A 52954-nucleotide genomic window follows, 5' to 3' on the forward strand; every position below is an offset into this window, starting at 1 on the left:
GTCCCCGGTGTCCCACCCCCCGCGCCCGTCATCTTCCCCAGCTCCGCCCGCTTCGCGGCCGCCTCTTCCATCAAGGAAGAGGAGGTGATGATACCCACCGCCTCGATTACCGCCCTCCTCTTCCTTGATGGAAGAGGCGCGCCGGACGTCAGTCCGGGGCGGAGCTGGTGAAGATGACGGGCTCGGGTGGTGGGCCACCGGGGACGCGCACCTGCAGCAAAGCTGCAGTGTCCCCGCGGTTTGCCTTGTCCACCCCCCGGCGGCGCGGAGTTACAATGACGGCGATTTAGCTCTTTGACATCGTCGATTGATCTCCAGGAACGCGCCCGCTCCGGACCGGAATGCCGCCGACCGGCCGGCTCCGCCCTGGCGCAAGGCCGGTGCTTTAGTGGCAGACTGACAGAGTTTGCCATCAGCCCTGTCGCGGCGTCCGGGCCTTTGCAGGCAGGGCTTTAGCCCCTTGGTGACAGGTGACAGACTGGCAGAGTGTTTGCCGGATTGTAACCGGCGCCGCCGTTTCGCCACCCGCTTCGGATGGGGCGTGCAAAGTGGCTGCGACGGCGATCAAGCGCCGCGCCGCGGGGCTTGCCACAACTGCACCATTTCCCCCCAAATCCTTGACATTGAGGCCTTGCCACAGGCATGTCGCGGCAACTCCATTCACGCTCATTGCGGACCTTGAAAACCATGCACGCTTATCGCTCCCATACCTGTGGCCAGCTTCGCCCGAGTGAAGTCGGTCAGACGGCCCGGATTTCCGGCTGGATCCATCGCAAGCGCGATCATGGCGGCCTGCTTTTCATTGATCTGCGCGATCATTACGGCATCACCCAGTGTGTGCTGGAGCCGGAGAGCGAGCATTTCGAGCGGCTTGAGCGCCTGCGCGTTGAAAGCGTTGTCACCATTACCGGCGATGTCGTCGCCCGCGATGCCGAGGCGTTGAACGAGAATCTGCCGACCGGCGGGATTGAAGTGCGGGTTCGCGATCTGGCGGTGCAGTCGGAAGCGGAGGAGCTGCCGCTTCCCGTCTTCGGTGAGCCGGACTGGTCGGAAGAGGTTCGCCTCAAGCACCGCTATATCGATCTGCGCCGCGAGAGCCTGCACAAGCGTATCGTGCTGCGCTCCAAGATCATCGACTCGATCCGCCGCCGCATGGTCGATGAGGATTTCGTTGAATACCAGACGCCGATCCTGACGGCGTCCTCGCCGGAAGGCGCGCGCGATTTCCTCGTGCCCTCACGCCTGCATCCGGGCAAATTCTACGCTCTGCCGCAGGCACCGCAGCAATTCAAACAGCTGATCATGGTCTCCGGCTTCGACCGCTATTTCCAGATCGCGCCCTGCTTCCGCGATGAAGACGCCCGCGCCGACCGCGCGCCGGGCGAATTCTACCAGCTCGACATGGAAATGAGCTTCGCGACCCAGGAAGATGTGTTCAATGTGATCGAACCGGTGCTGAAGGGCCTGTTCGACGAATTCGCCGATGGCCGTGTCGTGCCGAATGTCGCCTTCGAGCGCGTCACCTATGCCGACTCGATGGCCTGGTATGGCTCTGACAAGCCGGACCTGCGCAACCCGATCAAGATGAGCGACGTCACCGAGACCTTCCGCGGGTCCGGTTTCAAGGTCTTCGCCGGCATGATCGAGAAGAATCCGAAAGTCGCCGTCTGGGCGATCCCGGCGCCAAGCGGCGGCAGCCGTGCCTTCTGTGACCGGATGAATTCCTGGGCCCAGAAAGACGGTCAGCCCGGCATGGGCTATATCTTCTGGCGCGAAACCGATGGTGTGCTCGAGGCTGCTGGTCCGGTCGCCAAGAATATCGGCGAGGAACGCACCGAAGCCTTGCGCGCCTCGCTCGACCTGAAGGCCGGCGATGCCGTCTTCTTCGCCGCCGGTGAGCCGAAGGCCTTTGCGAGCTTTGCAGGGCGTGCCCGCGATGTCGTGGGCAAGGAACTCGATCTTTGCGAGAAGAATGTCTTCAAATTCTGCTGGATCGTCGATTTCCCGATGTATGAGTGGGATGAAGACAACAAGAAAATCGATTTCTCGCACAACCCGTTCTCGATGCCGCAAATGTCCGCCGAGGACTTCCTGGCGATCGAGGAAGGCGATGATGAAACCCTGCTCGGTCTCAAGGCCTTCCAGTATGACATTGTGTGCAATGGTATCGAGCTCTCCTCCGGCGCGGTGCGTAACCACCGTCCTGATGTGATGCTGAAAGCCTTCGCCCATGCCGGTTATGACGCCGCGACCGTGGAAGAGGAATTCGGCGGCATGCTCAATGCCTTCCGCTATGGCGCCCCGCCACACGCCGGTATTGCACCGGGCGTCGACCGCATCGTGATGATCCTGGCGGGCGTCGATAACTTACGCGAAATCGTGATGTTCCCGAAAGACCAGCAGGCGCGCGATCTGATGATGAACGCCCCGGCGGAAGTCGAGATGAAGCAATTGCGCGAGCTGCATATTCGCAATGTGATCCCGGAAGCCAAGAAGGCCAGCTAGGCCGGCCTGCCGCGACCCAAATGACAAACGGCCGGAGAGCAATCTCCGGCCGTTTTTGTCTCTCCGGTCCCTGGACCTGGGCCTAGTGGTCCGGCTGCGGCGGCGGCGAGGGTGCCGGCGGCGCAGTATTGGGTGCAGGGGTCAGCCAGATCCGGTGTTCGCCATTGCCGTGACGCTCGAATATCAGCCTCTGCTGGCGTTGTGCCTCGTCCACATGCCGCTCGATCTCGGCCCTCTGGGCTTCGACCTGCGCCTCGATGCGAGCGTGAGCCCGGGCTTCGGCGCTCGCTTCGGCTCTGGCCTCGGTTCTGGCACGTTCGCTTTCCGCCCGTGCCGCTTGCTGCTCCAGCTGGGCCCGCCGGATGTCACGGGCGGCGCGCTCTATATCGCGCCGGGTTGCGGCCGCGACATCATGCCGGGCGTCCTCGTTAAAGCCCTCGCCGCGAATATGCGGGATTGCGCCATTGCCGGACAGGAGTTCAACAATGCGCCCGTCATCGGCCTCGAGGCGGATAGTGGTGCCAGTATCGCCGTCGCGGCTGACGCGCCAGCCAAACCGGAAACCGTCACCATTATTTGATCCAGGGCTGGAGCGCTGGCTGCAGACGGGCAATTCGAAACCGCCATCCAGCTGCGTCGCCTCATCGCCGCATGCATCGCGGATGGAGTCTTTCGACAGGCCGGTAACGTCAGTGATGACAGCGGCTGTGAAATTGACGCCGTGCAAGTTTGCACCGGTGAAGTTGACGCCATCGAGCACCGCATTTTCGAAGCTCGATCCGCGCAGGTCGGCATTGTGAAAACTGGTGTCGCTGCCCGTGGTTTCGGTGAAATTGGCGCCGCGCAGCGAGGCGCCGCGGAAATTGGTACCGCTGATGCGCGAGCGGAAGAAATTGGCCTGGCTGAGCACGGCATCGGCAAAGATCGCGTGTTCGAGCGAGCTGCCGATAAAGGTCGCGAATGCCATTTGCGTTTCGGAGAAATTCGCGTCCTCCAGCGAGGCAGAGGAAAAGTTGACGCGTTCGATATGGCTGCCGGTGAAGTCGGCATCGCTCATGTCAGCGCGCAGGAAGGTGACGCCGCTGAGCCGGGAATGGGTCAGGACGGTGTCGCTGAACTCGGTATCGGTAAAGCGGCTCTCGACAATCGTCGTGCCGCCCAGTTCCGAGTCCGCAAAGGTCGAGCCCTGAAAGTTTGCACCGATGAAAATCGCACCGGCGAGATTCTTGTCGGAAAAATCACAGGATTCGCACTCGCCGCCGATGGCGAGTCCGCGCCGTGGATGATCATCACCCAGGCCCCAGACGGGCTGGGTGCCGATCAGAAGGCTCAACAGGGCGAGGGCCGATATGGTGGCGGGTTTCCGCATGGGTTCAGGGATAAAGCACGATCCGGCAGATGACGACTTAAATCACAGTAATCCCACCGCCATCACCGCTCGAGGCCGGATCATCCGCTAGCGGCAGGGCCGCACGTGCAGCCCGGCCGGCAGCAGGGTCGAGGCATCGCCGCAGGCAGCATTGAGCTGGCTCTGGGTCAGGCCGGTTGCCGTGGTCATTTCAGCGCCGGAGATATTGACGCCGCTCAACTGGGCGCCGCTCAGATTGGCGCTCCCGAAATAGGCGCCAACCAGGGTGGCACCGGTGAGATCGGCATTGCGGAAACTGGCACTGGTGAAGCGGGCCCCGAACAGATTGGCGAGGGAAAGATTCGCATTGTCGAAATTGGCACGGTTCATCGTTGACAGGGCCAGATTGGCCTGCCGCAGACGCGATCCGGAAACATCAATGCCGGGTAAATCGCGATAGCCGAGTTCGGCCTGGAAAAGATTGCAACCCGGGCAGGATTGCCCCGCCTGGACGCGGGCAATTTGCGCCGCATCCTGGGCGTAGGCCGTGGCCGATGCCGACAGGACGATCGCAATGGCAGCCAGAATTCGTTTCATAATGAGGCGCTCCGAGCCAGAGACCGGGGCCGATGCAAGTGGCACGCCGGTCAGTCGGAGGTCCAGTTACAGGCATCGCATCGGTGCGAGTTCTCGTTGTGGACCACCGTGAAATGGCCGCAATCCGGGCAGGGGTCACCGGAATACAGACTGACATCGTGACGCTTCGAACCGCGCGATGCCGGTTCGGAGGCCTGGATCTCGATTTCGCCGACATCCGGCCCGCCTGCCTGGCCGCTGGCGACCTTGCGTGCGGCATTGGCGAACATCACGATATTGTCGGGCACCTGGCCGCGGCTGAAACCCCTGGAGATGAAGCGTGCGGCATCGGTCTGCGACAGCTTTTCCTCGGCGACACCCTTGCCGAGCCCGCCCTGGTCGGCATTGTCCGGCGAAAGCTCGGCCAGGTCCTCACGTCCGAGATAGGACACGCCCAACTCGCGAAAGAGATAGTCCAGGATCGAGGTCGCGTGCTGGATTGAATCATTGCCGGTGACATCGCCCGCCGGCTCGAAGCGGGTGAAGACGAAGGCGTCGACGAATTCCTCGAGCGGAACGCCATATTGCAGCCCGATCGAGATTGCGATGGCGAAATTATTCATCAGCGAGCGGAAGGCGGCGCCTTCCTTGTGCATGTCGATGAAGATCTCGCCCAGCTCTCCATCATCGAACTCGCCTGTATGGAGATAGACTTTATGCCCACCCACCGTGGCTTTCTGGATATAACCCTTGCGCCGGTCGGGGAGTTTGCGCCGCGCCGCCGGTTGTTCAACTACGCGCTCGATCGTGCGCTCCACGGTGCGTTCGACAATGCGCTCCCTGGCAGGTTCGGCGGTGTAATCGCCCTTGTCGAAATCGATCGCCGGGAGGAGGTCGAGCAGGCCTGAACGGGTCCGGCGGACGGTCAGTTGTCGCAGTCCCAGACCGGCGGCCTGGTCGATAATGGCGGCGACATCATCGATTGTGCTCTCGCCATCGAGTGCCAGTTGTGTGTCCACACCGCCATTGATCTGGCTTTCCAGCGCGGCACTCATGGCCAGCTGATCCTGCGCAGACGCCGGCGCAAAAGCGGCGCGCCATTCCGGCGGCAGATCGATGGCGTCGTTGAGCGTGCCACTGCCATGGGCATGGCGGTCAGCGGCGGCGATTTCAGATTCGGAAAAGCCCAGCGCCCGGGCCAGCGACCGGCCCTCGGCCGCGACGACATCGCTCGGCAGGCCGAGTTGTTCGCGGCAGGTCCGATCACCCAGGGTCCAGCGATTGAGGGCATGACGCACGGACGCGCCGTCGCCGATTGAGTCTTCAACCCGCTCGATCGCATCGTCCGGCAGGCCGCGTTCCAGCAGGGCTGCAACGGATATGCCCGGTGCGCCGCGCAGCGTGCCGTGGCCGGCCGCATGGTCTTCGGCGATCTCGATCTCGGTCGGGCTGGCGCCGAGCCGCTGCAATCCGGCGCGCAGGCAATCGCGCAAGCGATGGCCGCCGGAAATCCCGCTATCGGCGATGATCGCGGTTTCGACCGGGGCAACGCCCTGGCTGTCCGCGTCAAACAGGCCGGCGATCGCGGCTTCCGGGGCGGCACAGGTCAGGGTCAAACCCGGGCGGGCGAGCGCTGTGCGCGGGAGGAAACGGTTCGAGACCCGCTCCAGCTCGTCGGACAGGCTGGCGAAGCAAGCCGGTAGCGCACCGGCCTCCGGCTCGGGACCGAGCCCAGGCGCCTGGGCCCCAAGCTCGCTGCCGGTCTCACGCAAGCACAGACTTGCCAGGCGGCCGATCGCGGCCGTGATCGCACGGGCCTCGCAACTGCCATAGGCGATGCCACCAGCGCTCAGCAACGCCCCGATTCCGGTCAGATTGAGCGTTCCGGCGCTCTCCGCGGTACGGGCAACGCTCAGGGTCAGGGCCTGCGACCAGAGCCGCATCGCATCGGCCAGAAGGTCAGCACGAAAGCCGGCTTGTGGATCAAGGAAGGCGGGCAGATTGAAGTGCAGGACCGGCCCGCTGGTGGCTGGACAGGCCTGGAAAGCGAGCGACGGCGCGCCGAAGCTCCAGACTGTGCGGGCAAGATTGTCGCGCAATTCGCGGGCGCGGATGCGGCTGCGTCCCGCCTCATCATTGCCGCCGAATTGCCAGTCCTCATCGGCCTCGATCGCCCGGCCAAGGGCGGCGGGGAATTGCAGTATGCTCTCGGGCTGGTCTTCGTTGTGCGGCTGTAGTTGCGTCAGCGCATCTTCCGCGACACCTTGCCGGGCCAGGGCCAGGGCCCGCTCAACAGCTTCTTCCGCCACCCCGTCGCGCAAGGCAGCGCGCATGGCGCGGGCCAGCGCGGCATTGCGGCGCGGGTCGAACCGGTCATCGGTCTCGCCGGAACAGCGATGGCAAGCCTGGGCGATGGTATCAAGACGGTCGCGCGTCACGCGGGCGCCGACATCGAGCACACCGCCGCGCATGGAGGCTTCAGCGACGGCGCGCAATTGCTCCGGCGCTGCGGCGCTGCCGGCGTGGATAGTCGCGGATGGCCGCGCCGGCTTGGCCGTCGGAACTGCCAGCCCATAGGCCCAGTCAATGCCGCCATGCCGACATAGTTCCGCGTCGGGAACGACATAGCGGCCACGCAGGCTGGCGGCGAGCTCGGCATGAAAAACAGGTGCATCGTCTGGCGAGTCCAGGCCGCCATGGCGCGCGACCGACCAGGTCAGCGATCCCGCAATGCGGGCGATGACCGCGTCATAGCCGGTTTCCGTCGCCAGCTCGCTGCCGTCGGCAAGCTGCGGTGAGAGGCCGCCAAAGGCCTGGAGGCCCGGGCGCGGACGGGTCAATGCGGGGCGGGGCTGGTCGAGCAGATTGGCGAGCGCCTCGATGGCGGACGGGCTCCAGTCCTGCGGTACTGTAATCGGGCGGGCGGTGTCGGTGTGACTCTCGCTGTCAGGATCCCCATAGGCACCGGCCGCGCGCGAAAGAAAGGCGTGGCGGTCACCAGCGGCAGCAAGCGCATCGGCAAAGCGATGATTGAGTTTCATATTCCCACCCTCTGGTCCCCGAATCGCCCGGAGTTGGCGTCAGTCTACCCTGCGGGGCTGCGCGTCATAACCCCGCAGTGTTCGAGACTGGACCCGATGGCCATGCGAAGGCATATACGGGGGAATTCCTCGCCGCGACCGACTCGGAGCCGCACACCATGTTGGGTTTTATCTCCAAGATTTTCATCTGGTGGAATGATGCCACGCCGGGCACCTTGCTGACGCTGTCGCGCCGCGGTGCCAAAAAAGTTGGCGAAGACGATTACGGAAATCGCTATTTTGAAGAGAGTGGCGTTACCGGTCCGGACGGCAATAAGCGCCGCTGGGTGATCTATAAGGGTTATGCGGACGCTTCGCGCGTACCGTCCGACTGGCATGGCTGGCTGCACCACACCTTCGATCAGCCGCCGAGCGAAGCACCGCTGCCGCGCCAGGTCTGGGAAAAGGATCACCATCCCAACCTCACCGGTACCGTCTATGCCTATCGGCCGACCGGCAGTCTCGTCACGTCCGCGAAGCGCCAGGCGTCGACCGGCGATTATGAAGCCTGGTCGCCTGATTCAAACTGACGCGTTTACAGCCAGAACAGGAGCCGGTTCGCGGTTCAAAAGCTCAACGATCAGATATCAGTGCCGTTTCGGGTGGAATGTTTGACGAAACGGCTCCAATCGCCTGTCGGGAGAACGGCCTCGACAGCGCCTTAATCCCGGGGCAGTTTCCAGTCATGATGCGTTTTCTCACAGCCCTGACCCTCGCGGCCTGTCTGCCGCTCGGCCTGCAGGCGCAGGACAATGATACGGCCAGTCAACCCGATACCGGTGGCAGCCTGCGCGGCGATGATCCGGATCTGCGGTCGAATCAGGAATTGTCCAGCCGGCCGGGCTCGATCGTGGTTCTGCGCGGTCTCGACAAGGTGACGGCGCGGACACGCGATTTCGAAATCCCGATTGGCGAAAGCGCTGAATTCGGCGCCCTGACGATCACCGCGCAATATTGCCGCAAGCGTCCGCCGGAAGAGACCCCTGAGACCTATGCCTTCCTGCAGGTCATTGACCGGCGCACGGATGGATTCGGCGTCGATATCGCCGGTGAGATGGTCTATTCGGGCTGGATGTTTGCATCACGCCCGGCACAAAACCCGCTTGAACACGCGATCTATGATGTCTGGGTGCTCGACTGCAGGCCTTGAATCGCCTGCAAGGCTTGGGCGCCCCTGATCGGCGCCGGCAGGCCAAAGAAATCAGCTTTTAATTCCAGGGCAGGGGCGAGACGGGCCTTGTAGTCGGCGCGCGGGATCGAACGGGCGCCAAAGGTTTCCAGATGCCCGGTCGTGAACTGGGTGTCCAGCAGGGCGTAGCCACCAGAAATCAACCGGGCGAGCAGATGCACCAGCGCGACCTTGCTGGCATCGCGTTGCAGCGAAAACATGCTTTCACCAAAGAAGGCGCCGCCGAGCGAGACACCATAGAGCCCGCCAACCAGCTCGCCATCGCGGCGGCATTCGACGCTATGAGCATGGCCGTGGCGATGTAGTTCGACATAGAGGCCGAAAATCCCGTCATTGATCCAGGTTTCCTCGCGCCCCGGTGCGGACTGGCAACACCCGTTGAGGACGGCCTGGAAATCGCGATTGATGTCGACCTCGAACCCGTCTTGACGGACCGTGCGCTGCAGCCGGCGCGGTATGTGGAAATCGTCGAGCGGCAGGATGCCGCGCTCATCGGGGTCGAGCAGATAGATGCGCGGATCATCGCGGCCTTCCGCCATCGGGAAAACGCCGCGCGCATAGCATTCGAGAAGTTCTGTAGCCCCGAAGCCGCGCATCATGCCTCCGCCAGATCAGGCTTCCCGGCTGGCCAACCAGTCTTCCAGCCAGCGGATATGGTAATCACCATTCACGAATTCCGGCTCTTCGAGCAAATTCAGGAAGATCGGAATCGAGGTTTCGATACCCCCCACCACCATCTCCTCGAGTGAGCGGCGCAGACGCAGGAGCGCTTCAGCGCGGGTGCGGCCGTGCACGATCAGCTTGCCGATCAGGCTGTCATAATAGGGCGGCACGGAATAGCCGGTATAGAGCGCCGAATCGAGCCGGACACCAAGCCCGCCCGGGGCATGGAAGTCGGTGATCTTGCCCGGCGAGGGCGCGAAGGTGCGGGGGTTTTCCGCATTGATCCGGCATTCGATGGAATGGCCTTCAAACGTGATGTCTTCCTGGCGGATATCGAGATGGGCGCCATCGGCGACGCGGATCTGCTCGCGCACCAGATCAATGCCGGTGATCATTTCGGTCACCGGGTGTTCGACCTGAAGCCGGGTATTCATTTCGATGAAGTAGAATTCGCCGTTCTCGTAGAGAAATTCGATCGTGCCGACACCGCGATAGCCGATCACTTCGATCGCCTTGCGCACGGTCTCACCGATCGTGGCGCGCTCCTCGGCGGTGAGGGCCGGTGAGGGGGCTTCCTCGAGGATTTTCTGGTGGCGGCGCTGCAAGGAGCAATCGCGCTCGCCCAGATGCACGACATTGCCATGCATGTCGGCGAGGATCTGGATTTCGATATGCCGCGGCCGGCCGAGATATTTCTCGAGATAGACCGTGCCATCGCCAAAGGCCGCGGCCGCTTCCGCCGAGGCGGTCTCCATGGCTTCCTGCAGCTTTTCTTCGGTCTCGGCGACCTTCATCCCGCGACCGCCGCCGCCGGACGCCGCTTTTACCAGAACAGGAAAACCGATCCCGCGAGCAATTTCCTTGGCTTCCTTGATATTGGAGACGCCGCCTTCGGAGCCGGGCACAACCGGGATGCCGGCAGCCATCACGGCTTTCTTGGCGGTGATCTTGTCACCCATCATCCGGATATGCGCGGCCGTTGGTCCGATAAAGGTCAGGCCATGGGCCTCGACGATTTCGGCGAAACGGGCATTCTCCGACAGGAAGCCATACCCTGGGTGGATCGCCTGGGCGCCGGTGACTTCGGCGGCCGCGATGATCGAGGGGATGTTGAGATAACTTTTGGCGGCCGAAGCCGGGCCGACACAGACGCTCTCGTCGGCGAGGCGCACATGCATGGCATTGGCGTCGGCTTCCGAATGGATGGCGACGGTGCGGATGCCCATTTCACGGCACGCCCGGTGGATGCGAAGGGCGATTTCGCCGCGATTGGCGATCAGGATTTTGTCGAACATATTTGGCGCTCGCGGCAGGGGTGAGCGTTAGATCAGGATGAAGAGCGGCTCGCCGAATTCGACCGGCTGGCCTTCTTCGACGAGAATTTCCGAAATCTTGCCTGATTTTTCCGCAATGATCGGGTTGAAGGTTTTCATCGCCTCGATCAGCAGGATGGTGTCACCCTTTTTCACCGTTTCGCCGATCTTGACGAAATTCTCTGATTCCGGATTGGGTTTCAGATAGGCGGTGCCGACCATTGGCGAATTCACGACGCCGGGATGGGCGCTGAGATCGCCGGCGCCGCCGACAGGGCCTGGCGTCTCGACGGCATAGCCTGGCGTCGCGGCGGCCGGAGCCGGTGCGGCAACGGCCTGCACCACAGGTGCGGCCTGCAGCTGACGGGCGATGCGCAGGCGAAGATCGCCGCGCTCAACCTCGATTTCCGACAGATCGGTCTCGCGCAGGATATCGGCGAGCTCGCGCACGATTTCAGGGTCGATAGGCGAACGGCTTCGGGTCTCAGAACTCATGATTTGGGCCTTTTGGATCCGTCAGTGATGCAGGCAATGCAAGGCTGCGTCTATTCCCAGCAGATAACTTGCCAGACCAAGTCCGGTAATACTGCCCCTGGCAGCAGAGGCGACGAAGGAATGGTGCCGGAATGTCTCCCGGGCGGCGGTCTGGCTCAAGTGAACCTCAATAACCGGGGGTTCTATCGCGCGAACCGCGTCATGCAAAGCCACAGATGTATGTGTATAGGCACCCGGGTTGAAGATCACTGCGCTGGCTTCGAGATTGGCCTCATGCAGCCAGTCGATCAGGACGCCCTCATGATTGGATTGGCGGAACTCGACGGTCTGGCCCAGCTTGCCGGCATGCGCGGCGCAGGCTGCGGCGATATCGTCGAGCGTCATTGCGCCATAGATTTCCGGTTCCCGCGTGCCGAGGCGATTCAGGTTCGGTCCGTTGAGGATGTAGATCGGTTTCGTCATGGCCTTGCCTTACCGCCCGCATAAGTTCTACGACGTCAGCCAGCCTGGACACAAGCGGAGTGAGCGGAAGCCGTGTTGCAACTGACAGTCAATGGTGAAGCGCGAAACATGCCGGCGGGAAGCCGAATCACCGATCTCGTGCATGAACTCGGCCTGGACGGACGCAAGATCGCCGTCGAACGCAATCTCGAAATCGTGCCGCGCTCGCGCTATAGCCTCGACAGGCTGGCGCAGGACGATCGCATTGAAATTGTAGCCTTTGTTGGCGGTGGATAGATGGAAGACGGATCACACATGATGCAGCCAATGACCGACAATCCGCTCGTTGTTGCGGGCCGTACGCTGGGCTCGCGCCTGATCATCGGTACCGGCAAATATGCCAGCTATGAGCAAAATGCCCGCGCGCTGGAAGCCTCCGGTGCCGAGATGATCACCGTCGCCCTGCGGCGGGTGAATCTGTCGGATCCGTCCGAGCCGCGCCTGGTCGATTTCATCGATCCGGAACAGTATATTTTCCTGCCCAACACGGCGGGCTGTTTCACCGGCGAGGACGCGGTGCGCACGCTGCGGCTGGCCCGCGAGGCCGGCGGCTGGTCGCTGGTGAAGCTGGAAGTCCTGTCGGATCCCAAACATCTCTATCCCGACATGGCCGAAACCCTGCGTTCGGCGGAAATGCTGATCAAGGAGGGTTTTGATGTGATGGTCTACTGCTCCGACGATCCGGTCTATGCCAGACGCCTGGAAGAGGTTGGCTGCTGCGCCATCATGCCCCTGGGCGCCCCGATCGGCTCGGGGCTGGGCATACAAAACCCGGTCAATATCCGCCTGATCATCGAGCAATCATCGGTGCCGGTCATCGTCGATGCCGGTGTCGGCACGGCGTCGGATGCGACCGTGGCGATGGAGCTGGGCTGCGATGGCGTGCTGATGAACACCGCCATCGCGGAAGCGAAAGATCCGATCCTCATGGCTTCGGCCATGAAGCATGCGGTCATCGCCGGCCGGCAATCCTATCTTGCCGGCCGTATGCCGAAAAAGCGCTATGCGGATGCGTCCAGCCCGCTCTTCGGCCTGATCTGACGACCCTTCAGCCGCCCAGTGCGCGCTGCAATGCCTCTTCCAGGGCCAGCGAATTGGCGCCGGCAACGACGGTGCCGTCGACGATGAAGAAGGGCGTGCCGGAGACGTCCAGGGCCTGGCCCAGGGCGCGCACATCCAGGATGTGGGTCATGATCGCCTCATCCTCCATATCGACGCGCATGCGCGCAACATCGACGCCGGCCAGTGCTGCGAGCTGGTCAATCCGGTCCGCCGGCAGCGGCCCGCTGGCATTGATCATGGAGCGGTGGAAGAGCTCATAGATTTCCGGACCCTGATTGAGGGCGGCCAGAGCGGCACGTGAGGCTTCCAGGGAATCAGGGCCGAGGATCGGGTATTCCTTGAAAATGAACTGGACCCGGTCGCCATAGCGCTCATTGACATCGGTCACCCATTCATTGGCGACGCGGCAATAGGAACACTTGTAGTCCATGAATTCGACGATGGTGACGTCCGGCTCGTCGCCGCCGAAACGCGGATCACGCTCATCGCCGTAAATCGCTTCGAGATTACGCTCGATCGCCGAATACACAGTCTCCATTTCACGGGCCTGGGCGCGGCGCTGCAATTCGATCAGCGCCTCTTCGATGATTTCCGGATTCTCGAGAATATACGCGCGCACGATCTCGCGAACTTCATCGCGGGAGCGGTCATTCAGTTGAGCATCGGCCGGGGATTGCTGGCAGCCGAACAGGAAAGCGGCCGCGGTGATGATGGCGAACAGGCGAAGCATAATTCAGTTTCCTTGTTATCGTCCGCTCCCTCTAGCCGAGAGCGACCCGCGGCACGAGGGGCGAGATGTAATATCTGGCGGTCAGGCGATCACGAAAACGCCATCGACCTCGACAGCGGCGCCCAGAGGCAGAACCGGGCAGGATACTGCAGAACGCGCATGACGGCCCGCATCGCCAAACACCTCGACCATCAGGTCCGAACAGCCATTGATGACTTTGGGGATGTCGGTGAAGCCCGGCACGGCGGCGACGAAACCGCCCAGCTTGACGACGCGCTTGAGCCGCGCCAGATCGCCGCCACAAGCGGCCTTGAGCTGGGCGATCAGATTGATCCCGCACAGCCGTGCCGCGGCCTGACCGGCCTCGACATCCATATCCAGACCCAGCGTGCCCTTGATCAGACCGTCCGGACCAATCGAGACCTGACCGGAGACATAAACCTGATCGCCGGTGCGCACGAAGGGCACGTAATTGGCAACCGGGGCAACGGGGGCGGGCAGGGTGATGCCCAGTTCGGTCAGGCGGGTTTCGAAGGTCGACATGAGGGCTCCAATTTGTTGTTGCGCCAAGATTAGCGGCGTATCGGCGTCATGCAATCAGCTTGTCTTGACTTGACGTGCACGTCATCGGGCATGGTGCCGCCATGACAGAAATCATCCACGAATCAGAGATCCGGTTTGACGCGCGCGACGGCTATGAGCTGTCGGGGCTCATCATCGCGCCCGACGCCCCGAAAGCCGCCGTGCTGGTCTCGTCGGGGACCGGTTTTCCCAAGGAGCTCTACCGCCGCATGGCGCGTCAGGGCGCTGCGATGGGCTATGCCTGCCTGCTTTATGACTATCGCGGCATTGGCGGTTCGGCGCCGCAGCAGATGAAGGGCTTCAAGGCCGATATTGTCGACTGGGGCCGGCTCGATTTCGCCGCCGCCCTCGACCGGGCGCAGGCGCTGGCGCCGGCCGGGCCGCTCTACACACTCGGTCATTCGGTTGGCGGCCATCTCCCCGGCTTCGCCGATAACGGCCGCACGCCGGCCGCGCACGCCCTGGTCAGTTGCGGGACCGGTTATTGGGGCGCCCATGAACCCGGCTACAAACCGACCGCGCTCTTCTTCTGGCTCGTCTATGGACCGGCCTGCCTGGCGTTGACGGGGCATATCCCGGCTGGCGGCGGGTGGGGTGGAATGGCGCTGCCGCGGGGGGTGTTTGAACAATGGCGCCGCTGGGCCTTCAAACCGGGTTATTTCGGCGATGAGCTCGGCGAGCTTGGCCCGCATTGTTTTGACCGCATCACCGCGCCGATCCGGGACTGGACCTTCTCCGACGACACGCTGGCCAGCCGCCGGGCGGCGCAGGATTTGCTGGCGATTTATTCCGCTGCCGGGACGCAATTGCTGCGGCTGGAGCCCAGTGAGATCGGAGCGCCGGGGGTTGGCCATTTCGGCGCCTTCAAACAGCCGGCGCAGGGTTTCTGGCCCATGCCCTTCAGCTGGTTCGACCAGGTTTCACGCGGGGCTGAATCGGATCCGGGTCCGGTGTCTGTCGCTGACGCGGTTTCAGGGCCCGCCCCTTGACCACCGCATCGCCGCCAAACTTCGCCCGCGCCTTGTCCATGGCGCGCTCGGCGGTGGCGCGCCGGATCGCATTCGGGTCGAGCAGGTCACCGCTATCGCCGACCGCCTCCTGCAGGCTGGAAAAGCCGATTCCGATCAGGCGGAAGCGGGTGCCGTCCGCTTCTGGCGCGAGCAATTCGCGGCCGACCTTGAACAGCGTGTCGGCCAGCTGGCTCGGCTCGTTCAGGGTGCGGCGGCGGGTCCGGCTGCGAAAATCCGCCGTCTTCAGTTTCAACGTGACGACCGAGCCGGAAATTCCCTTGGCCTTCATCTGGTCGGCCACTTTCACGCATTGACGCCAGAGCTGGTCTTCCAGTGATGTGAGTTCGCTGTGATCGGCGTTGAAAGTTGTCTCCGAGGAGACGCTCTTGCGTTCGCTCTCCGGTTCGACCCGGCGGTGATCTTCGCCGCGCGCCAGGCGCGCCAGACGATAGCCGAAATCGCCATAGCGTTTGGCCATGTCCCGGTCGCTCTGGCGGCGGATATCATTGAGCGTGCGCAAGCCGTCGCGTTCCAGCCTGGCGGCAAAGGCCGGGCCGACGCCATAGATGGAGCGCACCGGCCGGGGCCCGAGAAAATCCATCGCCTCGGCCTCACCGATCACCGCGAAACCATCGGGCTTGTCGAGATCGGAGGCGGTCTTGGCGAGGAATTTATTGAAGGACAGCCCGACCGAGACCGTGATCCCGACCTCGCTCTGGATGCGGCGCTGCAGGCGGAGCAGGGTGAGGGCCGGCGCGGCGCCATGCAGGCGTGTCGTGCCGGTCAGGTCAAGAAAGGCCTCATCGATCGAAAGCGGCTCCACCAGCGGTGTGACATCGCGCATCATCTCGCGGATACGCCCGCCCTCCCGGGCATATTTGGCGTGGTCGCCGCCGATGACCACCGCGTCCGGACAGGCCTTGAGCGCCTTGAACATCGGCATGGCCGAATGCACCCCATACATCCGCGCGACATAGCAACAGGTCGAGACGACGCCGCGTTGGCGACCGCCAATAATGACGGGCTTGTCGGCCAGTTCGGGATTGTCACGCTTCTCGACGGCCGCGTAGAACGCATCGCAATCGATATGCGCAATCGACAGCGTGCCCAGTTCTGCATGAAACAAATGCCGGTGTGAGCCGCAGGCCGGGCAGGCATCGACCGGCTTGGCCAGTGATGTCAGGCAGACGCGGCAATAGCCCGATGAGGTCATGGAGCCTCAGCCGGCCATAGCCAGGCTGCCCCGCGCACGCCGGAGCTGTCGCCATGGCGGTGGGTGACGATTCGCGTGCGAATGGTGTCGGAGAACAGATAGCCCGGCAGCCCGGCCGCAGCCCGCTGCGCCAGGCCCGGGGCATTGGAGACGCCGCCGCCGAGCACGACCACATCGGCATCGATGATATTGAGGACGCTGGCAATGCCGCGGGCGAGCCGGTCGCCGTGCAGCGCGACGCTGTGCCGGGCGGCGGCATCACCCCCCGCGGCGGCTGCGAAGATCTCTGCCGCGCCCAAGGTCCCGCCATTGCGACTGGCGTGATCACGCGCCAGTCCCGGCCCCGACAGCCAGGTTTCATGGCAGCTCGATTGGCCACACCAGCAGGCCGTCGCCGGCTGATCTGATTGCTTTGGCCAGGGCAGGGGGTTGTGCCCCCATTCCCCGGCAATGCCTTGGGCGCCGCGCAGGAGTTTGCCTTCAATGGCTATGCCGCCGCCAACGCCCGTGCCGAGGATGATTCCGAAGACGATGGCGGCGCCTTGCCCGGCGCCATCGACAGCCTCGGACAGGGTGAAGCAGTCGGCGTCATTGGCGAGCCGGACCGGCCGGCCGAGCGCGGCCTCGATGTCTTGGGCGAAGGGCTGGCCATTGAGCCAGGTTGAATTGGCATTGCGCATCAAGCCGGCTTCGGGGCTGATCGAGCCGGGATGCCCGATCCCGACCGGGCAGGCGCCGCCGTGCTCGTCTTCGATCGCCTCCACCAGGCCCGAGATGGCTGCAAGACTGCCCGGATAGGTTTGCGGGGCCGGGATGCGGCGCCGGTCAATGATGGTGCCGGCCGGGTCCATTGCGATCGCCTCGATTTTCGTGCCGCCCAGATCGATGCCGATTCGAATCATGCTTTCGCCGCTTTCCGGTGCCGATATACTAACCCTGCCGATATTTGTTCTTATCTTGTTCCTTTTGGCGATGAAAGTGGCGGCTGACTCATTGTTGGTTAAGGAAGATCGGGTTTAGTGCGGATGGGGTTCAACAGGCGCATTAAAAGCGCTCAAACAACGGGAAGCGCGTCATCGACATGCTGCAGGTCATGCCCAAAAAGGTCCTGATTGTCGAAGACAACGAGCTGAACATGAAGCTGTTCAACGATCTGCTCGAGGCTCATGGCTATGAGACCTTGCAGACCAAGGACGGCTTCAAGGCCATGGAAATGGCCCGCGAACATTTGCCCGATCTCATCCTGATGGACATTCAATTGCCGGAGGTGTCCGGCCTTGAAGTCACCAAATGGCTGAAGGATGACGAGACCTTGCGCTCGATTCCGATTGTGGCAGTGACCGCGTTCGCGATGAAGGGGGATGAGGAGCGGATTCGCCAGGGAGGCTGCGAAGCCTATCTCTCGAAGCCGATTACGGTCACCACCTTTATCGAAACCGTCCGACATTTTCTCGACTAGGGGTCGATGCGATGAGCGCTCGAATCCTGGTTGTTGACGACCAGCCGGCCAATGTCCGGCTCCTCGAGGCCAAGCTGCAGGCCGAGTATTTCGACGTCTGCACGGCGGTAGACGGATTTGCGGCTATCGATGCGGCCAGGGTTGAACAACCCGATCTGATTCTGCTCGATGTCATGATGCCCGGCATGGATGGCTATGAGACCTGCCGGCTGCTGAAAGACGAGCCGCGCACCCGCCATATCCCGGTTGTGATGGTGACCGCGCTGGATCAGCGCGAAGACCGTATCCGCGGCCTGGAATCCGGTGCCGATGATTTTCTCACCAAGCCGATTGACGATGTCACCCTGTTTGCCCGTGTGCGCTCATTGCTGCGCCTGAAGACCGTACTCGACGAATTGCGTCACCGCGAATCAAGCGACGCGCTGAGCTATGTGATGACCGAGCCGATTGGCGATCTGGACTCCGTTGCGCGGGCTGTGGTGATCAGTGGCGATCCGCGGGCGGCGACGCGCTATGCTGCTGCGATGCCAGCCCAGGTGCGCACACAGGTCGAGACCGACGCGGTGGCTGGGCTCGAGGCGGCGCGCAGCCATGCTGACCTCCTGATCGTCGATCTGACCAGTTCCGGCTTTGACGGTTTGCGGCTTTGCGCCCGTATTCGCGCCGATGCCTCGACGCGGCAAATGCCGATCCTCGCCGTCATCAATCCCGGTGATACGCCGACCGCCGTGCGCGCCCTCGATCTGGGTGTGAATGATATTATCCATCGCCCGGTCGATGCCGGCGAGATGATGGCACGCGTCAGCACCCAGCTGCGGCGCAAGCGCTATGCGGACCGATTGCGGACACAGCTCGATGAAAGCCTGGAGATGGCGATTACCGATCCGCTGACCGGGCTTCACAATCGCCGCTATATTGCCTCGCGCCTGCACCAGGCCATGGAGGGCTCCAATAATGGCGGGGCACCGGTGTCCCTGCTGATCGCCGATATCGATCACTTCAAGAGCATCAATGACCGTTTTGGCCATGAAGGCGGCGATTATGTGCTGCGTGGCTTTGCCGAGCGGGTACAGCGCGATCTGCGGGCGCTCGATCTGGCGGCCCGTTATGGCGGTGAGGAATTCGTGATCGTCATGCCCGGAGCCGGCCTGGCCGAGGCGCGGGGCGCGTCGGAGCGCTTGCGGGCTTCGATCGCTTCGGACCCCTTTGATATCGGTGATGGTCGCTCGACCCGTGTCACGGTCAGTATTGGCTGCGCCCAGGCCGAGGATGGCGAAAGCGCTGAATCGCTGCTGCGGCGGGCCGATGAAGCGCTCTACCTCGCCAAGGATGAAGGGCGTAATCGCGTCGAGGCCGCACACAGCGCTGCAGCCTGATCGGGACGGCCTTGGTCACGCGTTTTCATGATGGCAGAAACACGTAGAAGGCCGCAGCATCCGCTGCAGCCTGATCTACGCTTGGCAAGTCAGACGGAAAGCCGCCTTACTTGATTTTGCCTTCTTTGAATTCGACGTGCTTGCGGGCGACCGGGTCGTACTTTTTGAGCACGAGCTTTTCGGTCATGGTGCGCGCATTCTTCTTGGTCACATAGAAGTAACCCGTGCCAGCCGTGGAGTTCAGGCGGATCTTGATGGTAGTAGGTTTCGCCATGGCTCAGTCGTCCTGATGCTGCGCGCGCGCTCGGCCCCATGCCGTCGCGAGAGCGCGCGAACATACGCAAGGCGCAGCAGGTGTCAACTGCGGCGCGCCGCTTTGAGGTGTGTCGCGGCGAGGAAGAGCAGATAGGCACCGGCGCTCGCCGCCAGAACAACCAGCAGGCCGGCCGGGCCGACGCTGTCCATCGCCACGCCTGCAGCCGGTGGCGAGAGCAGCGAGCCAAACCCGTAGGCGAAAATGAACGCCGCATTGGCCGCCGCGATGCGCCCGCCGGTGAAGCGTTCCCCGAGCAGGGACAGCCCGACTGTATAGAGCCCGCTGGCGACGCCGGACTGGATAAACAGGATCGGTACGAGCCAGCCGATCCGTGTTCCAGCGACCCAGACAAGCAGCGGCCCCAGTGTCGCGACCAGGGCGATCACCAGCAGGGTGTTGCGGCGCCCGGTGCGGTCGGCGATCCAGCCCAGCGGAATCTGGAAGACCAGCACACCCATGGCGACGGCAAATACCATGACGCCGATCGAGGCGTGATCGATCGCGATGCGTTCGGCATAGACGGGCAGCATGGAGAAGGTCAGCGTTTCGATCGCGCCGAAGGCCAGGCCCGCCAGAATGGCCGCAGGCGCCGATCCGGCCGCGCCGAGGATCGCACGCGTCGAGGAGTCCTCATGCGCCGGGGCGGTGGCCTGAGGGCCCTTGAGCAAGGCAACGGGGATGATGCCGAGCAGAAAGATTGCGCTGGCGAGGTAGAATGGCAGGACTTCAGCAGTGCTAAAGACGGCGAACAGCAGGCCACCCAGTCCGAAACCGCCAGCTAACGCGGTACCATACACGCCAAGCATAAACGCGCGGCGCTCCGGCGTCACGATCTGGTTGATCCAGGTTTCCGAGATGACGAAGACCACGGTGATGAAACAGCCGACGACGAAGCGAAGAATGAACCAGGGCACGACGTCCGGCATGACCGGGAAGAGCAGGAATACCACTGCCGACAGGATGAGTGAGCCGATCAGCAGGGTCCGCGCCGGTGCCATCGCCATCAGACGGGGCACGATTGGAGCCATCACCAGGGTGGATATGGCGAGCGCGGCGCCATTCAGTCCGACCACCAGTCCGGACCCGGTCATGTATTCCAACCGCAATGAAATCAACGGCATGGACAGACCAAATATGATGCCACAGACCGCCGCGCAGCTGATGGCGGCGAACAGGGCGCGATTATTGGCGTATCGCGGGGCGTCAAGCAGCGTGATCATGGCTCAGCTATAGGCAGGCCGGTATCGTGCGTCAGTGGATTTCTGCACCTGGGCTGGTCAGAGGGTCTCGATTGCCATTTTGCCGCGAACGTCGCGAATCCAGCGCGTTGGCTGAGGCGAGGGCGGCAGGACGCGGCCCAGCTCGTCGAGCACGAAATGTGTCACCATGGGCAGATCGAGCGTGCGGGCCTGCTCCAGCGGGACCCATTGCACATCTTCCAGCTCGGCGCTCGGCTCCGGCGCCCGGTCATCGCACAGCGCTTCGGCATCGGCGGTAAAAAACCAGGTGTCGAAACGCCGTGACCGGCCCGGCGGCGTTACCGCCCGGGTGATCAGGCGCAAGGCTGACAAATCCGGCACCACGCCTGCGGCCCGGAACGGCGCCCAATTGCCGTGGCGCGAGCGGAAAGAGCCTTGCCGGCCGATCAGCAGCCCCGTCTCTTCAGCCGTTTCGCGTACAGCCGCAATCGCGGCAGCGCGCGCGCGGCGTTCCGGCAGGACCCGGCCCATCACGGCCAGAATGTCGGAGGGCAGGTCCTGCGCCAGTGGCGCCGTCAGATCCGCGCGATCAACGCGTCCGCCTGGAAACACGTATTTGTTCGGCATGAAGACATGGCGCGCCGAGCGCCGTCCCATCAGGACTTCGGTCGTCTGACGGCTGCCGCGAGTGAGGATCAGCGAGGCCGCCAGACGCGGCCGCAGGGCCTTGATGGCCGGCTTGCGTATCTCGTCACTCACCGCCGTTTGCCCTTTTTCCATGGCCGTCCCCCGGTGCGACCGCCAGCGGGAGCGCTGCGCCCCGTGCCCCGTTTCGGCCGAGGGCCCGGTTCGGCCTCTGTGACCATGTCCAGCAGCAGGCCACCGGTGATCGGCGTGGCTTCCTCGATGCGCACGGTGACAGACATGCCAAGCCGGTAGCGGCCTCCGGTTTGCTCGCCGATCAGGGCGTGGGCGCGATCGTCATGGACGAAGCGCTCCTCGCCCAGGCGGCTGATCGGCACCAGCCCGTCGGCGCCGGTGGCGGCCAGGCGGACAAAGGCACCAAAGCGCGTCACGCCGGTGATCCGGCCCGGGAATTCCCCGCCGACATGATCGGCCAGATACAGCGCGACAAAGCGGTCAACGGCATCGCGTTCGGCGGCCATGGCGCGCCGTTCCAGCTGGGTAATCTCCTCGGCGATCGAGGTCAGGCGGCTGCGTTCTTCATCGCTCTGGCCGTCATCGCCCAGATTGAGGGCGCGGATCAGGGCCCGGTGGACGGTGAGGTCGGCATAGCGCCGGATCGGCGAGGTGAAATGGGCATAACGTTGCAAATGCAGGCCGAAATGACCCTGATTCACCGTGTGATAGACGGCCTGTGACTGGCTGCGCAGAACGACCTCATTGACGGTCTCATAATGCTCACCGCCCTTGGCTTGCTTGAGCAAATGATTGAAACGGCTGGTCGCGATCTTGTCGCCGCGCGTCCACTTCAAACCGACATTGGGCAGGTAATCCGCCAGCGCATCGATCTTCTCGCGCGAAGGCTCTTCGTGCACCCGGTAGATCAGGGGCACGCGTCTCTCTTCGAGGGTTTCCGCAGCGCAGACATTCGCCTGGATCATGCATTCCTCGATCAGACGATGGGCATCAAAGCGCTCACGCAGCTCAATCCCGGTCACCTTGCCGTCGGCGCCGACGCGCACGCGCCGTTCAGGCGAATCGATCTCGAGCGGTTCGCGTTTGGCGCGAGCAACACACAGGGCCGCATAGGCGCTCCAGAGCGGTCTCAACACGGTATCAAGCAAGGCATTCGCCTTGGCGTTACCGTTGCCGTCTATCGCGTCCTGGGCGTCACTATAGGAGAGCTTGGCGGCGGACTTCATCCAGCCGCGCAGGAATTTGTGGCTCTTTTTCTGGCCAAACCGGTCGAACACCATGCGCACGGCGAGACAGGGGCGTTCCTCGCCCTCGCGCAGCGAGCACAGATCATTGGACAGGCGCTCGGGCAGCATCGGTACGACGCGGTCGGGCAGATAAACGGAATTGCCGCGCTTGAAAGCGCCGCGGTCCAGTTCGCTACCGGGCGTCACATAGGCGGCGACATCGGCGATCGCGACCATCACGATCCAGCCGCCCTCATTCTTCGGATCAGTGTCGGCAGCGGCCCAGACGGCGTCGTCATGATCCTTTGCGTCTTCCGGGTCGATGGTCAGCAGGGGCAGGTCGCGCAGATCCTCGCGGCCTTGCATGCGCGCGGCCTTGACGGTTTCGGCCTCGCGCATCTCCTTGTCGGCAAAACCCGTCGGCACGCCATGCGAGTGCAGCGCAATCACGCTGCCGGCACCGGGGGAATCGACATCGCCGAGCACTTCGAGAATCGTTGCCGTCTTCAGACCGTTGCGGCGTTCCCTGGCGAGTTCGCAAACCACCAGATCGCCATCATTCGCCTTGTCGGATTCGCCCTTGGCCGGCACGAGCTCATGGCGCGAGCGGCGATCAACCGGCACCAGCCGGTATGGCCCCTTGGCCGGCTTGCGCAGGACGCAGAGAATTTTCTGCACCGAATGCCCGAGTTTGCGGATCAGGCGCGCCTCATAGCCGCCTTCATCATCGGCAGCCAGGCGTACCAGAGCCTTGTCACCAACCCCGAGGGCGGCTTCGCCGCGGCCGCCTGCGCCCTGGCCGGGTGCCAGACGGATGAGCGGGACCTTGCCCTCGGAACGAGCCGGCTGGGCCAACAATTCGCCATCAATGTCGCGGCCGGTGATCTCGACGACACAGACTGCGGGCAGCTCGCCGGCGAGGGAATAATTGCGCTGGTCATCGCGCCGGATCACGCCCTCGGCTTCAAGGGCGCCGAGCGCCTGTTTGAGCAGGTGCTTCTGCTCGCCGGTCTTGAGGCCGAGCGCGCGGGCAATGCCACGCTTGTCGAAGCTGCCGGCGCCAAGCTTGATGGCCTCGATCAGGGTTTCCCGGCTGAAGCCGGAAGCAGTCTGTTCCTTGTCGCTCACCGCGATTAATCCGCCTTTCCGGCAGCTGGTTTCTTCGCCGCCGGCTTTTTCGCGGCAGGTTTTCTGGTTGCGGCCTTTTTGGCCGGGGCTTTCTTGGCGGCGCCGTCAACCCCGTCGTCAGCGGCGGCCTTGGCCGGCGCCTTTTTCTTGGCTGGCGCCTTCTTTTTCGCCGCCGGCTTTTTCGCAGGCGCCTTTTTCTTGGCGGCCGGTTTCTTCTTCGGCTTGGCGCCCTTGGCGGCGCGGGCTTCCACCCATTCCATGGCCTGCTCGACGGTCACCGTTTCCGGATCGGTTCCCTTGGGCAGGGTGGCATTGATCTTCTCATACTTCACGTAAGGACCGAAACGGCCGCTCATGATCCGCAATGGTTTGCCATCATGCTCGCCGAGGTCCTTCAGCGTTGTCGCTGAATTCTGACGCCCGCCGCCGGCCTTCTTGTCGGCCAAAACGGCGACAGCCCGGTTGAGGCCGATATCGAACACGTCCTCGACATTGGGGATATTGGCATAGGTCTTTCCATGATGAACATAGGGACCGTATCGGCCGATATTCGAAGTGATCAGCTCGCCATCTTCCGGGTGGGGGCCGATGGTGCGCGGCAGGGCGATCAGCTTGATCGCCTGTTCATCGCTCAGCGTCTGTGGATCCCAGCCCTTGGGGATGGAAGCGCGCTTGGGCTTGGCATCTTCGTCCTCACCGGGGATTTCGAGATACCAGCCGAAACGGCCATTCTTGAGCATGATCATCGAACCGGTGACCGGGTCGACCGTGAGCTCGCGATCACTATCGCCGGCACCCTCATCATTCGGGCTCATCTGGCGTGTGAACTTGCAATCGGGATGGTTCGAGCAGCCCAGGAAAGCGCCGAACTTGCCCAGCCGCAGGCTCAGCGTCCCTTCCTTGCAGGACGGACAGAGGCGCGGATCGCTGCCGTCTTCCTTTTCCGGGAAGATGTGCGGCGCCAGGGCGTCGTTGAGTGCATCCAGTACAGCGGTGATGCGCAGCTCGCCGATATCGTCGATGGCGGCGCGGAAATCGGTCCAGAAGTCACGCAGCAATTGCTTCCAGTCCAGCTCGCCGGCCGAGACCTTGTCCAGCTGGGTTTCGAGCGCTGCGGTGAAATCATATTCGACATAGCGCGCGAAAAAGTTTTCGAGGAAGGCTGTGACGACCCGGCCCTTGTCCTCGGGATAGAAACGGTTTTTCTCGAGGCGGACATAGTCACGCGCCGACAGGACTTGCAGGGTCGAGGCGTAGGTTGAAGGCCGGCCAATGCCGAGCTCTTCCATCCGCTTGACCAGGGATGCTTCCGTGAAGCGCGGCGGCGGCTGGGTGAAGTGCTGGTCAGCATAGGTCTTGGCGATACCGACATCACGGCCGGCGACAACCTTCGGCAGACGGGCTTCGGCCTCGTCTTCCTCATCATCCGTGCCTTCCTGATAGAGGGCAAGGAAGCCGTCGAACAAGAGGACCGAACCGACGGCGCGCAGGGCAGTCTTCTTGTCGGCGCTGTCAATGTCGACCGTGGTGCGTTCGAAGCGCGCGCTTTCCATCTGGCTGGCCATGGCACGGCGCCAGATCAGCTGGTAGAGGCGCGCCATATCGCCATCAAGGCTGAGCGATTCCGGAAGGCGCGAGAAGCTTGTCGGGCGGATGGCTTCGTGCGCCTCCTGGGCATTCTTCGCCTTGGTGGTATAGACGCGCGGCGCCGATGGCACATAGAGCGCGCCATGCTCGCGTGAGATCACATCACGGGCCTGATTGATTGCGGCTCCATCAATCGAGACGCCGTCGGTCCGCATATAGGTGATGAGACCGGTCGTCTCGCCGCCCAGATTGACGCCCTCATAGAGTTTCTGCGCCGTCTGCATGGTGCGGGTCGCCGAGAATCCGAGCTTGCGTGCCGCTTCCTGCTGCAGGGTCGAGGTGGTGAAGGGCGGTGGAGGATTGCGCCGCGTCGGCTTGGCTTCGACGGCGCTGATGGTGAAGCTGGCCGCATCAATCGCTGCGACGGCCGCATTGGCCATGGCGCGGTCCTTGAGCGACATCTTCTGCAATTTCTTCCCGTCATGGGTGACGAGGCGGGCCCGGAAGCTGTCGCTGCCCGACGCGATGTCGGCATCGACCGACCAGTATTCCTCGGAGCGGAATTTCTCGATTTCCAGTTCGCGGTCACAGATCAGGCGCAGCGAGACCGACTGCACCCGGCCAGCCGAACGCGAGCCGGGCAATTTGCGCCACAGCACCGGGGAGAGTGTGAAGCCGACCAGATAGTCCAGCGCGCGGCGGGCCAGATAGGCGTTCACCAATTCCATGTCGACCGCGCGCGGATGCTTCATCGCATCGAGCACGGCCTGTTTGGTGATCGCGTTGAAGGCCACGCGCTCGATCTTCACATCCTTCAGGACGCGGCGCTTGGTCAGCGCTTCGAGCAAGTGCCAGGAAATCGCTTCGCCTTCGCGATCCGGGTCAGTGGCGAGGATCAGACGGTCGGAGTCCTTGAGCGCATCGGCGATCGCCTTGACGCGTTTGGCCGAGGCCGGGTCGACCTCCCACATCATCGCGAAATCTTCGTCCGGTTTGACCGAGCCATCCTTGGCCGGAAGGTCGCGCACATGGCCGAAACTGGCCAGCACGACGAAGTCAGGACCAAGATATTTATTGATGGTCTTGGCTTTGGCAGGGGATTCTACGACGACAACATTCATCGGGTTCATTTCCGGGGCGGGATGAGGAGGACCAGGCTACGGTCAAGGCGCCGGAAAGTGTGCGAGCGGGCAGGCTAAGTCAACAGACAGGCGGCTTTTGGCCTGAAAACACGACGCATCTATCGTCCGGGAGCCACTGTGTAGCAAGGCTCATTGCGGGCGCCAAGTTCGGCACAGGCATGCGCGGCTTCGTCCGCGGTCAACGATTCGAAACGGGCGCGCCACAGCCGATTGCCACCGACATCGACAGCCCGCGCCGCCGGTTGGGCCAGGCTGAGAATGGCGGAAGAGGGTGTGACGCGATCAAGCCGCTCGCGAGCGGCAGCCGCCGAGTTATAAGCCCCGACCTGGACCGACCAGGCCCCGCGCAACAGAGAGGGCTCGTCTGGCGCGCTGCGCGTTGCGGGGCGTGCATCAGCCAGTTGCGAACTTTCGTCGGCCAGCACGATGCGAAGTGGCGGCGCCGCCTGCGTCGATCCCATTTCCACAGGATCCGCAAGGCCGAGGGCGGCGACATCCATCGCGATCAGAGCTTGCTGGCGGATCGGATTGATGCGGGGCGAGGAGAGGGCGGCAAACAGAAGGCGGTCATCGCGTTGTTCCAGCGTGGAGAAAGCGGCTTCGAGCAATTCCTCCGCGTGGGCGTCGCGTGATGCAGCCGTCGGTCCCCCCATGATAACGGCGATCAGCCGGTGCTCGCCGCGCTCGGCGGAGACGACAACGTTGAAGCCGGAAGCGCGGATATAGCCCGTCTTCAAGCCGTCAACGCCTTCGACACGGCCGACCAGTGTGTTGTGATTGCGGTAGGTGCGGCCATCCCAGACAAAGCGAGTTTCGTCGAAATACTGGAAATACTGCGGAAAGTCGCGCTGCAGGGCGATGGCGAGCCGCGCCATGTCGCGCGCCGTGGTCACCTGGCGGCTATCGGGCAGGCCGGACGCATTGCGGAAGGTGGTGCCGGGAAGGCCCAGCTCGTGTGCCCGTGTTGTCATCGCCGCGGCAAAGCCGCTTTCAGTGCCGCCGAGCCGTTCACCGACAGCGACGGCAACATCATTGGCACTGCGGACGACCAGCGCCCGGATCGCGTCCTCGGCCGAGATTGTCGAGCCGATGGGCAAGTCGAGACGTGAGGGCGGGGCGTTGGCGGCGCGAGCCGAGATGCGGATCGGGTCGTTCAGGCCGATCTCGCCGGCTTCCATCGCCTCGAACAGCATATAGAGCGTCATCATCTTGGTCAGCGAGGCGGGGTAGCGCGTGGCTTCCGACTGGCGTGAGTGCAGCACAACCCCGGTATTCTGGTCGACGACAAAAGCTGCATAGCGCGAGGTGTCCGCCCTGGCAGGCGAAAGTGAGGCCATCAGGCTCAGGACCAGCAATAAGCCTGCGGCGAGGCGGAGGGGGTGCGAGATCATTCGTCCAGTGTCCTTCGCGCAGAGTTTCCACTCGGTTAAGGGCTTTCCGACCTCGCCCGAAAGAAATATGGTGCACTGCACAATAAACGCCTTGACGCCAGCGGGGCAGGGGATTAGATATGTTGCGACTGCGAAGAGCCAATGCAGCAAATCAAGAAGTGAACCATGACCGACACGAACACGAAAATCACCCGGACCTCAGCAATCGCTTCTGAAGCGAAAGCGCCGGTGATTGTTGCAGCCGCGCCGAAAGCCGCGAAGCCGGCTGCCGTCGAAAAAACTGCGGCTCCTGCGAAGCCCCTGGCCACCAAGCCAGCGGCGCGCACCAAGCCTGCTGCCAAGGCGCAGGCCGCTAAAAAGAAAACCGTCGTCAGCAAGTCTGCTGCCGCGAAATCGCCAAAACCGGCCGCCGGCAAGTCCGCTGCGTCCGTCAAACAGAAACCGGCCACCAGCAAGCCCGCTGCGAAGGCCCAGACAAAAACGAGCAAGCTCATGAACAACACGATCGAATCCATGACCGCCGCGACCAATGACAGCTTCAAGGAAGGCGTCGAAAAGACGCTGAGCGCTGTCAATGAAGCGACCGCTTTCCACAAGGACACTGTCGAAGCTGTCATCGCTTCCGCGACCGTCACCGGCAAAGGTCTTGAGGCGGCCGGCTCCAATGCCGCTGCCTACGCCAAGACCGCGATGGAAGAAGGCGTTGCCGCCACGAAGGCGCTGTCGTCGGCCAAATCCCTGCAGGAAATCTTCGAGATCCAGTCCAACTACGCCCAGTCGGCGATGGGCAGCTACCTCGCCGAGCTCAACAAGACCACCGAGCTTTTCTCGGGCCTGGTCAAGGATGGCGCGAAGCCGCTGAACACCCGTTTCGCCGCCGTTGCCGAGCTGGCTCAGTCGCAGCGCTAATCGCCGCAGACTGACAATTTTCTCCCCGCCTGGGCCCGGTGTTCTGCACCGGGCCCTTTCTTTTTGCGGTTCGCCTACCCAGATCCATTGGGTTGAAGCGAGAATCGCGGACACACTCAAGCGCCGGATTGCTGAGGGCAAACTCTTCCCTCGGGCTGGCACAAGGCCTATCCTTGCCCCGAAATAACCCTGACTGTCTTTCGAATATGATTTTAATATGACCGAACGAAAACAAGATGATGCAGGGGATGAGGAGGAGCATGGCCTCGCTCTGAAGACGCGGCCGGCGACCAAGAAACCTTCGCTTTACCGTGTTCTGCTACTCAATGATGACTATACGCCAATGGAGTTTGTCGTAGAGGTTCTGGTTCGGATCTTTCGCAAAACCCCTGATGAAGCAGCGACGATCATGCTGCACGTGCACCAGAATGGTGTCGGAATGTGTGGCGTATACACATATGAGGTTGCCGAAACAAAGGTAGCCCAGGTCATGGACGCCGCACGACGGGCTCAACATCCGCTCCAGTGCACGATGGAAAAGGAATAGCGTGGTGCCCTCTTTCTCAGCCGATCTGGAAGACAGCCTTCACCGTGCCCTCGGTTATGCCAATGAGCGCGGTCATGAATTTGCGACACTGGAGCATTTGCTATTGTCCTTGGTGGATGACGGCGATGCCAATGCGGTGATGAAGGCCTGCGACGTCGATCTCGACGAGCTGCGCTCCACCCTGGTCGAATACGTCGATAGCGAGCTCACCGAGCTGGTGGTCGACGATGAGGAAGACGCCAAGCCGACTGCCGGTTTCCAGCGCGTCATCCAGCGCGCCGTGATCCATGTCCAAAACGCCGGACGTGAGGAAGTCACCGGGGCGAATGTCCTGGTCGCCCTGTTCGCCGAACGCGAAAGTCATGCCGCCTATTTCCTCGCCGAGCGCGATATGACGCGCTACGACGCGGTGAATTTCATCTCACATGGTATCGGCCGCAAGCCGGGCGCCACCGAGCAGAAAGTCGTCCGCGGCGTCGAGGAGCCGGAGGAAAAGCGCAAGGACGGCGATGCGCTGACCGCGTATTGCGTCAATCTCAATGAGAAGGCGAAAGCCGGCAAGGTCGATCCATTGATCGGCCGAGATGCCGAGGTCGAGCGCTGCATCCAGGTGCTCGCGCGCCGCCGCAAGAATAATCCGCTTCTGGTCGGTGATCCCGGTGTTGGCAAGACGGCCATCGCCGAGGGTATTGCCCGCAAGATCGTCGAGAATGAAGTTCCCGACGTTCTCGCCAATGCGACCATCTACTCGCTTGATATGGGCTCGCTGCTGGCGGGAACCCGCTATCGCGGCGATTTCGAGGAGCGCATCAAACAAGTCGTCAAGGAATTGGAAGAGAGCGAAGATTCGGTTCTTTTCATTGACGAGATCCACACCGTGATCGGTGCCGGAGCGACTTCGGGCGGCGCGATGGATGCGTCAAACCTGCTCAAGCCGGCCCTTCAGGGTGGTCTGCGCTGCATGGGGTCGACCACCTATAAGGAATACCGTCAGCATTTCGAGAAGGACCGGGCCCTGGCTCGCCGTTTCCAGAAGATCGACGTGGCCGAGCCATCCGTGCCGGACACGATCAAGATCCTTCAGGGGCTGAAATCCTATTTCGAGGACTTCCATGATGTCCGCTTCACCAATGAAGCTTTGAAGACTGCAGTTGAGCTGTCATCGCGTTATATGGGCGACCGCAAATTGCCCGACAAGGCGATCGACGTCATCGACGAAGCCGGGGCGCAAATGCGCCTGATGCCGGTCTCGAAGCGCAAGAAGACGATTGGCGTCAAGGAAGTCGAAGGCGTGGTTGCGACCATGGCCCGCATCCCACCGAAATCCGTCTCCAAGGACGATACCCAGGCGCTCAAGAGCCTGCCCACCGATCTGGGCCGGGTCGTGTTCGGCCAGCAGGATGCGATCGACCGTCTTTCGACCGCGATCAAGCTCTCCCGTGCCGGCCTGCGCGAGCCGAACAAGCCGATTGGCTCCTACCTCTTCTCGGGGCCGACCGGCGTCGGCAAGACAGAAGTGACCAAACAACTGGCCGATATCCTCGGCGTGGAGCTGCTGCGCTTTGACATGTCGGAATATATGGAGCGCCATGCCGTATCGCGCCTGATTGGTGCGCCTCCGGGCTATGTCGGTTTCGACCAGGGTGGTCTGCTCACCGATGGCGTTGACCAGCATCCGCATTGCGTACTGCTGCTCGACGAAATCGAGAAAGCCCATCCGGACCTGTTCAATATCCTGTTGCAGGTCATGGACAATGGCATGCTGACCGACAGCAATGGCAAGAAGGTCGATTTCCGCAATGTCATCCTGGTGATGACGACGAATGCGGGTGCCGCCGATGCTGCCAAGGAAGCGATCGGATTCGGGCGCGGCAAGAAGGATGACGAGGCCGACAAGGCCGTGGAACGCCTGTTCACGCCGGAATTCCGCAACCGTCTGGACGCGGTCATTCCCTTCGCGCCGCTCGGGCCGGAATCGATCAGCCGTGTCGTCGAGAAATTCGTGCTGCAGCTGGAAGCCCAGCTCACCGATCGCGGCGTGACTTTCGAACTGACCCCGGATGCCACCGCCTGGCTCGCCGAGCGCGGCTATGACAGCCGTTTCGGTGCGCGCCCGTTGGGCCGCGTCATTCAGGAGCATATCAAGAAGCCGTTGGCCGACGAGATCCTGTTCGGTGAACTCGCCAAGGGTGGGCTGGTGAAGGTCGACACAGACCCGGCCGATGATAGCCGGCTCGACTTCCATATCACCCCGGGTGACCGCTTGCTGCCACGCAGTGCGAAAGCCGGGAAGAAGGGCAAGAAGGTCGAAGTCTAGGCTTCGGACTTTCGCGCAACGGAATAGAGAAGCGGCGCTCCGATGGGGCGCCGTTTTTCGGTGCGGAAGGCGCAAGCGCTGGTGGTCACGTGGTGCCCCCATGCCGACGCGGATCGCTGGACCCGGCCGGGTGACATCCCGCCATGAGGTTCTTGCTGGAGGCGCAGCCTCCTCATCTCAATACGCCACCGCCGGGACAGGGTCCCGTTTCATGGCAGCGTGTGCGTCTCCCCCGGTCCAACTTGTCCGCCCCCGGCGGCGCGGGGTTATAATCCTGGCCGTATCGCTCTTTGACATCGTCGATTGATCCTCACACACGCGCCCGCGCCGCGCCGGAATGCCGCCGGCGGCCGGCATGACCCTGGCGCAAGGCCGGGTCTGCAATGGCAGAGTGGCAGTCCCTGCCCTCCGCCCTGTCATGGCGTCCGGGCCTGTGCATACAGGGCTGTAGCCCCCTAATGACAGAGTGGCAGACCGGCAGGGTGTTTGCCGCGGAAAACGCAAAATCCCGAATTAAGGGGTGACAGAAATAAATGGTGACAGGCACCCATTTATTCCGTGATTACGCTGCGATGGCGGACGTGGCGGCGCGCCGTTTGGGGCGCCGTTTTCGTTTGGAGAAGCGCGTCGTGGCGCTTACAATCAATCTGATTGAAAGCTAATCACCGAGATATCCATGCCCGAAAAGCCCACCCGTGTCGTTACGGCGCATCTTCCGGAAGACCTCGCCAAGCGCCTTGACGAATACGCCCAACGCCAGGAGCGCTCCAAGGGATGGATCGTCAAACAGGCTCTGACCGACTGGATCAGCCAGGAGGATGAGTGGGATCGAATGACCCGTGAGGGGCTCGCTGCAGCGGATGCCGGCCAGCTCGTCGATCACGTCCGGGTTGAAGCCTGGGCCAAAGGTCTTGGGACGGATGCGCCGCTGCCATTGCCGCTGCCACTGCCGAAGCCGTGAGGCTGGTTTGGTCGAATTTGGCATTGGCAGATTTGGAACGCCTTCACCAGTTTCTGGCGCCGGTAAATTTGCGCGCCGCGGGCGAGGCTGTACGGGAAATTGTCGGGAGCGAAGCCCGGCTTCGAGCGCTGCCGAGGATCGGCACCCGGCTCGATGGATTTGGTGGACGTGACGTGCGGCGCCTCCTGATCGGCTGGTATCAACTGCGCTATGAATTGACGAAAGACCGCATCATCATTCTGCGCGTGCTGCATTCGAGGGAAGTGCGGTGATGGCCGCCAATAACCACACAGGATAGTGTCCGCGCGCCTGACCAACCTTCCGGAAATCCCTCATCCCATGACCCAATCCCCGCAATCCATCCTCAAATCCGTATTCGGATTCCCCGAATTCCGGCCGGGCCAGTTGCCTATCGTCGAGCGCTTGCTGGCGGGGACACATACGCTGTGCGTGATGCCGACCGGGGCGGGCAAGTCGCTGTGTTATCAGGTTCCGGCGCTGATGCTGGAGCGGCCCTCGATCATCATCTCGCCGCTTGTCGCCTTGATGGATGACCAGATTGCCGGGCTGGCGGCCAATGGGGTGACGGCGGCGGCGATCCATTCCGGGCGTGATCGCGAACAGAATGTCGCCGCCTGGCGGGCTTTCCAGTCCGGCGAGGCAAAACTGCTCTACCTCTCGCCGGAGCGGCTGATGACGGGGCGCATGCTCGACGCACTCAAACCGGTGAATCCGGGCCTGTTCGTGGTCGATGAAGCGCATTGCATTTCCAAATGGGGCGCCAGCTTCCGGCCCGAATATGAGCAACTCTCCCAGCTCAAACACCATTTCCCTGAAGCGACACTCGCGGCCTTCACGGCCACCGCCGACAGCGCCACCCGCACCGATATCGCCGAAAAACTGTTTGGTGGTGAGGGCGATACGGTGGTGCGCGGCTTTGACCGGCCCAATCTGACCCTCGGCGTGACGCCTAAAACCCAGTGGAAGCCGCAATTGCTCGGCTTTCTCGCCGAACGTCGGACCCAGTCCGGCATTGTGTATTGCCTGTCGCGCAAGCTGACCGAAGAGGTCGCCGCAATGCTCCAGGCGGAGGGCTATCGGGCGCTGTCCTATCATGCCGGCATGTCGCCGGAGCAACGGCGCGAGAATCAGGAAGCCTTCATGGCCGAAGAGGCCGTGATCATGGTGGCGACGATCGCGTTCGGGATGGGGATCGACAAGCCCGATATCCGCTATGTCTTCCACCTCAACATGCCCGGCTCCATGGAGGCCTATTACCAGGAGATCGGCCGGGCTGGCCGCGATGGTGCGCCCGCCGATGCGATGATGCTCTACGGCCTCGGGGATGCCAGTTTGCGGCGGCGCTTTATCGACAGCGATGGCGAGGATGATGCCCACAAGCGCCGCGAGCACCAGCGCCTCGATGCGTTGCTGGCCTATTGCGAGGCAACCCAGTGCCGCCGTATCACGCTCCTGTCCTATTTCGGTGAGCCAGGCTCAAAGCCCTGCGGTAATTGCGATATCTGCCTCGATCCCCCCAAACTGCTCGACGGCACACGCGAGGCGCAAATGTTGTTTTCAGCCATTTTGCGCACCGGCCAATCATTCGGCGGAGGCCATGTCATTGACGTATTGCGAGGCGGCGATACCGACAAGGTCAGGGCCCGGGGGCATGATGCGCTCCCCACTTACGGCGTCGGCAAGGACCGCCCGAAACCCTTCTGGCAGGGCTTGATCCGACAGGCGGTGGCGGGCGGCTATCTCAAGGTCGATATCGACCAGTATGGCGCTCTCAAACTGACCGAACGCGGCAATGCCGTGCTGCGCGGACGCGAGACATTCGAGCTACGCGAAATCGTGCCGGGCAAGGGCGAGAAGAAGCCGCGGCGCAGTGCTGCCAGCATGGCCGCCGAAGCGGATGTGGATGCCGGATTGCTGTCTGCGCTCAAGGGTTTGCGCCGCGATCTTGCGGCGGAGCGCAATGTCCCGGCCTACGTGATTTTCTCCGACGCCACCCTGATCGATATGTGCCATTTGCGACCCCAAAACTTCGAACAATTGGCGGCGGTCAATGGCGTCGGACCGAAGAAGCTGGCCGATCTGGGCGAGGCTTTCCTGGCGGTGATCCGCGAACAGGCGTGAGGCGTCACCGTCTGACGTTTAGTGCCAGCAGTCTCAACCCCAGAATTGCCACCATGGCCTTTCCTCGCGGGCGATCCCCAGCCATTCCCGGATAGCTTCGATCATCCCGTCCAGGCTTTGCCAGATCGGCAGGTGATCCTGGATCCAGATATTGAATTCCGGCGAGAAGACAGAGGCCGCGACCAGGATCAGGATGACCGTCACCGCGATCGTCAGAGCGGGCTTCATGATGTCTGCGATGAAGTTCAGCACGGTCATCTCCTCAACTTAGCCGTCAAATTGCCCGGAGCCGGGCGCGGCAAGTCCCACACCTTGGTGCAAAGGGCCGCCTGTCTCAATCGAGAAACGAGGCGATCTTTCTGGCCTGGGCGGTGAGCTCATCCATATCGGCCTTGCCGCCGGCATGCATGGCGAGCTGGGCGCCTTCGCTGCGCGGGATGATGTGGAAATGGACATGGAAGACGGTTTGCCCGGCCGGAGCGCCATTGAGCTGCGCGATCATGATGCCGTCTGGCGCCAGCGCGGCCTTGACCGCATTGCCGATCTTCTTGACCCGCAGCATTGCCGCTGCGAGGGCGTCATCGCTCATCTCCAGCGCATTGCAGGCCGCTTCCTTGGGCACGACGAGCACATGGCCGGGCGCCTGCGGGAAAATATCCATAAAGGAGAGGACGCTGTCATCCTCATAAACTTTCACGCAGGGCATCTCGCCGCGCAGGATCTTGGCGAAGATATTGTCGGGATCATAGGTGCCGGTCGGGCTCATGGCGTGTCTCCATTGTGGGGCAATCCAGCATCTCATTCGCCGGGTGCCTGTTCGGTTCAGCATCACTCATAACGTCTCCGGCGCATCCGGGCGCGAACTTCCATGAGCGTCGCCCAGAGGGTCGGCCAGCGGGGCTCGGGATCATAGCCCAGTTCCTCCGCGGTAAAGGCCATGCGGGGCGGCGCCTCGATATTCAGATGGCAGGCACCACAGCGCCGCGCTCGCCGATAGAAGGGAAAGAAGCTCCCCAAAATGGTGATCGCGGTCATCGCCAATATACGCTTGCGCCGGCGGGTTTCACCCGCGCATTTCGGACAGGGATAAAGCGGCCCGACTTCGGCTATCTGGGCGGCTGAGAGCACAGCGTGCGCGGTTGCGATGCACGCCGGAGGTATGAGTATCCGGGCGCGGCAATAGCCAAATTCAAGGTGTGGATAGATGTGAAGTATGTGGTAGTCCGCGATTTGCGCCGGTATGCCAGCGGCTTGCAGGGCGCTGGTTGCGACAAGAGCGTGCCCAAGCCAGGGCGAGGGCAGAGGTCGGGTCGATTCTGTCATCAATCTGAAGCCTTGAACGGGCTTTCCGCATCCAGCGAAGCGATATCGGCCAGCACGGCCGGGCGTTCGCGTTCGAGATACTCGCCGACAGCGTGCCTGAACCCCTCATGGGCGATCCAGTGAGCCGAATAAACCGGTTGCGCACGATAGCCGCGCGCCAGCTTGTGCTCGCCCTGGGCGCCGGCTTCGACACGGTCGAGGCCAAGCTTGATCGCGACATCGATGGCCTGGTGATAGCAGAGCTCGAAATGCAGGTAGGGATGATCCTCCAGAAGGCCCCAATAGCGGCCATACAGGGCATTGGAGCCAATGAAGTTGAGCGCAGCGGCGATGTAGCAGCCGTCCTTCTTCGCCAGCACGAGCAGGACTTCGTCAGCCATGCGTTGGTGGATCAGCTCGAAGAATTCGCGATTGAGGTAGGGGCGGCCCCATTTGCGCGCGCCGGTATCCTGATAGCAGGCGAAGAAGACGTCCCAATGCTCCGGCTTGAGATCGGCACCTGTCAGATGCTCGATCTCCAGCCCGGCCTGGGCCGAGGCCCGTTCCTTGCGGAGCGCCTTGCGCTTGCGCGATGAGAGCGCGCCGAGAAAGTCGTCATAGCTGGTATAGCCGCGATTGGACCAGATGAACTGCCGATCGATGCGCTGCAGCAGGCCAGCATTGCCCAGTTCCGACCAGTCGTCGGGCGTCGGGAAGTTCACATGCCAACTCGACACGCCCCATTGGCGCACAGCTTCGATCACGCCGCTCACCAACGCGCCGCGAACCGCCAGGTCGGTTGCGAGGATCCTGCGTCCGGTCACCGGCGAGAAGGGAATGGCGGTCAGGAGTTTGGGGTAATAGCGCCCGCCAGCCCGTTCAAAACTCTCGGCCCAACCATGGTCGAAGACATATTCGCCCTGGCTGTGGAATTTGAGATAGAGGGGCAGGGCGCCCTTGAGCGCACCGGTCGCATCACGCGCGAGAAGATGGTGCGGCGCCCAGCCGGTTTCGCCGCCCACGCAGCCGCTTTCCTCAAGCGCTTGCAGGAAATTCCAGCTCAGAAAGGGATCGTATTCAGCGCCATTTGGGTTGGCGATGCCGTTCCAGTCATCCGGCGCGATTTCTGCCAGGCGCTCTATAGCCGCCAGGGTCAGCGATGCCGTGGGGTGCGCCTCATTGGCCGGTTCGTTCGTGCCCATTGCTCAGTGCAGGTGGATGCGCCGCTGGCGGCGTTGTTCTGCGGCGAGGGGCGCGCTGATCGTCTCGATCTCCGTGGCGCGGACCCACGCTGGTGTGCCCTGGTCGAGCGAAGTCCGCGCGCGCCCGGCAAACATCATGGCCCGGCCGGCATCCCCAACCGAGAAGGCCTGCTCCGCAACGGCCAGCTGGGCCAGTGCCGTATCGCCATTGCGTTGATGCACTATGGAGAGTTGGTACCAGGCGAAGGCATTGTCGGGCTCGATATCAAGCGCGACCTGAAGATGGCCTTCGGCCTCCTCGAGCAAGCTGTCATCGTCGGTGGCAATCTGTGAAATCGCCAAATTCAGCCGAAGCAGCGGCGCGGTCGGCTCAAGCTCGACGGAACGCGCATGGTAGGGGATGGATTCCCGGATATTTCCGGTCTCGAACAACATTTGCCCGTAGAGCTCCTGAAAATAGGGATTATCGGGCTCTTCGGCGATCAGGCTCTCAATCTCCAGGCGGGCTTCGTCCAGACGGGCCACGCGGAAATAGGCGACGGCACGGGCATAGCGGGCGGGCAGGCTCTGATCCGTGCGCGGATAACGGTAAAGGACGAATTCCGGCTCGGTCAGGAAGCCGTAAATCTTGCCCTGCAGCCGTCGCAAATTTGCGATCTCCTCTGGCGTGTCATCGACATTCACATGGTCGGCGGCATCGGCATTATTGCGCAGAATGGAGATGCGTTCCGATGAGAGCGGGTGAGAGCGGAAATAGGGAAAGCGGCGCGCATCCGACATCACTTCCTGATAGCGGAAACGCTCGAAGAACTCGACCAGGCCCTCCGATGATTGGCCGCTGGTCTCCAGATATTGCAAGGCGGCCTGGTCAGCGGAGGCTTCCTGGGCGCGGCTATAGGTCATGAAGGAGAGAGCGCCGAATTGCTGGCTTGAGGCCATCAGCGCGCCGGCCGCGCCACCCTCGCCAGCGAAGGCAGCCAACAGGCCGAGTCCGAGCGAGATAAACATTGGAACCTGTGCGGCGCCGAGGCCATCGCCGACCCGCGCCAGGTGAGCGCCAGCGATATGGCCGGTTTCGTGGGCGATCACGCCCTTGAGCTGATTGGGGGTCTCGGCTTCGATAATGATGCCGGTGTGCAGAAAAATGTTCTGACCGCCCGTCACGAAGGCATTAATCGACGGATCGGCGATGATGTAGAGGTGCACATTGGACGGGGTCAAACCCGCCGCATCGAGCAGGGGATCGGCGTACTCGCGCAATGTGTGCTCGATTTCGGTATCGCGGATCAGCGATTGAGCCGAAACCGGCGCGAGCAGGGCTACAGATGCCAGGCAGGCTGTGACGATGGATTTCAGAGGTCGCATTCAGCTTCCACTCCCAAGCCCCCGCTTCGCAAAACCCTGCACGCTCCACGTACAGAACTCAATGATATGGCCGGGCGGGGGGCGGGCGATCAATCCGCCCGGCCCGCCGGTCATCTTACTTGCCGAATAGGCCTGTCCGGTTCCACCATCCGCGCTTGACGGGTTTGACGGGTTTGGCGGGCTGGGCCTCGGCGGTATCGGCCGGAGCATCCGCTGCCGGCTCGGCGGCGGTCTCTGGCTTGGTGGCCGCTTTGGCTGCCGGCTTGGCCACCGTGGTACGTTTACGCTTTGGCGCCGGTTTTTCCGTCGCGGCAGGTGTAGCCTCGGTCTGCGGCGTCATCACCGCAGCCTCGGCCTCGACTTCGGCCTTTTTGCGGCGGGTGCGAGGTTTGGGTTTTGGTTTTTCGGCTTCGGCCGGTGCAGCGGCGGCGTCAGCTTCAGGCGCGGCAGTCTCGGCGGTCTTGCGAGGGCGCCGGGTGCGGCGCTTGGGCGCCTCATCCGTGGCCGCAGCGTCGTCCGCCGGCGTAGCGACAGTTTCTTTTACGGACGCTTCCGATGCCTCAACACTCGCGGGTGCCGTCTCGGCATCTGCAGTCTTGCGACGGCGTGGTGCGCGCTTGCGCACCGGTTTTTCAGTGCTCGCAGTGTCCGTCGTCTCTGGTGCAGGGGCTGCGTCATCAGCACCGGCCGTGACAGGGGCGGCAGCGGCCGGCTCCTCTTCGGCAGGCGGATTTACGCCCTGATCGTCAGCGCTCTGATCTTCGCTGCCCTGTCCTTCTGTACGACGACGCGAACGCCCGCCCCGACGGCCGCGGCGACGGCGGCGGCGCGGTGCGTCACCATCCTCGGCTGCAGCCGTTCCCGGTGTCTGCTCGCCCGTCTCGGACTCAGCAGCATCCTCGTCTGAGGTGGTCTCGGTTGTTTCGGCGTTGGCGCCAGCGTCGGAAGCCCCCTCGTCAGAAGAGCCCTTGCGACGGCGACGGCGGCGGCGGCGACGCGTGCCGTCCTCTCCGGTTGCACTATCGCCCGCATCGGTGCCATCGGCGGACGCGGCGTCACGCGCGCCGCGGGAGCGTGAACGGTTCCGTTCCCGGGGTTCGCTTTCAACGCTCTCAACTTCGTCGTCCTCTTCGTCCATGACGAGCTGGTCGGCGAGATCGTCGGCGTCAGCGACCACGGCCTGGCGCGGAATTACAAATTCCTCGCCCGGTGCCCGTAGCTCAATGGCTTCAATGACGAATTCCGGCGCGATGATTTCATCATCGGATGCAACGGAGATATTCATCTGGAAACGCTCTTCGATCGCCAGGAGGTGATCGCGTTTCTCATTGAGCATATAGATGGCAATCGAGGTCGGCAGCGAGATGCGGATCCGCTTGGCGCGGCCGCGCATGCCTTCCTTTTCCAGTCCGCGCAGAGCGACCAGTGCGCTCGATTCGACCGAACGGATATAGCCGCTTCCCTTACAGTGAGGGCAGGTCTCGGTTGAGCCCTCGATCAGGCTGGTACGGCGGCGCTGACGGGAAATCTCCATCAGACCGAATTGGGAAATTCGGCCCATTTGCAGACGGGCCCGGTCGCGTTTCAGCGCGTCCTTCATCACCTTCTCGACGGCCCGGACATTCTTCGACTCATCCATATCGATGAAGTCGATCACGATCAGACCGGCCAGGTCGCGCAGGCGCATCTGGCGCGCGGCTTCATGGGCGGCCTCGATATTGGTCTTGACGGCGGTCGTCTCGATATTGCGTTCGCGGGTCGAGCGTCCGGAATTGACGTCGATCGAGACCAGCGCTTCGGTCGGGTTGATGACGATATAGCCACCCGATTTCAGCGGTGCGATTGGCGAATAGATCGCTTCGAGCTGGGTTTCGACCTGGTGCTGCAGGAAGAGCGGCACGATTTCGTTATAGTGCTGAACCTTTTTGGCATGGCTCGGCATCAGCATGCGCATGAAGGCCTTGGCTTCCTTGTAGGCGGCCTCGCCCTCGACCAGCACGCCGTCGATATCCTTGTCATAGAGGTCGCGAATCGCGCGTTTGACGAGATTGCCTTCCTCATAGATCAGCGCCGGAGCGACCGATTTCAGCGTCAGCTCGCGGATATTCTCCCACAGGCGCAGCAGGTAATCGGCATCACGGCGGATTTCGATCTTTGTGCGCGAAGCCCCGGCGGTGCGAATGATCAGGCCAATGCCCTTGGGCAGGTCCAGTTCGCTGACGACGGATTTCAGGCGCTTGCGGTCGGTGACATTGGCAATCTTGCGGGAAATGCCGCCACCGCGCGGGGTGTTGGGCATCAGCACGCAATAGCGGCCGGCCAGGGAGAGATAGGTTGTCAGGGCCGCGCCCTTATTGCCGCGCTCTTCCTTGGCGACCTGGACCAGCAGTATCTGGCGCCGCTTGACGACTTCCTGGATCTTGTACTTGCGGTAAAGCTGCCGGCTGCGCCGGGCCGCTTTTTCTTCAGCGATCTCGTCCTCATCATCATCGCTGTCATCACCGAAGCTTTCGGCAGCTTCGATCGGCTCGCCGGACTCGTCGGTTTCGACGACCGGTGCTTCGCTGGCCGCTTCCGCCTCATCGTCGGAATCAGAATCAACGGCGCTGGCTTCCTCGGCAGCGAGGGCCGCGCGATCTTCGTAGGGGATCTGATAATAATCGGGATGAATTTCGTTGAAGGCGAGAAAGCCATGGCGATTGCCGCCATATTCAACGAAGGCCGCCTGCAGAGAGGGCTCTACCCGCGTAACTTTCGCGAGATAGATATTGCCGCGAATCGGCCGGCGGGCCGCAGACTCAAAATCGAAATCCTCAACCTTGGTTCCGTCGACGACTACGACGCGGGTCTCTTCCGGGTGACCTGCATCGATCAACATTTTCTTTGACATAAAAGGTGTCTCCTGCGCGCACATCCTGATTGCGGGCTTCCGGAAGGAAGGGCGCAGAAATCAGGAGCGGCGGGGGCGCGATGGGTGAGCTGTGGCCTGGCAGCGAAGATATAAGCATCAGGCTAGCCTCACGTGTCGGCTGTTTTCAAAAACGCGCCCGGGCCATGGAAATCCATGCGGGCGAGGGCGCGGCGGTCGGGGCCGCGGGTAATCAGAGATCTGTCCCGCAGCTAAAGAAGAGCGTGTCGGCACGTCCGGATCGGACGCAGCCTCTTCGCGCCTGGCAAAGTATCGCAACTCCATTTGGAGTCGATCATCTGCCAAGGCCTTTTGAGCATGCAACATTCGGTTGGCTATGGAAAGCCTTTGTGACGGTGGCAAAATAAAGCGGGGATTGCACGGTTTCATCAACGAAACGTCAAGCTCCGCCGGTTAGGGTGCATCAAAAGCCGTGTACAGAATCACGGTATGTGCGATGGTGTGGTGATGCAAGTTCAACGGCTTATTTGGGCAATACTCGCTAGTCTGCTCGTCAGCGCGGGCGCATTTGCGGATCAACAGGTCCGCGAAGTGCGGTTTGGTGTCGAAGATGAGCGTACCCGGGTCGTGATTGAAATCTCCGATTCGGCCAATTTCCGGGCCTTCACGCTCGAGGGTCCACCCGACCGCCTGGTCGTGGACATGCCGGCCTCGGCCTGGGCCGTGCGCGGGCTCGATACCGGTGAGGGGCTTGGTGCCGGCCTTGTCGGTAATTTTCGCTTCTTCAATAACTCTGCCAACAGTTCGCGTGTCGTGTTCGAACTCGACGGCCCCGCCGTAATCGCGTCTCAATTCGTGCTGGATCCGTCGAGCGCCGGGGATAATTATCGCCTTGTGATTGATCTGGCTCCGGCCAATCCGCGCAATTTTGCCGCGACATCGGGATTTATCCGCACCGGTGAACTCGAATCCCTGATCGCCGAGCGCGTCGAGGCGGTCTATACGCCGCCGCCATCGCGGGCACGCCGTGTCCTGGTGATCGATGCCGGCCATGGCGGTCGTGATCCCGGATCGCTGAGCCCTAGCGGAACACGCGAAAGCGATGTTGCCCTGGAAGCCGCGCGCGAGCTGCGGCGCCAGCTGGAGGCGACCGGCCGCTATGACGTGTACATGACCCGCGACCGCGATGTTTATCCGTCCTGGGAAAACCGCGTTGGCGTAATGGTCGAACAACGGGCCGACCTCTTCCTGTCTATCCATGCCGATTCATCAGCCGACAGTTCGGTTCACGGTACGGCCGTCTATACGCTCAATGACCGGGCCGAGAACCGTGCGCGTCAGCGGGCGCACCAGGGGCAGGGACCGACAGACCAGGTCGACGTCAATAATATTCTGGTGGAGCTGGAACTGCGCGAAAAGCGCAATCAGTCCACGGCCTTCGCGGAGGTCTTGCTGGAGCATCTCGGCGCGGCGGGCCCCTTGCTGCAAAATCCGCATCGTCAGGCCAATCTTTTCGTTCTACTCGACTCGCGGGTGCCGGCTGTCTTGCTCGAAATGGGCTTCATGACCAATCGCAATGATGAGAGCAACCTGACGTCGGCGACCGCGCGCCGCCGCCAGATGGCCGCGGTCCTCAACGGGATTGATGCCTATTTTGAGCAGCGCGGGGACCTCGGTCCACTGCAGGAAAACCCGTCACGGGAGCTGCCAGCCCGCTAAATCGGTTTGTGCCTCGGCGCTGGGTGGCCATAATGCCGCCGCGGTGTCGTGGTCTTGCAGTCGGACTGTTGGGGCGGGGGTCCAGAGGGCGTCATGAAAATTTTCACTTTGCGTAATGTCATGCGTGCCGCCCTGTGGGGCGGGATTGCTGCGGTTGTTCTGGCTGTTGTCGGCTTCATTGCTGTGGCGATCTATGTCGTTCGGGTCACCGATGACCTGCCCGATTATCAGCAATTGGCGGAGTATGAGCCGGCGATCATGAGCCGGGTCCATGCTGGCGACGGGGCGCTGATCGCTGAATATGCCCGCGAGCACCGGGTGTTCGTGCCGATCGACAATATTCCGCAAAATGTCGTCCACGCCTTCATATCGGCCGAGGACAAGAGTTTTTACGACCATGGCGGCCTCGATTTCCGCGGGATCTTGCGCGCAATGCTGGCGAATGTCGGTCATGTCATGCGCGGCGAAAACCTCGAGGGCGCCTCGACAATTACCCAGCAGGTCGCCAAGAACTTCCTCCTCTCCAGCGAGCAGCGCCTTGAGCGCAAGGTCCAGGAGATGGTGCTGACGCGCCGGATCGAGCGTGCTTTCACCAAGGACCAGATTCTCGAACTTTATCTCAATGAGATCTATTTCGGCCGCCGCTCCTACGGGATCGCCGCCGCCGCCCTGAATTATTTCGGCAAATCAATCGACGAATTGTCGATCGAGGAAACCGCCTACCTCGCCGCCGTCGTCAATGGACCGGCGCTTTTCCATCCCGAACGCCACCCTGAAGCCGCCGTCAACCGGCGCAATTGGGTGCTCTCGCGCATGGCGGCCAATGGCTATATCTCCGAAGATGAGGCCAGTGAAGCCGCAGCCCGGCCAATGACGACCGTCGACCGCCTGTCTGGAGCGACCTATACCGCCGCCGAGTATTTCGTCGAGAATGTCCGGCGCGAAGTCTTCTCCATGTATGGCGATGACGAGCTCTATAATGGCGGCCTGTCGATCCGGACCACGCTCGATACCACCCTGCAACTGGCGGCCCGCCGGGCGCTGCGCAACGGGCTGGAAGTCTATGACCGGCGCCATGGCTATCATGGCGCGCTGGCCCAGATCGAGCTTGGTGAGGGGTGGGCCGAGCGCCTTGCCGCTGTTGATATTCCGCGGGACATGAATGATGGCTGGATCCCGGCCCTCGTATTGGAGAGCGGCGATCGTGAGGCCCGTATCGGTCTGCTCAATGGCGAAGACGGGCGTATTGCCTTGTCCGAACTGAGTTGGGCGCGCCAGTCACTCGGCGATGGCGAGGTCGGGCCGTCGATCAGCCGCGCCAGTGCCGTGCTGAGCGCCGGTGATGTGATCATTGTCGAGGCCTTGCCCGAGACTGAAGGCGATTATGGCCTGCGCCAGGTTCCCGCGATCAATGGCGGTATTCTTGCCATGGACCCGCATACGGGCCGGGTCCTGGCGATGGTCGGCGGCTATAGCTTCCAGATGAGCCAGTTCAATCGCGCCACCCAGGCGCGCCGGCAGCCGGGCTCGTCCTTCAAGCCTTTCGTTTATGCGGCCGCGCTGGACAGTGGATACACGCCTGCCAGCCTGATTCTCGACGCGCCATTTGTCGCCTCGGGCGGTCCGGAAGAACGGTTCTACATGCCGCAGAACTACTCTGAACGGTATTACGGCATGTCGACCTTGCGGCTCGGCCTCGAATTGTCCCGGAATGTCATGACGGTCCGGCTTGCCCAGGAAATGGGCATGGATCCGATCGTCGATTACGGTGTCCGTTTCGGCATTTATGACGAGCTTGAGCCGGTGCTGGCGATGGCGCTGGGCTCCGGGGAGACGACGCTCTACCGGTTGGTGTCCGCATATTCGACCCTGGTTAATGGCGGCCGCCGGGTCGAACCGACCCTTCTGGACCGGGTGCAGGACCGTTTCGGGGCAACGATTTTTGCCCATGAACAGCTCGATTGTGAAACCTGTGATACGCCAGACTGGCAACCGGGCCTGGCCGAGCCGGTCTTCCCTGAAACGGGTGTCGAAGTCGTTAGCCCTGTGACCGCCTATCAGGTCGTGCACATGCTCGAAGGCGCTGTTGCGCGCGGGACCGGCACCGCCCTGCGGTCGCTGGGCCGGCCGCTTGGTGGCAAAACCGGCACCACGAATGATTTCCGCGATGCCTGGTTTGTCGGTTTCGGTCCTGACATCGTTGTCGGTGCCTATATCGGCTTCGACACGCCCTACCAGCTGGGCTCGGGAGAGGCCGGTGGCCGCGTCGCGGCGCCCATCGTGCGCGATTTCCTCGCTGACGCCCTTGAAAACTACCCGGTCGCGCCGTTCCGGGTGCCGCCAGGTGTGCGTCTTGTGCCGATTGATCGCACGACAGGCGAGCCGGGTATCCTCGGGCAATCGGGCGTGATCCTGGAAGCCTTCCGGCCTGGCACAGAGCCGTCCCGGCAATCACGCGAGGATGAAAGCGGATTGAGCTTTGCGCGCAATTCGGTCAGCGAGGACCCGCTTTCGCAGCTTGCTGCTGAAGCCGAAGACGGAACCGGTGAAGATGACGAGGAAGAGGATCTGGGCGGTCTCTACTAGCCGCCCGCAGGCCGCGGTCTGCATAGTCCGGCTTGTCGGACCGCTCCTCGCCCTCTATCTCAAACACTGATCCGCTTGATCCAGGAAGGCCTTTGCCCGATGCGCGCAGATATCCAGAACCTGTCCGACGAAATCCAGCAGGCCGTAGGCCTGCTGAGGAGGCGTCTTTGACTGGGATACAGCCCAGAAAAGACTAGACGAACTCAACGCCCGATCCGAGCATCCTGACTTCTGGAACAATCCAGCCAAGGCGCAGGAATTAATGCGTGAACGCACCCGCCTGGAGGGCGCGATCAACACGGTGATCGAGGCCGAGCAGGAGCTCTCCGACAGCGTCGAAATGATCGAACTGGCCGAGATGGAAGACGATGCCGAGATGGTCGAGGAGGCCGTTGGCAGCCTCAACCAGCTTGCCGAGCGCATGCGCCGCGCGCAGCTCGAGACGCTGCTCTCCGGTGAGGCCGATGGCAATGACGCCTTCGTCGAGATCCATTCCGGTGCCGGCGGTACAGAAAGTCAGGACTGGGCCGCGATGCTGGCGCGCATGTATGCGCGCTGGGCCAATGCGCATGATTACAAAGTCGAGATCATGGAAGAGCAGGCCGGCGAAGAAGCGGGCCTGAAGTCTACGACCATGCTGGTGAAGGGCGAAAATGCCTATGGCTGGCTGAAGACGGAGGCCGGTGTCCACCGTCTGGTCCGGATATCACCCTTTGATTCCAGTGCTCGCCGTCACACCAGTTTCTCCTCTGTCGGTGTCTATCCGCAGATCGACGATGCGATCGAAGTCGATATCGACGAATCCAAGGTGCGCACCGACACGTATCGCGCTTCGGGCGCCGGTGGTCAGCACATCAACAAGACGGATTCAGCCGTACGCCTGACCTATGACATGCCCGGTGAAGAGAAAGCGGTTGTGGTGCAGTGCCAGAATGACCGCTCCCAGCACAAGAACAGGTCACGGGCCTGGGACATGCTGCGCGCCCGGGTCTACGAGATCGAGCTTCAGCGCCGCGAGGCCGCCGCCCAGGCGCTGGCCGACAGCAAGAGCGAAATTGGTTGGGGGCATCAGATCCGCTCCTACGTACTGCAGCCCTATCAGATGGTGAAAGACCTGCGCACCGGCGTTGAAACGTCTGATACAGGCGGGGTGCTGGATGGTGATCTTGATGACTTCATGGCTGCGGCCCTGGCTGCCCGCGTCGGTGGTGAGGATGCTGAGTCCTGATTTCGAGCAGGCTCAGAACGCCTGAGCGCCCAGCTCCGGACATGAAAACGCCGGCGTCCCGATGGGCACGCCGGCGTTTCTCATTTTGCCCTGCCTGAACTGATCAGAGGCTGGATTTGTTCGCGGCCAGCGGTGGCTGATCCACAGATGCCGGTTTGTTGGCTGGCGGTGCGGGCGGACGGTTGTCCACTTTTGGCGCGCTGGTGGTGGTTGCCGTAGGACCGCTTTTCTCTGCGAGCGGGTCGGTCGAGTGGCGGCAATGGCCGTCAAAGAAGGCCCCGCTCTCCACGGACAGGGCGGCATGAACAATGTCGCCTTCGATGCGCGCTGTTGCGGCCAGTTGCACCTGGCGGGCGCGGACGCTGCCGGAGACTTTCCCGCGGATGACGACGGTTTCGGCATAGACTTCGCCGTTGACGACCGCGTCTTCGCCGATAATCAGCGAACCGGCGCGGATATCGCCGTCAACGGAACCATCGAGTTGAACCTCGCCTTCGGACACAATCGATCCGGTCAGTACAAGATCACCCGAGAGGATGGATGGGGCTCTGGATTTCATGGCAGTCCTCTTGGTCGGCATGGTCGACTGTGACATCGAATCGGATGGTGAGACGTCTTTGTTACCCTTGAACATATTGTCCGGCCCTCAATAGGCGTTCGGGATCTATCGCAGATCCTTCATACCAGATTTCATAATGCAAGTGCGTGGCCGTACTGCGTCCTGTGGAGCCCATGCCCCCGACCTGTTGTCCACGTTCGACTGTGTCGCCACGCCTCACTGCGATTTCATGCATGTGACCATAACGGGTCACGAATCCGTAGCCATGGTCGATTTCAACACAACGACCATAACCGCTGCGCCAACCCGCGTAAATGACGCGCCCGGGTCCGGTCGCAACAATGGGGGCACGCCGATAGGCAGCAAAATCAATGCCGCGATGTTGGGTCGCACGGCGATTGAAGGGGTCAAGCCTGACTCCGAACGGGCTGGTCCGGCGGTAGGCGGCATCTACGGGAACGCCAAGCGGGCCGGTCTCGATGAAGCGCTCCAGCTCCTCGACTTCGAGCATGCGTGCGGCGACGCGCGTGATGCGAGAGGAAAACTCAGCTTCCAGATCCCAACCATCGGAAAACAGCGGGGTGTCATTGATCGGGATGTAGGGCCCGCCCTGTTCCTCGCCATTTTGCCCGCTGGCGACGACATGATCGATATCCAGCCCGGTCAGCCGGAGCACGGCGCGCAGATTTTCCAGTCGCGCTTCGGTGGCGTCCTCGGCCTGGGCAAGCACATTGTCCTGTTCGCCCATCAGGTAGGAAATCTGGTCTTCCGGAGAATCCGACATGGCCGCGATATTGATCAGCGGATCGCGCGCCATGCGCGGCGTCGGATCGGCGGGCGTGGCGGCCATCAGGACGCGGTCATCAGCGAGGGCCGGTGAGGGCGCCATATCATTGCCGCTTAATTGTTCAGCGAATTCAACCAGCTGGCTGAGCGTTTCATGGCGCATCTGGAATTCATAGGCGGCGCGATCAAACTCTTCCATCCGCGATTCCATGAAGGAATAGGCTGTGGCTTCACTGGCCTGCGCTTCGGCGACCATGCGATTGAGATTGATGCGCTCGCGCTCGATCGCCGAGTCCTTGGCCGCCAGGGCCTGACCGTGAAACGCGACAGAGACGGTTGAGTAACAGAGCCAGCAGGCCAGAACCGCGGCGCTGAGCAGCGCGCTGATCTGGACAGCCGTAGAGATCGCGAAATAGCGAACCTGACCATCGCTGCGATGGTAGATTTGCCGGTCCGGGAACCAACGTTGTGCTGTGCCCCACACAGCGAGTTTGAGTCGTGAGAACATGCGTTACTTTGCCCAGACTTCCGCTTGCCCCGGTGCCCAAGTCGGGCATGTGACACAAAAGATCGTCAGTTTTCAACTCTTGTTTATGCAAGTGGTGCGCCGGTTGCTGCCAATGGCAGGTAATATTTTTCCGGAAAGCGCGCACGGTTCCGCGCATCGGTGTTGAATGGTGGTTTCAAGCCACCCCGATAATACTGCTGTACAAGGCTGTGGTAGCGGGCTTCCGGCTCGGTTCCGGCGCGCGCGCAGACATGTTGGAACCAGCGCATGCCGGCGGCGACATGGCCGACTTCATCGGCATAGATTATTTTCAAAATCCCGGCGCTGATTGTGTCTCCGGCAGAAACAAGCCGGTCGATCATGCCGGGTGTGACATCCAGCCCTCGCGCCTCAAGCACCAGCGGCGCGATCGCCAGGCGGGCCGCCACATCCTGCCGGGTCGCGCGCGCCGCATCCCATAATCCGTCATGGGCCGGCAGGTCGCCATAGGCGGCGCCGAGCGCTTCCAGCCGGTCGGCAATGAGGCCGAAATGACGCGCCTCGTCATCGCCGATCCGGATCCAGTCGGTAAGGAAGTTGAGCCGCTCCTCTGGCGCAAGCGCGTGATCGCCACCGAAGCGCACGGCCATGTCGAAGGCCAGGTCGATGGCGTTGAACTCGATATGGGCGACGGCATGCAGCAGGGCGATGCGGCCCTCAATCGAGCCGAGGCGCCGGCGGGGTGGCTTGCCCGGAGCGACCAGCGCGGGCCGCTCCGGCCGCGCTGGCGTGTCATCTGGGACGGTTGCCGGCCATGGTGAGGGCCAGGCCAGGCTTGCGCCTTCAAGGGCCCGGCACACCGCGCGCGCCGCTGCGGCCTTGGCGCGCGGCTCCGCGGTTTGCAGCACCGCCACGGCCATTTCGCGCAGGTCGGCAGCCGGACGGCTCATCGTGCGATCGCCTGCACGGCCGCCAGGACGGCCTCAACATGACCCTTGACTTTGACCTTGTGCCAGATTTGCACGAGCCGGCCATCAGGGCCGATGACGAAGGTCGAACGATCAATGCCCATATATTCGCGGCCATACAGCTTCTTCAGGATCCAGGATCCATAGGCCTCGATCACCTCGCCGGGCTCGTCTGAAGCCAGGATGACTGTTAATTCATGCTTGGCCTTGAATTTGTCGTGTCTTTTTACGCTATCCTTGGATACGCCGATGATGACCGCGCCGGCTTCGGCGAAGGCGGCGCCGGCTTTGGAGAATTCGATGGCTTGCGTTGTGCAGCCGGGGGTGTCGTCCTTCGGGTAAAAATAGAGAACAATCGTTTTGCCGAGTAGTTCACCCAGATCGACTTCGCCGCCGCCGTCGGTGGCCAACCGAAAATGTGGAGCCAGATCGCCTGTCTTGAGATCGTTCATCTATCCCCTCCTGTCGCCGCCTGGGCGGACAATTCAAACTCGCCCCAGTGTGCGCCTCCTGCGGCCTGCGTCCAGTCGTGACGCTGCGCGAGGCCTTGGCTGATGCTGCGAAGATCGATCCGTCTGTGTGTCATCTATACCCTGGAGGCAATCGCGGTCCTGCTGGCCCTGGCGATTTTCGCGGTTGGCGCCCTGCTGGTGCGTTTGTCGAACGGACCGATTGAACTGGATTTTCTGCGCGAGGATGCGCAACTCATGCTGGCCCAGGCCTTCGAGGGCGAACTCGTGGCGCTCGGGGCCCTGGAGGCGCGATTCGATCCGGAAACGCGGGCCCTGGTAATTTTGGCGCGCGACGTCACGGTCGCCGAACGTCATGGCGAAGTGATTGCCCGTGCGCCGCGCCTGGAGGCCGGCTTTGCGGTTCAGAGCCTGTTGATCGGGCGGGTCGAGCCGGTGACGGTCAGTATTTCAGGCGGCTCCATCTCCATGGTCCGGCGTGCCGATGGCGCGGTCGGGGTCGGGCTGGGCAGTGTCGAGCGGGTTTCGGCGACGGCACAACGACCGGCCCGCGGCGGCGATGACAGTGCGTCGCTCTTCCAGCTGCTGCAGGAGCCGGCACGTCCGGGTGGCATGCTCGGTCAGTTGCGCCATGCCGATATCGAGAATGCGTCCGTACGCATCGTCGATGCGATCACCGGGATTGCCTGGCTGGTTGACCAGGCCAGCGTTGTTCTCGACCGCGATGATAGCCGGATCCGGGCCGAGCTGACGGGCCAGCTGGCGACGCCATCCGGTTTCGCACCGCTTGAAGTGCGCGTTCAGGCCGGGGCCGCGCTCAATAGCCTGTTGCTGGAGGCCCGTGTCTCCGAGCTGTCGCCGGCGGCGGTGGCGCCCGGGATTGGCCCGCTATCGGTGCTACGCATCCTGGATGCCCCTGTCAGCCTCGACCTCTTGCTCAATGCGACGCGGGAATCGGGCATTCGCGGCGCATCGATCAATCTGGATATCGGAGCCGGGCATGTTCTGCGCGATGGCGAATCGACCGCTTTCAACAGCGCTACGGTCCGCATGGATTTCGATCCCGATGCTGCCGAGCTGACCCTGTCGGAAGCGCGACTGGATTCGGACGTCTTTACCGCACAACTGAGCGGCCGGATGTTCGAGCTTTCCGACTATATCGGCGCGCTGCCGATGCGGTGGCGCTATGAATTGACGGCCGGTCCCGGCCATATCGACCTGGGCGGGATATTCGAACGCCCCCCGGTCTGGACCGGGCTTGAACTGGCCGGTTCGGTCGATCTGAACGAGGCGAAGATTGACCTGGACCAGCTCGATGTCGATCTCGGCCCGATCCAGGCGCGGCTGTCGGGCGAGACTTCGCTCTCGGCCGTGGCCGATGGACGCTGGTTGCCCAATCTGCGGCTGAACGGTCCGATCGAGGGGGATGTCCAGCCGGAAACCGTGCTGGCCTACTGGCCGGTCCTTCTGGCCGATACCGCGCGGGTCTGGATCCGCGAGAGCATATTGGGCGGGCATTACTACAATGCGCGCCTCGATCTCGATATCGACGCGGAATCCGTGGCCGCGGGCGCGCTCGCGGATGACCGCCTGACGCTGAGCTTCGATTTCGAGGACGCGGTCGTGCGCTATGTCCCGGAGATGACGGTGCTCGATCATGGCCGGGGGCATGCCGTCTTGCGTGGCAATGCCTTTGAGGTCGATATGACGAGCGGCCGGATCGGCGATATCGAATTATCGCGCGGCGTCGTTGATATCCCGCGCCTGAATCCGAAGGGCGCCCGGGCGCGCTTTGCCGGCGTGGCCCAGGGGCGGGCGGCTGATATCCTGGCGTTGATCGATGAGCCGCCACTTTTTCTGACCTCGAGTTTTGGCGTCTCCTCAGACATTGTCGACGGCCAGGCCGTCGTCGATTTCGAGTTTCATCGCCCCATGCTCGACGATGTCGATCCCGATGATATTCCGTTCAATATCGAGGGACGGATCGAACAGGCATTCGGCATCGTGCCGGGAACTGACTGGGCCTTCACCGAAGGACGGGTGCAGCTGCACGCCGACCCTGACGGGCTGACAGCCACCAGTGAGGGTGTCGTGCTGGAGACGCCGGTTGAGTTCGTCTGGCGTGAAAATTTCCGTGCCGGTGCCGACGAGGCGACGACGGCCTTCGAAATGACGGCCATCATCGGCGCCAGGACCTTTGACCGTCTCGGTATCCCGGCGCGGCGCTATCTGGGCGGCGAAATCCAGTTGCAGGCGCGTGCGACCGGTTCCGGTATGGGCGTCAATGATGTGCGCGTCGACGCCGATTTGCTCGATGCCAGCCTGGACGCACCCGGAGGGGTCTGGGGCAAACCGGCCGGTGAGCCGGGCCATGTCGGCTTCACCTTGCATCTGCGCGAGGATGGCGGTTATCGATTTGGGGATTTCCTGGCCGAATCGGCCGGGCTTTCGGTCGCCGCAACGGCGCAGCTCTCCGCCCAGGGACGCCTTGAGACGGCCCGTTTCGAACAGTTGCTGGTCGAGGAACTTGTTGACCTCAGCGGCAGTCTGACCGGCCCGGCCGAGGAGGGCGGCGCCTTCTCCGCCCGCATGGCCGGGCGCTATCTCGATATTCGTGACTTGATGCCGCATCTGCGTGGTCTGGGCAGCGGTGAAGGCGGGATGATGCCGCTCAATGCGACACTGGATGTGGCGCGGCTGGTGGTGTCGGATCGCAGTCAGCTCGATGATTTTAACCTGATCTGGCGCAGCGAGGCGGCGGGAATTCGCGCGTTCTCGCTGGCGGG

Annotated in this window: 45 protein-coding genes; 18 read left to right on the plus strand and 27 right to left on the minus strand. The window is 62.5% G+C overall.

Going from position 1 to position 52954, the window contains the following annotated elements; all coding sequences use genetic code 11:
- Positions 1 to 687 precede the first annotated feature (687 nt).
- Positions 688 to 2505, plus strand: a complete 1818-nt coding sequence (gene aspS, locus ACN0YJ_RS11650; protein WP_417496314.1) for an aspartate--tRNA ligase — start codon at positions 688 to 690, stop codon at positions 2503 to 2505.
- A gap of 82 nt (positions 2506 to 2587) precedes the next feature.
- On the opposite strand, the gene ACN0YJ_RS11655 is transcribed toward aspS, so the two are convergent.
- From ACN0YJ_RS11655 to ACN0YJ_RS11665, 3 genes are all read right to left on the minus strand, one after another.
- Entirely contained in the window at positions 2588 to 3874 is a 1287-nt protein-coding gene (locus tag ACN0YJ_RS11655) for a pentapeptide repeat-containing protein (protein ID WP_417496297.1), read from the minus strand.
- An 87-nt stretch (positions 3875 to 3961) separates the two neighbouring features.
- Complete coding sequence (locus ACN0YJ_RS11660) at positions 3962 to 4450, minus strand: pentapeptide repeat-containing protein (RefSeq protein ID WP_417496298.1); 489 nt, start codon at positions 4448 to 4450, stop codon at positions 3962 to 3964.
- A 50-nt stretch (positions 4451 to 4500) separates the two neighbouring features.
- The gene (locus ACN0YJ_RS11665; RefSeq protein WP_417496299.1) at positions 4501 to 7470 is read right to left on the minus strand and encodes a hypothetical protein; all 2970 of its coding nucleotides are present in this window, start codon (positions 7468 to 7470) and stop codon (positions 4501 to 4503) included.
- Between the two features lie 158 nt (positions 7471 to 7628).
- Here ACN0YJ_RS11665 and ACN0YJ_RS11670 point away from each other — a divergent pair, with 158 nt between their 5' ends.
- Complete coding sequence (locus ACN0YJ_RS11670; RefSeq protein ID WP_417475808.1) at positions 7629 to 8039, plus strand: NADH:ubiquinone oxidoreductase subunit NDUFA12; 411 nt, start codon at positions 7629 to 7631, stop codon at positions 8037 to 8039.
- Between the two features lie 155 nt (positions 8040 to 8194).
- A complete protein-coding gene (locus ACN0YJ_RS11675) occupies positions 8195 to 8659 on the plus strand; it encodes a DUF2155 domain-containing protein (protein ID WP_417496300.1) in 465 nt (154 codons plus the stop codon).
- Here ACN0YJ_RS11675 and aat read toward each other — a convergent pair.
- From aat to aroQ, 4 genes are read right to left on the minus strand one after another with little or no spacing between them, the layout of a single operon-like run.
- The gene (gene aat, locus ACN0YJ_RS11680) at positions 8626 to 9294 is read right to left on the minus strand and encodes a leucyl/phenylalanyl-tRNA--protein transferase (RefSeq protein ID WP_417476377.1); all 669 of its coding nucleotides are present in this window, start codon (positions 9292 to 9294) and stop codon (positions 8626 to 8628) included. The two genes, ACN0YJ_RS11675 and aat, sit on opposite strands and share 34 nt — an antisense overlap.
- 15 nt (positions 9295 to 9309) lie before the next feature.
- The gene (gene accC, locus ACN0YJ_RS11685) at positions 9310 to 10656 is read right to left on the minus strand and encodes an acetyl-CoA carboxylase biotin carboxylase subunit (RefSeq protein ID WP_417475811.1); all 1347 of its coding nucleotides are present in this window, start codon (positions 10654 to 10656) and stop codon (positions 9310 to 9312) included.
- A 27-nt stretch (positions 10657 to 10683) separates the two neighbouring features.
- Complete coding sequence (gene accB, locus ACN0YJ_RS11690) at positions 10684 to 11169, minus strand: acetyl-CoA carboxylase biotin carboxyl carrier protein (RefSeq protein ID WP_417475812.1); 486 nt, start codon at positions 11167 to 11169, stop codon at positions 10684 to 10686.
- A gap of 21 nt (positions 11170 to 11190) precedes the next feature.
- Positions 11191 to 11631 (minus strand): type II 3-dehydroquinate dehydratase, encoded by a 441-nt coding sequence (gene aroQ / locus ACN0YJ_RS11695; RefSeq protein ID WP_417496301.1) that lies wholly within the window; start codon positions 11629 to 11631, stop codon positions 11191 to 11193.
- Between the two features lie 75 nt (positions 11632 to 11706).
- On the opposite strand from aroQ, the gene thiS reads away from it, so the two are divergent.
- Positions 11707 to 11907: a sulfur carrier protein ThiS gene (gene thiS / locus ACN0YJ_RS11700; protein WP_417496315.1), complete on the plus strand. Its 201-nt coding sequence runs from the start codon at positions 11707 to 11709 to the stop codon at positions 11905 to 11907.
- Positions 11908 to 11925: 18 nt separating this feature from the next.
- Positions 11926 to 12711, plus strand: coding sequence for a thiazole synthase (locus ACN0YJ_RS11705; RefSeq protein WP_417475815.1), 786 nt, complete (start codon positions 11926 to 11928; stop codon positions 12709 to 12711).
- 7 nt (positions 12712 to 12718) lie between these two features.
- On the opposite strand, the gene ACN0YJ_RS11710 is transcribed toward ACN0YJ_RS11705, so the two are convergent.
- Both ACN0YJ_RS11710 and ACN0YJ_RS11715 read right to left on the minus strand, forming a co-directional pair.
- Positions 12719 to 13462, minus strand: a complete 744-nt coding sequence (locus tag ACN0YJ_RS11710) for a DsbA family protein (RefSeq protein WP_417475817.1) — start codon at positions 13460 to 13462, stop codon at positions 12719 to 12721.
- Positions 13463 to 13543: 81 nt separating this feature from the next.
- Positions 13544 to 14005 (minus strand): RidA family protein, encoded by a 462-nt coding sequence (locus tag ACN0YJ_RS11715; protein ID WP_417475819.1) that lies wholly within the window; start codon positions 14003 to 14005, stop codon positions 13544 to 13546.
- 101 nt (positions 14006 to 14106) lie between these two features.
- On the opposite strand from ACN0YJ_RS11715, the gene ACN0YJ_RS11720 reads away from it, so the two are divergent.
- Positions 14107 to 15033, plus strand: a complete 927-nt coding sequence (locus ACN0YJ_RS11720) for a serine aminopeptidase domain-containing protein (RefSeq protein ID WP_417496302.1) — start codon at positions 14107 to 14109, stop codon at positions 15031 to 15033.
- On the opposite strand, the gene ACN0YJ_RS11725 is transcribed toward ACN0YJ_RS11720, so the two are convergent.
- Positions 14945 to 16267 carry a DNA polymerase IV gene (locus ACN0YJ_RS11725; protein ID WP_417488915.1) on the minus strand — a complete coding sequence of 441 codons (1323 nt, stop codon included), beginning with the start codon at positions 16265 to 16267 and terminating at the stop codon, positions 14945 to 14947. The two genes, ACN0YJ_RS11720 and ACN0YJ_RS11725, sit on opposite strands and share 89 nt — an antisense overlap.
- Positions 16264 to 17169, minus strand: a complete 906-nt coding sequence (locus ACN0YJ_RS11730) for an ROK family protein (protein ID WP_417488916.1) — start codon at positions 17167 to 17169, stop codon at positions 16264 to 16266. The genes ACN0YJ_RS11725 and ACN0YJ_RS11730 overlap by 4 nt, the downstream gene beginning before the upstream one ends.
- Before the next feature lie 191 nt (positions 17170 to 17360).
- Between ACN0YJ_RS11730 and ACN0YJ_RS11735 the strand changes: the two genes are divergently transcribed.
- Entirely contained in the window at positions 17361 to 17726 is a 366-nt protein-coding gene (locus ACN0YJ_RS11735) for a response regulator (RefSeq protein WP_417475827.1), read from the plus strand.
- Positions 17727 to 17737: 11 nt separating this feature from the next.
- Entirely contained in the window at positions 17738 to 19102 is a 1365-nt protein-coding gene (locus ACN0YJ_RS11740; protein WP_417475829.1) for a PleD family two-component system response regulator, read from the plus strand.
- Between the two features lie 106 nt (positions 19103 to 19208).
- Here ACN0YJ_RS11740 and rpmG read toward each other — a convergent pair whose 3' ends face one another.
- From rpmG to ACN0YJ_RS11770, 6 genes are all read right to left on the minus strand, one after another.
- Complete coding sequence (gene rpmG, locus ACN0YJ_RS11745; protein WP_009800672.1) at positions 19209 to 19376, minus strand: 50S ribosomal protein L33; 168 nt, start codon at positions 19374 to 19376, stop codon at positions 19209 to 19211.
- An 83-nt stretch (positions 19377 to 19459) separates the two neighbouring features.
- A complete protein-coding gene (locus tag ACN0YJ_RS11750; protein ID WP_417475831.1) occupies positions 19460 to 20638 on the minus strand; it encodes an MFS transporter in 1179 nt (392 codons plus the stop codon).
- Positions 20639 to 20695: 57 nt separating this feature from the next.
- Positions 20696 to 21397, minus strand: a complete 702-nt coding sequence (locus ACN0YJ_RS11755; protein ID WP_417475833.1) for an NUDIX hydrolase — start codon at positions 21395 to 21397, stop codon at positions 20696 to 20698.
- Positions 21373 to 23631, minus strand: a complete 2259-nt coding sequence (gene rnr, locus ACN0YJ_RS11760; RefSeq protein ID WP_417496303.1) for a ribonuclease R — start codon at positions 23629 to 23631, stop codon at positions 21373 to 21375. The genes ACN0YJ_RS11755 and rnr overlap by 25 nt, the downstream gene beginning before the upstream one ends.
- 5 nt (positions 23632 to 23636) lie before the next feature.
- Positions 23637 to 26339 carry a type I DNA topoisomerase gene (gene topA, locus ACN0YJ_RS11765; RefSeq protein ID WP_417496304.1) on the minus strand — a complete coding sequence of 901 codons (2703 nt, stop codon included), beginning with the start codon at positions 26337 to 26339 and terminating at the stop codon, positions 23637 to 23639.
- A 119-nt stretch (positions 26340 to 26458) separates the two neighbouring features.
- Positions 26459 to 27751, minus strand: a complete 1293-nt coding sequence (locus tag ACN0YJ_RS11770; RefSeq protein WP_417496305.1) for a D-alanyl-D-alanine carboxypeptidase — start codon at positions 27749 to 27751, stop codon at positions 26459 to 26461.
- A gap of 165 nt (positions 27752 to 27916) precedes the next feature.
- On the opposite strand from ACN0YJ_RS11770, the gene ACN0YJ_RS11775 reads away from it, so the two are divergent.
- From ACN0YJ_RS11775 to recQ, 6 genes are all read left to right on the plus strand, one after another.
- Positions 27917 to 28660, plus strand: coding sequence for a phasin family protein (locus tag ACN0YJ_RS11775; protein ID WP_417496306.1), 744 nt, complete (start codon positions 27917 to 27919; stop codon positions 28658 to 28660).
- A 217-nt stretch (positions 28661 to 28877) separates the two neighbouring features.
- On the plus strand, positions 28878 to 29207 hold the full coding sequence (clpS, locus tag ACN0YJ_RS11780) for an ATP-dependent Clp protease adapter ClpS (protein WP_417475842.1): 330 nt from the start codon (positions 28878 to 28880) through the stop codon (positions 29205 to 29207).
- Positions 29208 to 29211: 4 nt separating this feature from the next.
- Complete coding sequence (gene clpA, locus ACN0YJ_RS11785; RefSeq protein WP_417489873.1) at positions 29212 to 31524, plus strand: ATP-dependent Clp protease ATP-binding subunit ClpA; 2313 nt, start codon at positions 29212 to 29214, stop codon at positions 31522 to 31524.
- A 676-nt stretch (positions 31525 to 32200) separates the two neighbouring features.
- The gene (locus ACN0YJ_RS11790; protein ID WP_417489874.1) at positions 32201 to 32485 is read left to right on the plus strand and encodes a CopG family ribbon-helix-helix protein; all 285 of its coding nucleotides are present in this window, start codon (positions 32201 to 32203) and stop codon (positions 32483 to 32485) included.
- Positions 32482 to 32757: a type II toxin-antitoxin system RelE/ParE family toxin gene (locus ACN0YJ_RS11795; protein ID WP_417489875.1), complete on the plus strand. Its 276-nt coding sequence runs from the start codon at positions 32482 to 32484 to the stop codon at positions 32755 to 32757. Before ACN0YJ_RS11790 ends, ACN0YJ_RS11795 begins: the two co-directional genes overlap by 4 nt.
- Positions 32758 to 32824: 67 nt before the next feature.
- Positions 32825 to 34627, plus strand: coding sequence for a DNA helicase RecQ (recQ, locus tag ACN0YJ_RS11800; protein ID WP_417496307.1), 1803 nt, complete (start codon positions 32825 to 32827; stop codon positions 34625 to 34627).
- Positions 34628 to 34660: 33 nt separating this feature from the next.
- Here recQ and ACN0YJ_RS11805 read toward each other — a convergent pair whose 3' ends face one another.
- The 6 genes from ACN0YJ_RS11805 to ACN0YJ_RS11830 all read right to left on the minus strand — a co-directional run bounded on the left by ACN0YJ_RS11805 (position 34661) and on the right by ACN0YJ_RS11830 (position 41386).
- On the minus strand, positions 34661 to 34879 hold the full coding sequence (locus ACN0YJ_RS11805; RefSeq protein WP_417496308.1) for a hypothetical protein: 219 nt from the start codon (positions 34877 to 34879) through the stop codon (positions 34661 to 34663).
- A gap of 82 nt (positions 34880 to 34961) precedes the next feature.
- A complete protein-coding gene (locus ACN0YJ_RS11810; protein WP_417489878.1) occupies positions 34962 to 35393 on the minus strand; it encodes an HIT family protein in 432 nt (143 codons plus the stop codon).
- A gap of 62 nt (positions 35394 to 35455) precedes the next feature.
- Complete coding sequence (locus ACN0YJ_RS11815; RefSeq protein ID WP_417489879.1) at positions 35456 to 35662, minus strand: hypothetical protein; 207 nt, start codon at positions 35660 to 35662, stop codon at positions 35456 to 35458.
- Between the two features lie 287 nt (positions 35663 to 35949).
- Positions 35950 to 37131, minus strand: coding sequence for a GNAT family N-acetyltransferase (locus ACN0YJ_RS11820; protein WP_417496309.1), 1182 nt, complete (start codon positions 37129 to 37131; stop codon positions 35950 to 35952).
- Between the two features lie 3 nt (positions 37132 to 37134).
- Positions 37135 to 38496, minus strand: coding sequence for a M48 family metalloprotease (locus ACN0YJ_RS11825; RefSeq protein WP_417496310.1), 1362 nt, complete (start codon positions 38494 to 38496; stop codon positions 37135 to 37137).
- Between the two features lie 115 nt (positions 38497 to 38611).
- On the minus strand, positions 38612 to 41386 hold the full coding sequence (locus ACN0YJ_RS11830) for an Rne/Rng family ribonuclease (protein WP_417489882.1): 2775 nt from the start codon (positions 41384 to 41386) through the stop codon (positions 38612 to 38614).
- A gap of 570 nt (positions 41387 to 41956) precedes the next feature.
- Here ACN0YJ_RS11830 and ACN0YJ_RS11835 point away from each other — a divergent pair.
- From ACN0YJ_RS11835 to prfB, 3 genes are all read left to right on the plus strand, one after another.
- Positions 41957 to 43084 carry an N-acetylmuramoyl-L-alanine amidase gene (locus tag ACN0YJ_RS11835; protein WP_417475863.1) on the plus strand — a complete coding sequence of 376 codons (1128 nt, stop codon included), beginning with the start codon at positions 41957 to 41959 and terminating at the stop codon, positions 43082 to 43084.
- A 93-nt stretch (positions 43085 to 43177) separates the two neighbouring features.
- A complete protein-coding gene (locus ACN0YJ_RS11840) occupies positions 43178 to 45670 on the plus strand; it encodes a penicillin-binding protein 1A (protein WP_417496311.1) in 2493 nt (830 codons plus the stop codon).
- A 99-nt stretch (positions 45671 to 45769) separates the two neighbouring features.
- A protein-coding gene (gene prfB, locus ACN0YJ_RS11845; RefSeq protein WP_417475867.1) for a peptide chain release factor 2 occupies positions 45770 to 46898 on the plus strand; the annotation gives its coding sequence in 2 pieces (ribosomal slippage) (positions 45770 to 45838 and positions 45840 to 46898; 1128 coding nt in all).
- 103 nt (positions 46899 to 47001) lie between these two features.
- Here prfB and ACN0YJ_RS11850 read toward each other — a convergent pair.
- The 4 genes from ACN0YJ_RS11850 to ACN0YJ_RS11865 all read right to left on the minus strand — a co-directional run bounded on the left by ACN0YJ_RS11850 (position 47002) and on the right by ACN0YJ_RS11865 (position 50150).
- A complete protein-coding gene (locus ACN0YJ_RS11850; RefSeq protein ID WP_417475868.1) occupies positions 47002 to 47457 on the minus strand; it encodes a bactofilin family protein in 456 nt (151 codons plus the stop codon).
- Between the two features lie 61 nt (positions 47458 to 47518).
- A complete protein-coding gene (locus tag ACN0YJ_RS11855) occupies positions 47519 to 48751 on the minus strand; it encodes a peptidoglycan DD-metalloendopeptidase family protein (RefSeq protein WP_417475870.1) in 1233 nt (410 codons plus the stop codon).
- Between the two features lie 83 nt (positions 48752 to 48834).
- The gene (locus ACN0YJ_RS11860; protein ID WP_417496312.1) at positions 48835 to 49680 is read right to left on the minus strand and encodes a ferritin-like domain-containing protein; all 846 of its coding nucleotides are present in this window, start codon (positions 49678 to 49680) and stop codon (positions 48835 to 48837) included.
- The gene (locus ACN0YJ_RS11865) at positions 49677 to 50150 is read right to left on the minus strand and encodes a peroxiredoxin (RefSeq protein ID WP_417475873.1); all 474 of its coding nucleotides are present in this window, start codon (positions 50148 to 50150) and stop codon (positions 49677 to 49679) included. The genes ACN0YJ_RS11860 and ACN0YJ_RS11865 overlap by 4 nt, the downstream gene beginning before the upstream one ends.
- 102 nt (positions 50151 to 50252) lie before the next feature.
- Between ACN0YJ_RS11865 and ACN0YJ_RS11870 the strand changes: the two genes are divergently transcribed.
- The coding region (locus tag ACN0YJ_RS11870; protein ID WP_417496313.1) for a DUF3971 domain-containing protein at positions 50253 to 52954 on the plus strand (2702 nt) is incomplete at its 3' end.

This window comes from Maricaulis sp., assembly GCF_048270095.1.
Taxonomy (GTDB): domain Bacteria; phylum Pseudomonadota; class Alphaproteobacteria; order Caulobacterales; family Maricaulaceae; genus Maricaulis.

Bases quoted from the DNA above. Each gene is read 5' to 3' on its own strand.
- ACN0YJ_RS11790 (WP_417489874.1), top strand. From the start codon at position 32,201: ATGCCCGAAAAGCCCACCCGTGTCGTTACGGCGCATCTTCCGGAAGAC.
- aat (WP_417476377.1), bottom strand. From the start codon at position 9,294: ATGCGCGGCTTCGGGGCTACAGAACTTCTCGAATGCTATGCGCGCGGC.
- ACN0YJ_RS11850 (WP_417475868.1), bottom strand. From the start codon at position 47,457: ATGAAATCCAGAGCCCCATCCATCCTCTCGGGTGATCTTGTACTGACC.
- ACN0YJ_RS11730 (WP_417488916.1), bottom strand. From the start codon at position 17,169: ATGATTCGAATCGGCATCGATCTGGGCGGCACGAAAATCGAGGCGATC.
- ACN0YJ_RS11725 (WP_417488915.1), bottom strand. From the start codon at position 16,267: ATGACCTCATCGGGCTATTGCCGCGTCTGCCTGACATCACTGGCCAAG.
- rpmG (WP_009800672.1), bottom strand. From the start codon at position 19,376: ATGGCGAAACCTACTACCATCAAGATCCGCCTGAACTCCACGGCTGGC.
- topA (WP_417496304.1), bottom strand. From the start codon at position 26,339: ATGAATGTTGTCGTCGTAGAATCCCCTGCCAAAGCCAAGACCATCAAT.
- ACN0YJ_RS11775 (WP_417496306.1), top strand. From the start codon at position 27,917: ATGACCGACACGAACACGAAAATCACCCGGACCTCAGCAATCGCTTCT.
- clpS (WP_417475842.1), top strand. From the start codon at position 28,878: ATGACCGAACGAAAACAAGATGATGCAGGGGATGAGGAGGAGCATGGC.
- accB (WP_417475812.1), bottom strand. From the start codon at position 11,169: ATGAGTTCTGAGACCCGAAGCCGTTCGCCTATCGACCCTGAAATCGTG.
- ACN0YJ_RS11675 (WP_417496300.1), top strand. From the start codon at position 8,195: ATGATGCGTTTTCTCACAGCCCTGACCCTCGCGGCCTGTCTGCCGCTC.
- ACN0YJ_RS11710 (WP_417475817.1), bottom strand. From the start codon at position 13,462: ATGCTTCGCCTGTTCGCCATCATCACCGCGGCCGCTTTCCTGTTCGGC.
- ACN0YJ_RS11660 (WP_417496298.1), bottom strand. From the start codon at position 4,450: ATGAAACGAATTCTGGCTGCCATTGCGATCGTCCTGTCGGCATCGGCC.
- ACN0YJ_RS11830 (WP_417489882.1), bottom strand. From the start codon at position 41,386: ATGTCAAAGAAAATGTTGATCGATGCAGGTCACCCGGAAGAGACCCGC.
- ACN0YJ_RS11740 (WP_417475829.1), top strand. From the start codon at position 17,738: ATGAGCGCTCGAATCCTGGTTGTTGACGACCAGCCGGCCAATGTCCGG.
- ACN0YJ_RS11705 (WP_417475815.1), top strand. From the start codon at position 11,926: ATGATGCAGCCAATGACCGACAATCCGCTCGTTGTTGCGGGCCGTACG.
- ACN0YJ_RS11750 (WP_417475831.1), bottom strand. From the start codon at position 20,638: ATGATCACGCTGCTTGACGCCCCGCGATACGCCAATAATCGCGCCCTG.
- ACN0YJ_RS11770 (WP_417496305.1), bottom strand. From the start codon at position 27,751: ATGATCTCGCACCCCCTCCGCCTCGCCGCAGGCTTATTGCTGGTCCTG.
- ACN0YJ_RS11820 (WP_417496309.1), bottom strand. From the start codon at position 37,131: ATGGGCACGAACGAACCGGCCAATGAGGCGCACCCCACGGCATCGCTG.
- ACN0YJ_RS11865 (WP_417475873.1), bottom strand. From the start codon at position 50,150: ATGAACGATCTCAAGACAGGCGATCTGGCTCCACATTTTCGGTTGGCC.
- ACN0YJ_RS11670 (WP_417475808.1), top strand. From the start codon at position 7,629: ATGTTGGGTTTTATCTCCAAGATTTTCATCTGGTGGAATGATGCCACG.
- ACN0YJ_RS11860 (WP_417496312.1), bottom strand. From the start codon at position 49,680: ATGAGCCGTCCGGCTGCCGACCTGCGCGAAATGGCCGTGGCGGTGCTG.
- ACN0YJ_RS11755 (WP_417475833.1), bottom strand. From the start codon at position 21,397: ATGGAAAAAGGGCAAACGGCGGTGAGTGACGAGATACGCAAGCCGGCC.
- ACN0YJ_RS11815 (WP_417489879.1), bottom strand. From the start codon at position 35,662: ATGACCGCGATCACCATTTTGGGGAGCTTCTTTCCCTTCTATCGGCGA.
- aspS (WP_417496314.1), top strand. From the start codon at position 688: ATGCACGCTTATCGCTCCCATACCTGTGGCCAGCTTCGCCCGAGTGAA.
- ACN0YJ_RS11810 (WP_417489878.1), bottom strand. From the start codon at position 35,393: ATGAGCCCGACCGGCACCTATGATCCCGACAATATCTTCGCCAAGATC.
- ACN0YJ_RS11715 (WP_417475819.1), bottom strand. From the start codon at position 14,005: ATGTCGACCTTCGAAACCCGCCTGACCGAACTGGGCATCACCCTGCCC.
- accC (WP_417475811.1), bottom strand. From the start codon at position 10,656: ATGTTCGACAAAATCCTGATCGCCAATCGCGGCGAAATCGCCCTTCGC.
- ACN0YJ_RS11825 (WP_417496310.1), bottom strand. From the start codon at position 38,496: ATGCGACCTCTGAAATCCATCGTCACAGCCTGCCTGGCATCTGTAGCC.
- ACN0YJ_RS11655 (WP_417496297.1), bottom strand. From the start codon at position 3,874: ATGCGGAAACCCGCCACCATATCGGCCCTCGCCCTGTTGAGCCTTCTG.
- ACN0YJ_RS11840 (WP_417496311.1), top strand. From the start codon at position 43,178: ATGAAAATTTTCACTTTGCGTAATGTCATGCGTGCCGCCCTGTGGGGC.
- aroQ (WP_417496301.1), bottom strand. From the start codon at position 11,631: ATGACGAAACCGATCTACATCCTCAACGGACCGAACCTGAATCGCCTC.
- ACN0YJ_RS11855 (WP_417475870.1), bottom strand. From the start codon at position 48,751: ATGTTCTCACGACTCAAACTCGCTGTGTGGGGCACAGCACAACGTTGG.
- ACN0YJ_RS11735 (WP_417475827.1), top strand. From the start codon at position 17,361: ATGCCCAAAAAGGTCCTGATTGTCGAAGACAACGAGCTGAACATGAAG.
- ACN0YJ_RS11665 (WP_417496299.1), bottom strand. From the start codon at position 7,470: ATGAAACTCAATCATCGCTTTGCCGATGCGCTTGCTGCCGCTGGTGAC.
- recQ (WP_417496307.1), top strand. From the start codon at position 32,825: ATGACCCAATCCCCGCAATCCATCCTCAAATCCGTATTCGGATTCCCC.
- ACN0YJ_RS11720 (WP_417496302.1), top strand. From the start codon at position 14,107: ATGACAGAAATCATCCACGAATCAGAGATCCGGTTTGACGCGCGCGAC.